This is a genomic window from Exiguobacterium sp. SH1S21 (genome assembly GCF_004337175.1).
Classification (GTDB): Bacteria; Bacillota; Bacilli; order Exiguobacteriales; family Exiguobacteriaceae; genus Exiguobacterium; species Exiguobacterium aurantiacum_A.
In genome coordinates, this window is sequence record NZ_SJUY01000001.1 from 626,113 (window position 1) to 680,610 (window position 54,498).

The window sequence follows — 54,498 nt, forward strand, 5'->3', positions numbered from 1 at the left end:
TAGAGTGAACACGATAAAAATTTCGGCCCACTTAATCCACGGGCGGTCTTGAGCATATAGAATGATAATCCCCTCCCAACGATTAGTCACAGCTTCATAACACGAATATCATGCTTACTTATTTGGCGCTCGTAGCAAATTCCCCTGCTAATTATCTTAATTCCCTTCCTGAAAATCCCATGTATCATAATAAGTGGGTTCATGATAATGGATAAACCCGTTCGCTTCCGCCAAGTCTCGACTAATAGCTTCTTCTTGGTCTGAAACGGTAAGTACTGCAATCCCATACTGTTCTTGAATCACATTCATACGGTCCAACATTTCCATCGACCAAGAGTCCGATGTGATCTCCGAATAATTGAACCCCTCCCACATGAACCCGTCTACGTATGGAGCGCTCGTTCGTTCAAGCGTTTCGATTCCCCAATTTTGTACAATCGGGACCCCAGGGTAAGTCTGCTTAATCGCTTTTAAAAATGCTTCTAACCCGTTCAATTGCTCAGTCAAGTCTTCGGGATAGTCGAGGTGTACATCGTCGATATCTCCAACCGTGTCTAAAAAGATACCGTCCAAGTGTTTATTGATGACTTGCTTTTGAATCTCGCGCATCAAAATCTTCCGAAAATGGTCCGAACTGATATCCGTCAAATAGGAATCCCATTTCGAAAAATAAATCCGCTCTCCGTCCCGGTAGAAAAAATCGTCTTGTTTCATTTGACCGATCAGTTCCCGATTCCACGTGTCCGCTTCCATCACGTTTATATAGCCGAGCACTTTCGTGCCGTTCGAACGAATCGCTTCAATCTGCTCGGGTGTATACCAAATCGGTTCGATGATCACGAGATCATACCGGGTCATATCCTCGATAATCGCCTCGGTCGGAATATTGTAAAAAATTTTGTACGAGCTGATTTTATCAAAATTAAATGGCGTCTTCGTGGTACATCCACCTAGCAGCAGAAGCAGCACTAAACTCGTCAACCTAAAGCGTCGCACACGGACACCTCCTTGTCGCAGAATACTTCATGGTGCAATTAGGTCCGTTTGACGTCAATTGTTCAGGGAAACAACATAGTATGACTTAGCAAAAAAGGAGAGATGAGGATGAATACGATTTTACTGACGGTTGCCCTCTTATTCGTCGGACTAAACGTATATACCTTCTTCCGCCGACAGACGTACCGGCAGACCGGATTTGACGGCCGATTATTTAGCCACCTTTTCATCAGCTTGTTAGGCGTGATGGTCGGGTTTGCCTTGGTTTATTACGCGTTGTCGTGGGACGGGGTCATTCTCGTCACGTCACTTGAGACGATGACCGCTGTCGAGCCATCATGGCAAAACCTACTCTATTTCAGCGGCGTCACGCTTCTATCAATCGGATTTGGTGACTTACTGCCGGTTGGGCCGGCCCGTCTGTTCGCCCTACTCGAAGCGGCAATCGGAATCTTGCTTCCGACCGCATTTTTCGTAAAATCGATGTACAAAAAAGAAGACTGACAAGCAGTCTTCTAGCGTCCAGTGATCAATAAGTACAAATTGAATGCGACGAGTCCAAGCGGAAATAAGGCCACGACAACGATTGGCCATTTCTTCGTCCGGATGCCGACAAATAAGAGTAAACTCCCCACTAGGAGCGCGATGAACGTCGTATACGGATTCAAGCGTCATTCCCCCTTATATAGAGGGGGTTTCCCGACTCGACTAAAAACTAATCGTTTGAAGTCCAAAGCGTCGAAAAAGCGTCACGAATCCGCTTGGCCTCGTCGTCCCGAAATGAGTTGCCACTTTTCTCCGAAACACGCCGACTGAAGACGCAGAACTGCTCGACCAACGTTTCAAACGCGGTTGCAATCGCCGCAGGATCCGCGACGGGATATGTCTGTAAGTATGCTTGCCAAGCTTGATTTGATAAGTGGTCCACCAAAGCGTCCCCAGCTTTCCCGACATTCGCGGAAAATCCGGTCCTATATCCGACATCCCACGCCATCATCTGTCGGAGCATGTCTCGCATGATCGTCACGTGATCGAGCGCATACAGCAGTTGATTGCGCCTTAGTCCTTTCACGACATACAATGACACCCACCAAAACTCGTTCCAACACGACGCATAGTCAAACGCGCTCGGGCGTTTGACTCGGTACGTCTCATCGCTCGGCACAGGCCTGCCTGCCGCGTCATCTTTATCGAGCATGACGAGACTGAGCGAATCTTCCGCAATCACTTCCCGCACGACGCGAACAGGACGAACGGTCAGATCAATCCGATGACCGGCTGCAAACTGGACGAGAAACGCAAACCGCTCGTATCTTGTTTGAGACGGTGACTCGTCCGGTGTCTGCATGATCAACATCTCGCCGAACCGATCGATCCAGGATCGATCCGTTATGAACGATGATACGTCCAGAACGAAAAACGTGACATCTACATCTTGAAACCGGTCTGGGGAGACGTGCGGATTGACGAGCGACCCGTTCAACACCATGATTCGGATGTCTTCCCGCTCCTCCGCCAAAGCGAGTAGCTGCTCGAGCACCTGGTTATTGTTCATTCGACGATCGCCCCGAGCGAACGGGCGACTTGGACCGCCTGCATGACGTCGAGTTTCGTCTTTTTGAGCGTAACGTCCGTGAAATCGACCCCGTCCATGTCAGCACCTATGAAGTCGGCAGCCGTACAGTCCGCATGCTGCAGGACGGCACGTGTCAACGCAGCGTTCGTCCAGCGCGACTCCTTCAAGTCCGCCCCGTACAAATCAGCCTCTACTAGACGAACATCCGACCAATCCATTTTTCGGAGCGGTGCGTGACGCAAATTGACGAACGACCAGTCGCCCCCACGAACGGTCACGCCCTCAAACGTACACGACTCGAACGAAGAACCTGTCATCTTGCATTGATCGAACTCACTTAAAAACAAATTCGCCCCATTGAATTGACAGTTTAAAAACGAACTGCCGACGTGGCGCGATGCGTTCCATTTCGAGTCGGTAAAGTCACAGTTGATGAAGCGGCACTGCTCGGTCTCGAACTCGGTCGCGTCGATGTACGTGAACCGACAGTTCTCGAACGTCGTATGTGAAAGTTGAAGGTCACGGAACGAGGACTCACGAAAATCTTGTCCCTCGTAAGACTCATTTAATTGAAACATTGTCTGCCTCCTTGGCGTATAATGAATTTAGTAAAAATTGGGAGTGTTGCATATGGATATCGTATTTCCGACCGAGCAAGGCACGTTCAACTACCGAGTCGCCGGCATTTGGGTGAAAGACAATCACTTGTTGGTCCACCGAAACATAAATGACGACTTTTGGGCGTTACCCGGCGGTCGCGTCGCTATCGGTGAACAAGCCGAACTCGCACTCGCGCGAGAACTGAAAGAAGAACTCGCAGCCAACGTGTCCGAGACGGTGTTCGCTTTCGTCTCCGAAAACTTTTTCACGTATCTCGAACGGACGGTCCATGAGATCGGCATGTATTTTTATGTAAAAGGTGACCTCCCGCTCCAGACCGGCGACTTCCACGGACCAGAGGGTGATCACCTCATCTATCGTTGGCAGCCGCTCGAGTCGCTCCGTGAACTGAGACTCTTTCCGGAGACGCTCTATGCGTTGCCGCAGTCGCTCCCACCACACTTTATCGACCGCTGAGCCTTATAAAATCGATTTCAACTCGTTCAAATCTTGAATCTCATACGTCGTCTCGACCGTTGCCGCAACCTCATCCGGGTTGTACCAGCACGTATCGAGACCGTACATACGTCCTCCGGCGATATCTGCCGTCAACGAGTCACCGACGATGAGTCCGCGCTCTGGTGACACGTTTGGGACACGGTCGAATACATAATCAAAGAACGGTTTCATCGGCTTTTGCGATCCCGTCGCGTCGGAGACGAACACGTCTTTGAAATACGGGAGCAACCCCGACGCCTCAAGCCGCTTGAACTGTGTCTCTGTCACACCGTTCGTGACGATATAGAGCGGATACTGTTCACTGAGCGTTTGCACGAGTTCGAGTGCCCCGTCGATGATGTGCACCCCGTCGTGCAAATGGTCCCGATAGCGCTGTTCGACTTCATGCGCATCGATCGTGATGCCGAGCGTGTCGAACAGTTGCGTGTGGCGGCCCATCAAGACGTCTTCCCGTCCGACCTCACCGCGTTCAAACGCGCGCCATAGCCCGTTGTTGATCGTCACGTATTGTTGTTTTAACGCATCGGTCATCCGGACGTTATGTGAGGCGAGCAATTGCTCCAAGGCGACGTGCTCGCTCCGTTTAAAGTCTAGCAACGTATCGTCGACATCAAATAAAATAGCTTCATACCGTTTCATAATTTGAATTACCCCTCTCTGCCTCTAATGTACAGGAACAGGCCGAGAAGTTCAAAACAAGGAGTGAGTCACATGGCTAAACGACCGATCACCAATCTCGAGTATTCAGATAAAGAACGTGAATCATTTTTCTACTTGACCGATGAAATGTTCGGCATCGATTTTCGCGGATGGTATTTGGACGGAGAATGGACCGACCGCTATCGCTGTTATTCGTTGACGTTCTATCGGAACATCATCTCGAACGTCAGCATGAGCCGGATGACCCTCGTGACGGACGGAACCGCTCGTGAGATGTATCAAATCGGGACGGTCATGACGGACGAGGACCGACAAGGACAAGGACTCGCCACCCGCGTCTTCAAGCACCTCTTCAAACAACATGACGCCGATGGATTGCCTTATATTTTAGCTTGTAACGAGGGCCTCGAAACGTTTTATGAGAAGCAAGGGTTCACTGTCCAACGCGAACCGGAGCTATTTGTCTCCGTGTCGGGCTCGGCGCCCCCGCTCGAACACGTCGACGTCGACGCCGAACGGTGGCGTCGGTTCAAACTGGAGTCGCTCCCGTACTCACCCCGGCTCTATACGACGGACGACATGCATATTTGGATGTTCAGTTTCTATCAAGGCCTGAACGAGGACGTCTATCGCTTCGACGACGTGCATGTCATCTATTTTATTGAGCGCACGCGTCTGCATTTGTTCGCGGTGCTGTCGCCTCGGCCTGTCGATATGCGTGACGTCGTGGCACGGCTCTCCTTTGATGGGATCGCGGAAATCGTCTTTGAATTCACACCTGACTTGGCCGATGTCGAACGACGTGCGTCACGTGCACGTGACGGACAATGGATGATCCGTATGAGTGACGGCCACCTTTTCCCGGAAGGCTGTCGCTTCCCGAGTTTATCGAAAGCATGAAATAACGCGCCTTGCAACAGAGTCTGATGGTGCGAGCGCACTCATAAGAGAAGAGGACCGTTCCGACAATAGTCAGAATGGTCCTCTTCTCTTATCCAAGGATATTTTTTTGGTTCTCAAACGCTGTTTTTAAACAATGAGCCGCCTCTTTCACCGCCCGTTTCGCCTCTGGGACGAACGCATAGTAGTTCGTGAAGCCGTGGATCAGTCCCCCGTAATTTTTATACGTCACCGGGACACCGAGGCTAATCAATTTGTTCGCATAAGCCCGACCGACGTCACGGAGCGGGTCATACTCGGCCGTCAGTAGTGTCGTCGCAGGCAGTTGTTCTAAGCGATCGGACAAAATTGGCGACGCATATGGATGTGTCAACTCATTTTCGTCATTAAAATATTGCTGCTGGAACCAACGGATCAACCCTTCGTCAAGCAAGTAGCCGGTAGCGTAATCAATCAAAGATAACGGCAAGTTCTCTTCGGTCCCGGTCACCGGGTAAAACAGGAGCTGATGAACGAGTGACGGCCCCCCGCGCTCATTCGTAATCAATGCGCTGACCGTGGCGAGCGTCCCGCCGGCACTATCGCCGCCGACCGCGAGTCGTGACGCATCTACGTTTAATTCCGAAGCGTGTTCCCCGATCCAAACGAGTGCATCGTAAGCGTCTTCGACTGGGGCTGGAAATTTATGTTCCGGCGCGAGGCGATACCCGACCGAGATGACGGTACAGTCCGCCTCGTTCGCGAGGGTGCGGCAAATCGCATCGTGTGTCTCGATGCTGCCGGTGACGTAACCGCCGCCGTGATAGTAGACAAGTGCCGGGGCGATCGTTGCTCCTGACCGATAAATCCGAATCGGGAGCGTACGCCCTGGGAGCGAGAGATCCAAGTCCTCGACTTCGTGAACGTGCTCTTTATGCTGGAACTTCGTCAGCACTGCATCTTCCTGTCGTCTTAACTCGAGTGGGTTCATTTGCTCATACGTGGGTGACATCTGATTTTTAAATTGATCCAAATAAAATTGAATCGTCGGATTGACTGGCAATGGGAACCCCTTCTTTCTCTATTGGCGTACAGTTTCCTATTCCCAGCCGAACCCGTCATTAAGCAGACTCGCACACTTTTCGAAATTTATAATGATAAAAGAATGCCAAGACGACACCGATGACGAACAAGACCGTCCAAGCGATGCCTAACAATCGAGCTACCATCTATGACAAACGTCTTAGACTTCCTCCTGTTGATTCTTTTTCCACCAGACGAACATAACGATTCCCATGCCGACGAACAGAATCATCATCGAGAAAATCAACTGTTGTTCAAGCGGCAGGCTCGTTTGCGCGAACACATATTGCGGCACAAACAGTAGAAGTGGAATAATCAGATTGATCCACGTCTTCGTCCACACCGACACGATGACGAGTGTGAGCACTGCCAACCCGAACAACACGAACTGCCCGACCGTCCCAAACGTGATCTTCGGTGTCTCAACGAGCAGGTCGAAAGTCATCAAGCCCAGGAATAGCGTCATCGGCAATGCACCGAGCGCGGCATACGTCAACCCAGTTTTCACCTTGCCGCGAGACGAACCGGTCGACATCTTACGGAACACTTGTGTCACGGCGAGTAAAAGTATGACGGCGACGAGTGGGAAGCCGATCAGTTGGACCGTCGAGAACGTCATCTCTCCTTGAATAAAGTTCCCGATGATGATGTAGGCGAATACGCTCGGAATGATCATGCCGACAACTTTCACTACCCCTTTCACGTCAAACGCCATCTCGCTCCCGAGTTGGCGCATATACGCCTCAGGGCTCTGTCCGACGACATCGGTCACGTCCTTACCTGCCCGCTCTGCTTCTTCCAAATGGTCTTTCAATTCTGCGGTCACGTCTTGCACTTCCCGTTCTGATTTCCCACTCGACATGAGATAGACCGCCAAATCATCTAAAAAATCACGACTCTTTTTCGAAAGTTCCACGTTCATTCCCCTCTCCTAGTACGCGGTCGACACCGCTCGAAACATCCGCCCAACGCTTCCGGAACGCCATTAGTTCCTGTTCCCCAGCTTCCGTCAATACGTAATACTTTCGTTTCGGACCTCCTGAAGGAAGAGGTTTTTGAACCGTCTCGACCCACCCCTCTTTCTTCATCCGTAACAGAACCGGATAGATACTGCCTTCGCTCACCATCGTGAATCCATATGCCTGCAACTTCTCCGACATTTCATACCCGTATGTCTCTCCTTTGCCAATGATGGCGAGGAGACACCCTTCGAGCAACCCTTTCAACATTTGACTCATCGCCATGGCGTGACCTCACTTTCTCCAAACTATCTTGTTATACATAATAGTAATGGAAGGTAATTTCAATTGCAACTAATTTGTAAAACAATATAGTTGCGCATCGAAAGGTTTAATTTTTTAAATCAGGTGAATACTTCTTAAGGTGAAGAAAAAATAAAGGAGTGTTGTTATGCATACCGATTTTACAAAGATGTACATTAATGGTCAGTGGGTAGACGGTTCAAGCGACAAGTCGATCGACAACGTCAACCCGTTCACGGACGAGAAGCTGTTCTCAATCCGGTCAGCAGACGAGTCCGATCTCGACAAGGCGTATCAGGTAGCTAAGGAAGCGCAAGGCGAATGGGCGGTCATGCTGCCGCAAGAGCGCCGCGCCCTCATCGAGCGATTCGCTGAACTGACGTTACACTATAAAGACGACATCATCGACTGGCTCGTGAAAGAGTCAGGGAGTACCCGCATCAAGGCAGAAGGCGAATTCGCTGCCTCGATGGCAATCATTAAAGAGGCGTCGACGTTCCCGTTCCGGATGGACGGGCTGATCAAACCATCGATCGTGCCGAACAAAGAGAACCGGGTCTACCGGAAGCCACTCGGCGTCATCGGCGTCATCAGCCCATGGAACTTCCCGTTCCATCTCGCGGTCCGCTCGATCGTCTCGGCGCTCGCGACCGGCAACACGGTCGTCGTCAAACCAGCGACGGCGACACCGGTCACTGGCGGGCTCCTGTTCGCTTCATTGTTTGAAGAAGCCGGGCTCCCGAAAGGCGTCTTGAATATCGTCGTCGGTCGCGGCTCTGAGATTGGCGATGCCATCGTCGAACACCCGATCCCAAAACTCATCTCGTTCACAGGATCGACCGAGGTCGGGAAAGGCATTGCCGAGAAGGCCGGGCGTCTGTTGAAGAAGACCGCGCTTGAACTTGGCGGCAACAACGTCTTCGTCGTCCTAGACGATGCTGATATCGACCGCGCCGTCGAGTCAGCCGTCTACAGCAAGTTCTTCCATCAAGGTCAGATCTGTATGTCGACGAACCGGATTCTCGTCGCCGAATCGATTCATGACACGTTCCTCGAACGGTTTAACGAATGCGTCCGCGGCCTTAAATTCGGAAATCCGAATGAAGCCGATACACAGGTCGGACCACTCATCGACCATGATCAAATCGATCGTATCCTCGACCAAATCGATCAGACGGTCGACGCCGGGGCGACGCTCCACGTCGGTGGCAAAGCGAACGGCAACGTTCTCGAGCCGACGGTCCTTAGCGGTGTCACGAACGACATGCCGCTCGCTAAAAATGAGATCTTCGGACCGGTCGCCGTCATCTTGTCATTCAAAGACGATGAAGAAGCGCTCCGTATCTCGAACGAACTCCCATATGGTCTTAGCGGAGCCGTCCACGGTTCGATTTACCGGGCGACCGAGTTTGCTCGCCGCGTCGAGACCGGGATGATCCACATCAACGACCAATCGGTGAACGACGAGCCGCACTTGCCGTTCGGCGGTGAGAAAGACTCAGGGCTCGGCCGCTTCAACGGCGAATGGGTGCTCGAGGAGTTCACGACGCTCCAATGGGTATCTGTCATGCATGAACGCCGTGAATACAAGCCGTTCTTCTCTTAACACAAAAACTGTTTCGGTCCACGGACCGAAACAGTTTTTTCATAGCTTCTTGACAAATTCTGACTTGAGCTTCATCGCGCCGAACCCATCGATTTTGCAATCGATATCGTGATCACCGTCGACGAGGCGGATACTTTTCACTTTCGTCCCTTGTTTGACGACGAGTGACGTACCTTTCACTTTCAAGTCTTTGATGACCGTGACCGTATCTCCATCTTGGAGCACGTTCCCGTTCGCGTCTTTAACCTCAGCGTCGGCCTCGGCCTCGGCCGCCTCGCTCGGTGACCACTCGTAAGCACATTCCGGGCAGACGAGCAAAGCGCCATCTTCATAGACATAGGCCGACTGACATTTTGGACAATTCGGTAGTTCTGTCATCTTGATTCCTCCATTCGATTCACTGTTGCCAGTATACCGTATTTCAGAAATCTCGATAACCAACATTTAGCCTTCTTTCGGTGTTTCGGGACCTGTCAAATCCAATTGATAAAACGACAGGTCGAGCCATTTTCCAAATTTGTAGCCGGCTCGTTTGATCGTCCCTGAATGAACGAAGCCCAATTTTTCATGCGCTTTGATACTCGCGATGTTGGCAGCATCGATTCCGCCGATCATCGTCTTATAGTCACGCGCTTCCGCGATGCGAATGATTTCACGAAGCAACTTGTTCCCGACACCTTTGCCGCGATAGCCCGGATGGACGTAGACAGAGTGTTCGATCGTGTAATGATAGGCCGGCCATGGACGGAACGGGCCAAACGTGGCGAAGCCCATGACGACGTCGCCGTCTTGCCAGACGATGACGGGGTGTCCGGACGCTTTTTTATCTTCATACCAGGCGACTCGATTTTGAAGCGTCACCGGTTCATAGTGATAGACGGCAGTACTGTTGACGATGGCGTCATTGTAAATATGTAAGACGGCTTGAAGGTCGTCACGACGGCAATTACGGATCATACATACACCACTTTCATGAGTTTTCTTCATTATACGTATCTCGCTCTCAAAACACACGTCGCGATGCATTTTCCACAAAAAAAGGTCAGCCGCGTCGACTGACCGTATTCCGCTCAAGCTGCTAAGCGGTCGCACATCGAAGCGCATTCGAAGCAAACGCGCGCACACTCTTGGCAGTGCTCGTGCTTATGTTTTTCGCACTCTTGGGCGCACGCCTTACACATGACCGCACAAGCCCGTGCGAGTTCGGGCACGAACGCCGAATCCCGTGTCATCGCCTCGGCGAGGAACGAGCACATAGCGGCACATTCGCGGTCGAGCCGGATGCAATCGACCATCATCTTCACATCGCGCTCTTCAAGACACGATTCAAGACAGTAGTTACACGTCTCTACACAGTCATGCAACGTTTCGAGTTCATTCGCATAAATTCGGTGAGCCATTCGGACGTCCTCCTTTTTTAGTGACACGACAACGATACGTTACTTTTGTTCCCTAATCGCCAAAAGAAAAACGACCTTCGACTAACGTCTCGGATCGTTGACAAACGTGCGGTATAAATAGGCGATGCCGTTCAACAGCCGCTCGGAATATCGTTTCGGCACGAAGCGGAGCCGATAGAGCCGATACATCCGTTTCAAGTCTTCCCATTGATGGTCGATATGCTGCCCTTGCCGGAATCGGGCCAAATCGATCAAATAGATGCGGCCTTGCGGACTGAGGATGATGTTGCGCAAATGTACGTCTGACGGGGTCAGTCCAAGCTGACGCGCTTTAATCAGCGCCTCGTCGACTTGCTCGATGTACGCCGCGTCAATCCAAATCCCTTCGGTCAAACACTCAAACAGCGTCTTACCTTCGATATAATCGATGACGATATAGTTCGGCCCGACTTCGTACAAATATGGGAACTGGGGCAGCCCTTCGAGCGTACGATAAATCACGGCTTCTTCCGCCGCGATTTGAGTATAGTCCGGGAAGAACACTTTGATGACGAGTCGCGTGTCTTTCACGCGAAATACGGCGGCGCTCCGTCCGATCCCATGCAGCTCGAGGTCTTGGTGATAAGCGGTGACACGCGTCTCGTGAACGTCTTGTTCGAACGACACGTCCGCATAAATTTCATAACGATTCATGAAGAACTCCTCTTTCCGTTTGTCTCTCGTCTATCATAACGGATTCCATCACGATTGACCCTGTTTCAGCATCCCTGCTCGCGCGCAGAAAGTGACGCTGTTGTCCAATACCCGTATAATGAAAGCGACAGACAATTAGGAGGAATCGATTATGCAACGAATCGCACTAACGGAAGACTTATCGTTCTCACGCATCATCCACGGAATGTGGCGTCTCGCCGAATGGGAGATGAGCCCACAGGAGCGTCTCACGTTCATCGAGCAATGTATCGAGCTCGGCATCACGACGTTCGATCACGCCGACATTTATGGCGGGTATACGTGTGAAGGATTATTCGGAGAGGCGTTGCGCCTCAAACCTTCGCTTCGTGACCAAATCGAAATCGTGACGAAGACGGGCATCAAGTTGACCGGCTCATTCAACCCCGGTCAAACGCTCAATCATTACGATACGACGAAAGCACATATAATCAGCCAAACCGAACGTTCTTTGAACGAGCTCGGGATTGACCAGATTGATACACTTTTGATCCATCGTCCCGATCCGCTCATGGATCCAGATGAAGTCGCCGAGGCGTTCATCACGTTGCAACAGAGCGGAAAAGTCCGGACGTTCGGCGTCTCGAACCACGTACCGTCGACACAGCAACTGCTGCAGTCACGGTTACCGTTCAAACTCGTGACGAACCAGCTCGAGCTCTCGCCGATGCAGTTGAAACATTTCGAAGATGGTTCTGTCGACCTATGTCACGAAAAGCGAATGCCGCTCATGGCCTGGAGCCCGCTCGCCGGAGGCCAGTTATTCTCTGCAGACGACTACGCGCCACTTCGTGAAAAGCTTGAAGAGATCCGCGTCCGTCATGACGCTAGCGGTATCGATTCAATCGTCTATGCTTGGTTGCTCAAACATCCGGTCAATATCATGCCGATCATCGGTTCTGGGAAAATTGAACGAGTCCGCACTGGCGTCGACGCACTTGAAATTGAGCTCAGCCGTGAAGAATGGTTCGAAATTTTGAAAGCTTCACGCGGTCGCGACGTCGACTAAAGGAATATAAAAACCAATAAATACCTATAAAACCCATACTCCATTTCAACGTTTTCCGTCCGTTTTTTAGCAATGACGCTATATCAAGGTTCATTCGTCAAAAATCGACAACATTTAAATCGAGAAATTCCATTTCTTATCCATAAGTGTAAACTGGACCCGCTCAGTTCAAGTCGAGCGGGTTTTTCGCTTTTTTATTAAAAAAACACATTAGTTTTCCTAAGACTAAAGTCACAAAAAATTGGTGCTAAAATGGTGAAAGTTATTCATCGAAGGAGTGCACCGCTGTGAAAAAGTACCTGCTTTTCTGTACGCTCGCCATTTTGTCAGTCCTATTTGGATGTGAGGAAGAACATGCTTTTCGTTTACATACAGCTCCAGAGTACTATCAAGGTCGCGCCACGCTTCCTTCTGGGCAACAGATTGAGATGACTGAGTCCGACCGGACGAACGTGCTCGATGCTTGTTATCCAGAAAATGCCATCACGACCGTTCCCACCGGCGACCGCCGTTTAGTCGGAACGGTCACGTTGACGCAGCCGTTGACGACGACAACGTCAACCGAAGCGTTTCCGACCGCTACATTCTTTGAAGTGGAGAATCAGTCTTATGTGCAATGTCAGGCAGGCACAATCACTTATATCAAACAAGTCGCATCCGTTCCGGACAGTCTCACGGCTTTTCAAGACTTGTCCGTCACTTATCCGTCCATCTCGAAACTGCGAAACGCTCAACCGCACGAACGACTTCAGTTTCTAAACGAGATGGACAAACCGGTCGGCAACGAACCATATCCGCTCCGGACTGCTCTCGAGCAAACGCTCGTCCACGTGACGATGCCGTTCAACGGTTCATATGAGTTCACGTTCGAGTCAACGGACACGGCCGAGACCCTCGTGGTCCCTATTGATTTATCTTCTAGACAGCCGTTTCTCTCGATCGGATTTGGTACCGAGTCGGCTGATGGCGAACAGCGCTACGGCATTTACACCTCGTCGAACCAAGAGGTCTATCGCGACGTAGTCCGACCGCCAGACGCGACGTTCGACCGTTTTCTAGGAGCCCGGCAAGCAAGTGCGCTCCCATCGACACTCGTAGCGAACAAACGCTATCCGTTGTTCAGCTTCTCGTTCACCCGCGATGGAAAAGCCCATAAACAAGTCGTGTCGATCACCTATAAAGAAGAAACCTTGTTGCGCGGGGATAGCCTGAAGAACAAAATGCGCCAACAATTCGACCACCGCCGGCACGTCGTCTTTCACGAGCTCGCCTTGATCGGTACGGAATCGAAAGACGAGCCGTTTTTAAGCCACGCGACAGCTGACGATACGCAATTCATCTTCAAAGCGATCGAGCGCGCGAAAGCCGTCTCGAAAGCCGGCACACCTGCCTCGACCCCTTATTTGACCGTCTTCGAAGGCATATGTGCGCAAACGTTCGACGTCAGCTATGAAGGAAATGACGTGTTTTTGACGAATACGAAGACTGGGTCTCATTTCCAGCTACTCCGCGACGATGCGGCCAAGTGGCAGGCTCAATTCATGGAGTAAAGGGGGCAAATGGCGTGCGAACCATCGGCATCACAACGTTGCTCATGGCGACAATCATCTTGACCGGTTGCACAGAACAAGAGTCCGCGCTCGACCTCAAAGTTCGCCCCATCCTATTCGACGGCTATCATTATGAACCGGACCAACAGTCGATGCAGCTCGACGAAACGGAACAGATTGCCGTGCATACGATTTGTGACGACACCGGTGCGATTTCCCTCCCGAACAGCACCTTCGTCTATGACGGGACGTATCGCAGTTTTTCACGCTTTTCGTCAGATGCGGCGTCTCTCTTGACGAGCATGACCGTGTTCCATGACGACGAGGCGACATACGCCTATTGCCAAACCGATGCCAGCCAATATATGAAACAAATCAATCCCGAGCGCTTCTCGATTGCCCGGCGTGAAACGGCTGCCGAGCCCATAAGACCTCGTTCACTGAGTAGATCCGATGAGGTGCATCAAGCGGTCAAAAGCAATCTTGAGGACGATCTCTTTTTCGAAGTGATGCCTTTCACCTCACCGTTTGTTACGCTGCACTCTCCTCTCTTCGCCTCACTCGCTCTAGAAGTGAAGACACAGGACTCGTCGACGACATCTTTTCACCCATTTGACCCGAACATGAAGACGATGACGCTGTCGCTTTATCTCGTCAAGATGGACGGGGTTGTCCAACCGCTCTTGATTCGATCTTCTGAAAACAACATGGCATACGGGTCGCTCGATTCTGTTCCAGATGGCGGCATCCCGACGCTTTCAACCGTCTATCCGTTGCCTGACGAACTCAAGTTCGGAGAAACATACCCTCTTTGGGAACTGTCTTATGATGTTGGCGGGGAAACGGTGAAACAAACAATCTCGCTCTCCTATGAACCGCCGGTGATGATGACACAGTCAGAAGTCGACGCAGCAACAACAGAAGAAGTCGAGGAAGCGACCATCGGTTATTTCCATAAGACGTCGCTCTCCGGTAAGACCGAACTTCATCATTTGGACGCCATCCAGACGACCACTGCCGACGGAGAAACGCTTAAACAGATGCTGCAGCGGGCCGAACGCGTCAACCGGAATGGTGAGGCGGCCGCATACCCGCTATTCACCTTGGCCGAAGGCGTTAAGTCCCAAACGTTCGACGTGACGCTCCATGAACGTTCCAAAAAGACGGACGTCTATGTCACGACCAAAGGTAACCACTACAAACTCAGTTCCGAGGACAGCGCCACCTGGCTGTCGCTCGCCCCTTATTGACAGACGGTCTCCTGGCCGTCTGTCTTTGCACGTTCAGAGAGCAAAATCACCCGTTTCTAGATCGACCATGTGCGACAATGGAGCCAAACGCTTTCGAAGGAGATGGTCTGATGACGAAACGATTTGACCGCGATGTCGCCGCACACTGGCAAGTCGCGTATAAACAGAACGGCTATCCGCACGTCCAACAAGGGTGGGTGTTACCCCCGGAACGAAAAGACGAGTTCGACCCGTTTATTTTAATGGCCGAGGATTGGTTCAAGCGTGGCACGTTCTCTGACCATCCGCACCGCGGGTTTCAGACGATCACGTACGTCATCGACGGTCGGCTCGAGCATATCGACAACCATGGCGGTCACTCAATTTTAGACGCCGGTGACGTTCAATATATGAACGCCGGTTGGGCAGCCCGGCATGCCGAGGAAGCCGTCGATGACGACTTGATCCATACGCTGCAACTATGGCTCAACTTGCCAAAATCGCTTAAATCGACGACAACTTCCTATCAGAACGTGTATGTCGAAGACGCTCCGATCGTACCGATCGACGGCGGGCAGGTGCGCGTCTACTCCGGCGACGTCGCCGGGGTAACGGGGCCAATGAACAGCCTCGTGCCGATCACGATGAGCGAAATCAGTTTGAAAGCCGGTGCCGTCTACGAGCACGTCTTGCCGACAAACCATAACGGATTCGTCTACGTGCTCGCCGGTTCAGTCGAGCTCGGCACGTTGGCGACCCCGCTCGAGAAAACGCACGTGGCGACGCTCACGTACGACGAAACAGCGGACAGCATGAGCGCACTCCGCGTCAAAGCGACGTCACGGGCCCGTCTGCTCGTCTACTCAGGACAGCCGATCCGTGAGGACTACATCGCCCATGGTCCGTTCGTCATGAATACCGAGGACGAGATTCGCCAAGCGTTCCGCGATTATCATGCCGGTAGTTTTGGACCCCCGGCACAATAACAAAAAGCCACGCGGCAGCGTGGCTTTACTTCGTTTTATCCGGCATGAGTACCGTCTGCTGGGTCGGAACCCGACCGATCGGTACGGTCCGTTCGACGAGGACGTATCGTTTCCCGTCCACCTCAAACTTCCGGTCTCCGAGATAATGGGCCGACTTGCCGTCCTCATAGAGTTTCGTCAAAATCGCCGGCACGTATTGATTCAAGTCCGTGTGATGATCATCAAGCGTCATGACGATATTGCCTTTGCTGTATCCCATCCACTGGTTCGACATGAAAAACATTAAAGAAATCACTCCGATGATCCCAATCACTAAAATAACTGTGTCCATCCAATCCCCCTCACCCTATAAATGCTTTATAACAATCTGACGCTTCGCTTGAAAGCCGACACGTTCGTAAAACGTGGCGGCCTCTTCGTTCACCGACCAATAATCCAGTTCAATCGATGAGAATTTATGATCAACGGCAAAGCGCTCCACATGCTCCATAATGAGACGGCCATAACCGTGTCTTTTCACGTCAGGGTTGATACTGATTTGATGAACGTAGAGCGTTCGCACTGCCTGACGAAATGCGTTGGCCTCGCTCACTCGCTCTTCAAAACAGACATAACCGATGATTTCATCGTCCACTTCGGCCGTAAAGAAATGATAAGTATCTTGCGCCATCATCTTCGAGAACGCTTCTTCGATCAACGCATGATCATACGCTGCAAAGAAAGTTGGTACTAGTTCGATATGATGTTCGTGAATCGGACGGTTCAACGTCGCGATCAACGTCGCATCATCGGTGGAGCGTAAGCGCATCATTAACCGCCCCCAGTGTGCGTGCCGTTTCGGTCTTCCGTGACCCCGTGTGGCTTTTCATCACCACGCAACACGTGGTTCGAACTGACCGTCGCTGTTCCGTTCAACCGGCGCTGAATCGGACGGGCGAGAAAATAGCCGCCGAACAACGAAGCCGGAAACACGAGAACGGCTGTACCTAAGACGAGATAAGTATAACGTTGAATCTCTTCCGTTGCCGGGACGAACTGATGGACCCCATAGCGCAAGCCAAAGAATAATCCGATGAATACGAGCGCGACAAACGCGTACTCGACACATTTCCCAAGAAATTGCTTCACTTTATCTCCCCCCTCAACTTGTTATCTATCGTTACGAGAAGAAGCGAGAAAAAGTTTCATTTCTGTTGCTGGGACAAATACCAAAGCGTCGCCACTCGCTCCGTTTCGGACACCCATTCTTGTTTTCCTTGGATGTAGCTTTCGATATCTTCCGGATGTTGGCTCGCGAGCTGTTGTTTGAGAGCGGCATATTCGGCACGTACGTCCGGAAACGCCATCAAGTAGTCCCGAAAGGCCAAATGCCGGACGACCCCTTCGTCCCCTTCCTCGAAGACGTGGACATGGACCGTCCGCACGTCCTCACCTTTGGCGAAAAAGCGCCGTCTCGGAATACCGTGCTCGCCGAAACTGCGATAACCGAGGGCCTCCATGTGGCCGATCAATCCATCGACGCGTTCGATTTGGCGAACGACCGGCATGATATCGATGATCGGTTTGGCGTCAAGACCCGGGACAGACGTGCTGCCGATATGATGAATCACAATCAGTTCACCGTCTAGCAATCGTTCGAGCCTGCTCGACTCGTCCTCAAACTTTTCCGTCCATGCTGTATCGTATTCCACAACCTCAACTTTTCTCATGTTGCTTCCTCCTTATTCCACGACAATTGACACTCATTGTCATCATACCCGTTTTCTCAAGTCTTTAGAAATCCGCTTTGCCGACAGAAAGGTTTGTCGCGTCGCAAAATGGGAAATGCTTATACTAATGAAATCAGAACTGGAGAGTGGACCGTATGTTGACACAAAAACAAATCGATACGTTCAAAGAACGTCTACTAAAAGAGAAAGCCAAAACCGAAGGGTATCTGGAAAATCGTGAAGAAGTTTACGACGAAGGAGAGTTGTCGCACTATGACAACCATCCCGCCGATTCGGGAGAAGAGCTGTTTTTACGCGAACGTGACCACGCACTCACTGAACTCGACGAAGAATTCTTAACGGACGTCGATAAGGCGCTTCTCGCCATCAAAAACGGGACGTACGGAAAATGTGAAGTGTGCGGGAAAGAAATTGAACTCGATCGGCTCGAGATCATCCCAGAAGCGACGCTTTGCATCGAACATGCACGTGAGCAGGAAGAACAAGAGCATCAAACAGACCTCGATCGTCCGGTCGAAGAAGATGTCCTCAATGCGTCTGAGACGGCTGCCCATAAACAGCTCGACGGAACAGATGACGCCGGGCAAAGCACTGACGCTTTCAGCCAAGTCGAAGACTTCGGAAGCTCGGATACAATCGCCGACACCAAAGGCAATCACGATCCAACCCGCGAATGAACGAGAGCCGCTGCAATGCGGCTTTTTTTGCGCAAAAAAACACGACGCTACGCCGCGTCGTGTCAATAAACCGCTTTGATTGGTGATGTGCCGCCGAGAACTTCCGCTACGTCCATCGGATTGACCGTATTGCCGGCCGAACTTGACGAGTAACCGTATTTTCCTTGATGCACCTCGAAATGTAAGTGAGGACCTGAAGAGTTGCCCGTGTTGCCGATTTGGCCGATGCCTTCACCTTGAAGCAACGCTTGGCCTTTCTTCACTTCGATTTTATGCATATGGGCGTAGACGGTCGTCCACTTCTGTCCGTTCAAGTCATGCTCGATGAAGACGTGCTTGCCGTAAGGGCCGCTCGTCTTGACGTCGATGACCTTGCCGTCAGCCGCTGCGTAGATCGGTGTCCCGACTTTGGCGGCGATATCGATCCCGTTGTGGAACGTATAGCCGAATTGTCCACTAGCGGGGCCGAACCCTTGTGACAGACGTCCCGTCGCCGGAATCATAAACTGATCTGGTGCAATTGCTGCTTTTTGCTTCTTCAAATCTGTTAATTGCGCAGCTTGTGCCTTCAACTGCTTATACGCTGCCGCATGTGAAGCCTTCGCCTGTTCCCGCTCGGCCTTCACTTCGGCCTGTTGATCACTCAATTCCTCTAACGCTCGAGCAGCTTCGGCTTCTCTCGCTTTTAAATCAGTCTCGGCTTTTTCGGATTCCGCCGCTTCCGCCTTCGCGCTAGGAAGGACAGACGACAGTACTTGTTTAAACAAAGACGTCTCTTCAGGGGTCGAAGCCGTTTCATACGCTTCGAGCTGAGTGCTTACTTGATCTAGTTTAGCTTGAAGCGCATCCGCCCGTTCATCGACCGCCTGCACGTGACGTTCCGCCTTTTCAACCGCTTGCTTTGATGCGTGAACATCACGCTCTATCTTCTGAAGAGACTTCGTCGTCTTGACGAGCTCTTGCGGGGTAAGTTGATCTGCTGAGGCCGACGCTGGGCCATTCAAAACGAGTACGCCGACACCGACAGATAGTAAAAGTTGTTTCCACATATATTGATAAAACCTCCAAATAGGATGATTCGCTAGCTATATAAAAAGCTACAAGTGCGAATATAGCATCCCTACCTGAAAAGTTCAATATATGAAGCATTTCATTTATATGTCTAACATTTCAAAACGGTGAGCAAGCACTCTCACAAACTTCACGAATAGTTCATCACCGTTTGTCTCGCTTCATCTTTAGGACGACGAAGACGATACCCACAGCAGTTATAAACGTCACCGCCGGCCCCCCGAACAGAAAGACACGGTCGATTGACGGAGACAAGTTCGTCGTCAATCCGAGAATCGTAAACAAGTTTCCGACGATGAGACCGACCATCAACATGGGAAGAAGACGTCTCATCAGACACCCGTCCCGCGCTTAACCATCTCAAACTGGGCGATGGCATCTTGTTTGAACCCGAGCGTTCGCGCCGCCTCGATCAATGCAGGACGATCCGACGTGAGCGTCAACTTGATCGGTCCATTCGCTGCGGCCGCCCGTAGGAGCCATTCCGCATCCTCATCCCGGCCGAAAACGTCGAGGAGGACGCCTGACCGGAACAAGAGCGCCCCTGTTTTGTCGCCTTCTGTGATCCGGACGAGCTCCGCTCGTTGCTGGGTCGTCCGGGCGTCCGTTTGCCAGATCGGTCGGTGTGATGCCGACGGGTAATAGCAATCGAACAGCGTCACAATCGGTTCGATCGCGCGTGTCGCTTCCGTTTCGGTCGGAACGGAGTCGAAATAAAAGATTTCGCGCACCGTCTCGTACCCGAGCCGCTCGTACAAAGCGAGTGCCGTGTCGTTGCCTTGGATGACTTCAAGTAGGCGTGTCCCCGTTGCCTGCTCGTCAAAACGGCGCATCAACTCGCGGGCAATCCCTATTTTCCGAAACGCAGGGGAGACGGCCAGACCACCGCAACGCGTGACCCAACCTGTCTCTGAATGGGCCACCCCACTCAAGACGACACCGACCGGACGTCCGTCCGCATACGCGACGATGGAGCGTGACGGTTGATTTTGATCCCGGACGAGGAAGGTCGATTCGAATCCTGCTGCATCCATGTCAAAGCGAATTATGTAATCAGAAAACCCGTCCATGAAAGCTTGATACATGTCGGATAGTGGTGCATTTTGTTGATACGAGATCTGTTGGTCCATAGTTGGTCCTTTCCCATTCATTTTTTGTATACTGAAAGTGCGATACTTCTAATGAGGGAGGAATAACGATGTCATCCGTCACACTCGAACCGCTTCAAGACAAACACTGGCCCGTCCTCGAGACGTTCACGCTGCCGCTCGATCAAGAGAAATATACGACGTTGCCAAAAGATATCGACTCGATAATCCCGGACGGTGTGCACCCCGTCGTCATTGTGAACGACATACCCGTCGGCTTCTTTTTGTTGCACGACACCGAGCGCGTCCAATCGTACACGGACAATCCGAACGCCTTGCTCTTATCGATTTTTTCCATCAATCATCCGGCGCAAAACAACGGGTACGCCAAGTCGGCGCTTCAGCAACTACCGGAGTACGTCCGTCATCATTTTTCTGGCAAACAACGAGTCGTCTTGTCCGTAAATTTGAAGAATGAAGCGGCATTCTCGCTCTATAAAACTGTTGGGTTTAAGGATACGGGCCGTCGTATGTCCGGTCCCGTCGGCGAGCAACGAATCATGTCACTGACGGTTTGAGTTCATCGGGCAGCATCGCATAGATGGCCGTGTCGGTCAGGCGGTTGCCATCAGCGGACAAGTCGTCGTTCCGCAGTATGCCTTCAAGTTGAAACCCTAGACGTTCTGGTATCATCCGGCTGCCCCGGTTCGTCGACTCACAACGGATCTCGATCCGTTTGAATCCGAAATGTGTAAACCCGAACCGCGTGACCGCCTCGACCGCTTCGCCCATGTATCCGTGTCCGGTATGCATCGAATGCAGCCAGTACCCGATTTCTGCCTTCGGGACGTCCCAGTCGATGCCTTGCAGACTGACCGTGCCAACGAACGTTCCCGTGTCTCGTAAAAAGATGAGATAGCGAAAACTCTCCCCTGTTACATAGAGTTCGTGGGCACGTCGTAAATTGATCTCGGTCTCTTCTAACGTTGGGACCGTCTGCGCAAACGGTAGCCACTGCCGGAACTCCTCATGCGAATCGCGAATCGCCGCGTTCACGACACGCTCGTCACCGCTCATGCGTGGTGCTCGTAATTGTAAGCGCGCCGTCTCGATTTCGAGCGGCGTTTCTGTATGTACAACTTCCATCTCGTCTATTCCCCCTTTTCACTTGCGAAAACACCAAACGAGCAGCCCACCTAAACTGAGTACGAGCAAGACGTTCAACAGTTGCCAGATGATATCAATCATCATGGCCTTCTGCTTTCTCCCAGAATGTCCGAACCCCTTCAACAACTTGGTTCCAGTATGTGTCTGGATGTGGAACGAGCGTCTCTTTCGTCACGCGCAACGTCTTTCCGGTTACGACCGAAGTTGCCTCAATCTGTTCGCGCGAACCGTCGAGCAAGGCGACGAACGCCTCGAAGTCAACTTTGCCGACGTCTGCTACTTCGTCAACGTCTAACGCGAACGCCTCCCCAGCGTACGGATAGACATATGTATGGGCGAACTCCCGGTCTAGAAACGCTCCCGTCTCAATCACGTCCTCAAAGACGCCGAGCGGGTGGAGTTGCTCAAGTGACAGTTCAATCCCGAGCTCTTCTTGTATCTCACGGACCCCGTCGCGAACGGTTTCTCCGGCAGTCAGATGCCCTGCTGCCGTGATGTCGAACAGTCCTGGAAAATCTTGTTTCGTCTCGCTGCGGAGCTGTAAGTAAAGATGCGTCGGGTCAATCATCCAGCAGTGGAACGTCTCATGCCAATCGCCGTCACGATGGACGTCGGACCGGGGCTTCAACCCGATTCTTTTACGTGTCCGGTCGACCACAGTAATAAATTCGCTCATATCGTCACTCCATTCTCTAAAAAGGTGATCGTCCCGGCGGTCGCATCGAGCTCGACGTCGATGCCGATCGGGAAGACGTGTGACGGAAACGTATGCCCGATATCGACATTCGTCAAAATCGGGAAGTCGACGTCACCGAGCACTTCAAGCAAGAGCGCTTCGAACGAAAACGGTGCCCCTAGCGTATCAAAATGCTCATGTTTTCCGATGATCAGGCCGTTGATTTGATCAAAGACACCGGCCAGCTTGAGCATACTGAGTGACCGTTCCTCGTCCGCCATCGTCTTGAACGAATCTTCGAGAAACAAAATGGCGCCCTCCATGTCCGGGAAGAACTCTGACTTCAAAAAGCCCGACATCGTGTTCAAATTACCACCTACCAATTTACCCTGTGCCCAGCCATCTCGTAGCGACAACCATCCGTCATTCGGACGAAGCATCTTTGGCCGATCTTGCGTCATCCAGTCAAGCATCTCTTCAGTCCACTCCCGTGGCACGTCGAGTGAATAAGGTGCCTCGCGCTCTAGACAGAGCACGTTTCGGACGTAGCGCTCCCCATCCGCTAACATCGTCTCATACTCTCCAAACGACGGAACAATCGCCGGGCCGTAAAACGTCGTCACGCCCGTCTTCACGTAGCAGGCGAGCAAGAGCGCCGTGACGTCGCTATAACCCATAACAATTTTCGGATGTCGACGCAGCGCTTCGTAATCAAGATACGGCAGAAGCGAGTTCGAGTTCGTTCCCCCAATCGTGCTGATGATCGCTTTGACGTCAGGATCACGCAACAAGTCATTGAATTCCGTGGCTCGGTCCTTGATTGAAGCAGACCGATAGCCTTCTGTACGATATGTGCAGCTGCCTTCACGAACGGTAAAGCCCATTCGTCTCAGTTGAGCAATCCCCCGCTCGTAACGCTCGGGAAAGCGGTTCGGTGCTGGAAACGACGGCGTGATAATCCCAATCGTATCGCCCGACCGTAACGCGGTCGGTTTAATCAGTGTCGACACATGTATCCCTCCATTTTGTTCCATACGTTTACTGTACGAGTTTCGAAGGGGCAACGACAACCTAAACTAAAACAGATCAGGGTCTTCCGACAATGTCCGGACTTTACTGACTTTTCTGTGACGACCAGTCCAGCCAAGTGTTGTGAAGAAAAAACCGCCCCCGACCATACAGAACAGCGCGACCAATCCTGCCACGATGCCATCAAATCCGTAGCGCTCGCCGCTCGCGACGAGCAGTAGCGGCGAAAAGAGGAAGGAAAACACTAGCATGATCAGCCCACCCCACACTCTCCGTCTGGGAAACCCAATCGTCCACCACCCGAAAGCAATCAATCCTAAAATGATTAACCCAACCATCCCGAATAGAACCATCGTCAGCGCCTCCACTCCGCAAATTGTTTTACTATATTCCGCATCTGTCATTCAAATCCCTGTAAAAATCAGCCTATATAAATTCCTGATTCCGGGTAAATAACTAATGGAAACCATCGCACCGGGGTACCGCAGAGGAGGATCACCATGAGAGCTAGACTCATCTTTGCCTTCGCGTTCATCGGTCTTTTTTTGTTAGCAGTCTATTGGGTGAGCACGTGGAACGATCACACGCTCGACGGACGCATCGAACGGATTGAAATCCCTCAACTGATGATTGGTCCAGCCGAGACGGATATGGATGAAATCAAGTTGCATACGATTCTAGTTAATGATCAGACGGAAGTGACGGGTCTTGCTAGCGACGTGCAAGAGCTTCGCGCCGGTCAACATGTGACCATCGAGCTTGACCCAGATGCGACGCTCAACATCGCGCTATCGATTCATGTAACGTCCGATTAAACGAAGAATCGTCTTTTTTCAAGAAAACGGGCTTAATTTTTATAGAACAGTGGAATATGACAACAGGTAGCTGAAAGGAGATAAATACATGATTTCAAATACATTGTTGTCGGGTAAAGTCGCGTTTGTCACAGGAGCGGCGTCAGGAATCGGACGCGCCGCTGTCATCCGGTTCGTCCAAGCGGGGGCAAAAGTCGCCATCGTCGACTTGAACCAAGAGGACTCCGAGAAGCTCGCGAGCTTGATCGGCGAGGACCGCGCCATCGGAATTAGTGCTGACGTCTCCAACGAAGACGAGATGAAACGGGCTTATGAACAGACAGTCGAACGGTTCGGACATGTCGATATCGTGTTTGCGAACGCGGGACGGAACGGGACGATCACACCGATCGAGCACTTGTCGCTCGAAGATTGGAACGGGGTCGTCGAGACGAACTTGACGGGCACGTTCTTGACCGTGAAACATGCGATCCCTTACTTGAAGGAGAAAGGCGGCAGCATCATCATCACGTCGTCGATCAACGGGAACCGTTTCTTTAAAAACTTTGGCTTCAGCGGCTATGCGACGACGAAAGCCGGCCAGACCGGTTTTGCGAAAATGGCCGCGGCCGAGCTCGCCCAGTTCGGTATTCGGGTCAACACGATTTGTCCGGGTGCAATCGATACGAACATCGATGATTCGACGAACCGGGACGACGCGTTACTTGAAGAAATCGTCATCCCGATCGAATATCCAGAAGGCAACCAACCGCTCGCCGGAAAATCAGGTACGGCGAAGCAAGTGGCCGACGTCGTCTTGTTCTTTGCGAGCAATATGTCGAGCCACGTCACCGGATCAGAAGTTTACGTCGACGGTGCCGAATCACTACTCTAACGACAACAGGTCGCCCCGCGGGGCGACCTGTTTATTTGAGGATCGGACTTTTCATGACTGCTTTTTGATAAAACGGTGTAAAACCGAGGCGCTCCATGTTGCGTCCCGAGGCGGTATCGACTTTCGTCGTCACCGTCACGTACTCGCAACCCATCGCTTTTGCCGCGGCGACTCGCTCTAAAATGAGTTGGGTCTGATAACCTTTTCCCCGATAATCGGGAATCGTGCTCGTCAAAAACAGTTCCCCCATCCCATCCTGAACGGCGAGAATACCGCCGGCGACCGCTGTCTCGTCTTCACGGACGAGAAACGCCTGGTTTTCCGGTAACGCATAAAACCCTTTCGCCGTATCAATCGTCTCTTGCAGGACGGTCCCCGTCTCGGCGAATCCTGTCGCAATCGCCCGAGCCCATTCGTTCACGTTATCAGCATGCACACGTTCGACACGTGTCGCTTCACTCTCTGGCAACTCAAACGTGTTCACATCGAGCAACCAGACGTCGAGAAAGTGATCGAGCGTATAGTTTCGTTCCTGCAGCAGGCGAATGAGCGACATGTCCGCGAGTGGACACACCTCAATATGTAGGCGGGACACGTTCTTACCACGGACCCACTTCTCCATTTGGTGCAGATCGTAAAAGCTCGTCGGACGGTTCAAGCCGAACCCGACCGCAAAACTCGTATTCCCCATCCGGAACACATGACCTTTATTTTCAACGATTAACTCCGAGCCTTCATAGGGAGGGGTCTGTTTTCGATGCCTGATGTAGGCAGACGTCCCTTCCGCTTTGATGCGTTCGATGCGCCTGGCTAGTTCTAAGCGTTTCATCTCGTTCCCTCCCTCTAATCTTCCCTGAGTTTACCACACTTCAATTACGAACATGTTGTGATTCCGTTACAAGGCAACGCTTTAAAGGCGGACTTCATCAATCACGAACGAGGATGACCCTTCGATTTCTTCGATAAAATGCGAGCCGAACAACATCGCTGGTGTGAAGCTTCCAGGAATGACCCGGCTTGAACCGACGAGACGTTTCACGACCTCGAGCGCGCCATAGACGGTGAAGGCGTACGTGCTCGCCGTCTGAATGCGAACGATATATTTGTGTCCGTCTGCATTCGTTGCTTCGCCCCAAACATACGTCGACGACCCGTCCCGCTCCGCCTCATCCGGTCCGCTAATATGTTCATCGACATAGCGTAAGAGACGTCCTTGGACAGCGTCACTACCAAGAATCGGACTAAAGAACGACATGAGACGAGACGCATATCCGGCCACTGGGGGAACTGGGATCCATGTCGTGATGTTTGGGATTCCCGTCGTATAATACGCGGTCGAGACGTCACCCCACGGAATCGCGAGCGCTGTTTTCTTGCCGCGCCCAAAGTCGATTTGTCGACGCTTGGCCCCAAGCGGGAACGGCGACAGTTTTCCGTCTTTCCGCTCGGCACTGCTCGAGCCGAGCCCACGGATTGCTGTTTTCATCGTTCCGCGCGAAATACCGGCAGCGGCCGAGAAGCCGAGGGCGAGCTTCGTCGCGTCCGGCATGAGTTCCTTCAACTTGCGGGCCACACAGTCGGTCGGGATGACGTCAAAGCCGACACCCGAGCACAGCAACACGCCTGCTTCTTGCGCGAGTTTGGCCCGTTTCTTCGAATGAATGTATTCGAATACTTCAATTTCCCCGGTAATATCGAGGTAATGAGTCTGTGAAGCAAGGCACGCCTCGACCATCGGCTGACTCGTATCGGCGAACGGTCCAGCACAGTGCAAGACGAGGTCGATGTCAGCGAGTTCCTGCTTCGCTTTGTCGAGCGACAGACTAAAGACACGCGTCTCGCATCCGAGCTCATCGCCAAGACGCTCGATCGCGTCCGCGCGCCGCCCTGCGAGCACCGGCGTCATCCCTTCTTTTACTGCTTGCCGGGCAATCAGTTCACCCGTATAGCCGTTCGCGCCATAGATCATCCATTTCATCGTTGTTTCCTCCTTCAGGCTATATGTATGCTTCTTTTGTTCCCTTCTTTTACTGACGATACACGATGCAATATCGAATGAACAGTAACACAAAAAAACTGATCGTCCCTAAAAGGACAACCAGTTGCTTGATTAGTTGTTCGTTGCTTCCGCTGCTTTCGTACGGACCGTCTGCATCGCTTCTGTCCACGGGACGAGCTGGTCGAGCATATCATTCACCGATTGGACTTGTACGTCTTTCGGTGCGAAGTGCGTGCCGTTCTCGAAATCTGTGAAGAGCGAGAGCGCTGGGTGGACCCGGACGTGGGCGATCAAGAGTTCGCTCAAGACACCGCGCACATGCTCAGTTGCCCGAGCACCGCCGACTGAACCGTATGAGACGATCCCTGCCGCCTTGTTATGCCATTCGTTGCGTAAGTAGTCGAGGGCGTTTTTGAGCGCGCCTGTCATCGAGTGGTTGTACTCTTGTACGATGAAGACGAAACCGTCCATCTCTGCAATCTTCTCCGACCATGCCGCGGCACCTGTCGCGTCGCCGTCTGCCTCGCCGAGAAGCGGTAAGCTGTAGTCCGCGATATCGATGATTTCATAGTTGGCGTCACCGCGCTTGTCGGCAAGTTTTTTTACCCATTCTCCGACTTGCGGGCTAACGCGTCCTTCACGAGTCGATCCGAGTACGATTCCAATTTTCAACATAGTAGTTCCTCCTTGTGAGTTGGTTGGTTCTTCTTGTTTACCGAACAAACGATTGAAAAAACTCATGATGGCATACCCTCATATTCTTTCTCGAACGTTTTGGTACTTCTGACCGTATCAATCGGCCGGACCATCGCTTCGATCTGCTCACGCTTCGACTCTAAGAACGGTGGGAGCGACAATTTCTCACCTACCGTCTCATATGGTTCGTCACCCATAAATCCTGGTCCGTCGGTCGCCCATTCGAACAAGATTTGCGGTGCGACGCGTGCATACGACGATTCAAAGAAGAAACGATCAACGTAACCTGACGTCGGTAACCCGAACTGTTGAAGCCGTGCTGTCCATTCGTCGAGGACGCTACGGTCATCGACGCGGAACGCGACGTGATGCACCGTTCCAAACCCTTGCCGTGCCTGCTGAGACGTCTCGTCATGGATGACGACGACTTGCGCTCCGTTTCCACCCTCACCTCCTTCAAAGAGATGATTGTCACCTTCTTGCCCGATTTCTTCGAACAACATGACTTCCTCCATCACTTGCTTGAAGTACGTGAAGTCAGAAATACGGATAAAGATTGGCCCAAGTCCAGTAATGGCATACTCGAGTGGAATCGGACCGTTTGGCCACGGCTCACCAGAAGCGACACCTTGATTGAACTCGTCCGAGATGAGCTGATACGCTTGGTCGTCGAAGTCAACGAACGACAGCGTCTTCTTGCCGAACTGCTCGGTGATGCCTTCATGTTTTACCTTTAACCGATCAAAACGGCGGACCCAGTAGTCGAGTGCCTGATCCGTCGGGACACGGAACGACGTCTTTGAAATCTCATTCGTCCCGTGCACGCCTTTTGGGATGCCTGGGAAGTCGAAAAACGTCATGTCCGTCCCGGCGCTACCTTTATCGTCCGCAAAGAACAAGTGATACGTCTGAATGTCGTCTTGGTTGACCGTCTTCTTGACGAGACGCATCCCTAAGACGTTCGTAAAGAAGTCATAGTTCTTTTCGGCGCTGCTCGTGATCGCCGTCACGTGGTGAATCCCTTTTACATGGTTCATCTAAATCGCTCCTTCAAAATCTTGATTTCGAGATAATTAGTTAAAAAATTTTGACGCCTCGGCACGTTTGCCGACCGTCTTCAATTGTGTGATTGTGTCATCTAAATCGAGTCCGTCGAACAACTCGTTCATCCGTTTCGTGTGTATCGGAAAAATTTGATCCATCAAGTCGGTTCCCGCTTCAGTTAATGCGGCATATGTCACACGGCGGTCGCTCGGACAAGCTTTCCGGACCAAATAGCCTTTTGCCTCGAGTCGGTCGACGATATACGTCATGCTGCCGCTTGAGAGCAAGACTTTTTTGCCGATGATTTGAATCGGTTGGTCACCTTTATGATAGAGCAGTTCGAGTACCGAGAATTCGGTCGCGTTCAGTCCATATGCGGCGACTTCGTGTTTGACCATGTCCTGGATCGATTGTGAAGCTCGAAATAAGACGGTGATTGCTTTTAAGGCGTCTGATTGTTTCATCTGTTCCCCTCCTTTGTTGAGAGAAAACAATACTTTAAATTTAATTATCTTTAATTCGAGATAAATATAACACGGTAATTTGGATCGGTCAATCAATTTGATTCAATAAAAAGACAAGGCCGCTTCCACAGGCCTTGTCTTCCGGATCAATCGTACGTCTCGTCGAGATTGCGCGCATAGAACGCGATGGCGCGACGATAACGCTGAATGCTGTCATCCGGCTGCGGACTCACGAGCAGCTCGAGCAACGCACCGGTCGCTTCCTGATGCTGTCCGAGGTTGTAACGCGTCATCGCTTGGAACACTTTCAAGGCAGCGATGTCAGGGAACTGTTCGATCGCCTTAGCAAATAGTTGTTCGGCATCCTCGTAACGACCGAGCGCACGGTACGTGCTGCCGAGCCCGATATACGTCTCACTGAGCTCGTGACCGCTCAGACCGAGTCGGATGGCCCGCTCATAGTGCGGGACGGCTTGACGCTCTTCGCCGAGCGAGTCATAACACCAGGCACATTGCGCGTGGAGTCGTGGATTCTTCTCATCTTGACGCAACAGCATGAGCAACAGCTGCTTCGCCCGCTCGAGCTCTCCGTTCTCGCGCAGGCGGATCGCCTCGTCGAGTCCGACCTCTTCAGGCTGTTTGACGTGAAGGTCGCTCAAATCATCTAGCCACGCTTGCAGTTTCTCATAATATTTCCCGACATGGACGCCGTCGACGAGCGCGTGGTGCGCTTGAACCGAGAGCGGCATCATCATCCGGTCGCCAACCTTCGTGAATTTGCCCCAGGCGATCCGCGGAACGCTATCGTGCTGTTGGTCATTCGTCGGGTGACTGATGCTCGTGAACGTGAGCCAAGGCACGCTCGTAATATAGAGCAGGCTGTCCGGCTCGTCATCTCCGACGACGACTTCTCGTTTCGCCCCGCTCATCCGCACGGCCACTTCCTCCATGAAGTCGGGAAACGCGTCTTTATACGTCGCCGTACAGAAATTGAAGACGTCATCATCCATCATGACGGTGAACGATGGATGGACGACATCATGCTCGACGACCACGTCACCGCGCATCCGGTACCTAAGTTCCGGGATGGCGTTCGCCGTCTTCACCACGCCGTATAAGAACAGCTTGAAAAATGACTGTCCGCGCGTCTTCGCGAACGTATGTAGCTTCGTCACGTCGACGTTCGCCGTCACGTTGAAATGCGGGGCGTCAAACGCCTTGAAAAACTCATAATGCTTTTTACGCGACCACTTCTCGAGATCAATTTGTTTCATCTATCTTCCCCCCTGTTCTTTCACTGTACCAAAAGCAGTACGGGAAGACTCAAAGCTTTTGCTTCAACTGCTCGTAATGCTCGTTCGCTAAATCAAAATAGACGAAGTCGCGGCGTTCGATCCGATCGAGCGTCGCCTTGAAATCACGCCAGCCACGGTCGACCATCTCCGGCGTGAGCTCACCTGACTTGGCTGCCGCTTCGAACTCATCCTCGTCTTTACGGACGACGTCACCGTTCGGGAAGATGAGAATGTCGAGCAGGAGGTCATCCATGTACGGAATCCCATCCTCATACCCAATCCCTTCAACGATATCGATGTACCATTGGACGATGTTGCCCCGGTCGTCGAACATGACAGTCACCCCGAACGGTTCATGTTCTGAGAAGTACTGGAGCCACGCATAACCTGCGTCGGCGACGATGAACTCCTCTCCTTGATGCATCTTATATTGCGGGGCTCGGACGGCGTCAATTTGGAAGAGGGCGACGGTGCCCGAGAAGCGATCGTCCTGCACCTCCATTTGTGCGTATCGATTTTTTAATATTCGTTCCCAATCACGACGATTGGCAAATTTTCGTTTTGGCATCTCTCTCTCTCCTTTAGACCGGTTTCCTAAATGTGTTCGCCAAAAGTCGACATTTCCCTGTTCAATCGTACAAATTGTGTTGATTGAACCAGACGAGGTAGCGATTCCATTTGCCCTAGATGAGAAAGTATCCAGGTTCTCATCCTATTTCATACATGCTACGCTAATGTAAAATAGGGAAATAATGTAACTTACTAGGGGGTTGTTTTATGAAACGATTAGGACTACTTGGCTTAAGCGCGTTCTTGCTGACAGGTTGTACCGATCAAGCCGAGCAACCAATCGTCTCTCCTGATATGAACGAACAAGATGAAGAAGCGACGATCGAATGGACACGAGAAGATTTCAAAGACGTCTTTGACCAACACGAGACTGCCCAAGACTTGTTAGCAGCGCTCGAAACCCAAGGGCTAACACCGTTCCGTGAGACGTTCGAACGCGTCGTCATCGCCGGGGACGAGATCCATCATACGTACGCCGATATTTATCCGTTCAAGCTCGACGACGGCACGTACGCGACCGTCTATGAGAATGAAGACGGTGAAATCGCCAACGGTCCCGAGTCGGTCGCACCGCTCTTTTGGCAAGAAGAGTCGTTCACGCAATTCGTTGAGGAGATTGAGAAGCGCAAATACGGGACGAGTGCCCCCCCGACCGACGTCACATTGACGCAAGACGAGTTTCAATCGATTTACGACCGCCATGCCTACACGTCAGCGCTCATCGTCGAGCTCGACGAATGGGGAGTTCAAGTCGCACGCGACCCAATCGAGAACGTCATCATTGCCGGGAACGGCGTCAAGGAAGTGACGGCCGACTTGATCGTCTTTGAGATCGAAAACGGCTACGCCATCGTCTACGACCAAGACGGTGAGATTTTGAAAGCACCGGAGTCAATCGCCCAGCTGTTTTGGAACGAGACGGATTATGAAAACCTGCTCGAGAAGAATGAGTGATCACGTACCGCGACGTTTCAAGTCCCGATACTCGAGGAACAAGTTGAGCCATTGGACCGGTTTATCGGCTGACTCGGACGGATCATACCGATAGTTGGTCACATATACATGCCACGACAGCGCCCGATATACGCAACCGAGCTCTTCAGCGATCAACAAATGGCGCCATAGCAAGTCCCGCGGCGCCACACTTTCCCACTCAGCCAAGTAGACGGTACGCATCTTCTGAATCTGTTCATACCATGCGACTTCATCGTCTTCCGGCAACAAGTCGTAGAGCGCGTTCCAAAACACACGGACGCTGAAGAACGGATGGGTGACGGTCGCATCGCCCCAATCGAGAATACATAAGTCATCCGTCTGTTTGCGCCAAAAGATGTTGCCGCCATGTAAGTCGCCGTGCTCGAGACTCATCGGCACCCCAGTCGCGAGCTCGTCGCACATGGTGAGGAGTTCGTCTTGGAGCGCCAGCACCGCCTCTGCCTTATCTCGATCTAACCCCGTACATAACTCGGGTAAATACGTCCGTATCTCTTCTTTTAGACGAGCCGGACGCCGGTCCGGGATACCGTAGGCCAAAAGCGTATCCGTGTAATTCGCTTCTTTTCTCTGTAGTTTCGCATATTGACGCACAGCCGCTTTGTACCGACTGTGCTTGGGGTATTCACGAAGTGCATACCCGCCGATGTCTCGCATAAGTAGCCAGTTGCGTGTCGCGGCAATGGCGATGACCTCCGGGACGAGTCCCGGATGCCGTTCGGCTAGATGCATCGACAGTTCAGCCTCGCCACCACTGATTGCTGTCACCGCCTTGGCGTAGTAACGGTCTGCCCCGTACTCTCCATACATCAAGTATGTCAAATCGGTATCTTTCACAACCCGCCACGTCACGCCTGGCACGTGACCATCGAGCCAGTGCTCGAACTGTTCACGGTAAGACTCGTCACGCCATGGGATGGCATCCCTCACTGACCTCACTTCCTTTCACCACACTTCGTTTAGGAGGAAATAATATGGACGTTGTCTATTATTCATACCCGGTCGATGCGCTACTCTATATGTATTTAGGTGCGACGGCTGTCTTCAGCTTCATAATTGGTCTAGTCGTTCGCCGTGTGTCGAGACGTCCAGATATCAGCTTTTGGACGACGATCGTGCTCAGCTTTGTCGGACTATGTCTTTCACTCGGCTGGTTCCGTAACGCCTCGGTCACCGTATTTATGGGTACACTCCCGTGGGTCATCAATCTCATGTTTTCCCTGTTTTTATACGCCCTGTATAGCGGTATCATTTATTTCATCTTCCGACCGCGAAAAATTGAGGCAACAAAATAACGTTATGCTATACTCAAACCAATAAACGACCACTAGGGGAGCCTTCGGGCTGAGACGGCAACTGCCGGACCCTTCGAACCTGATCTGGCTCATACCAGCGTAGGGAAGTGGCTTGGATACGTCTGTCTGTCCACGCCACTTTTCCACTTGGAGAAGTGGCGTTTTCATTTTGAAAGGAGACACTTCATGCGTATTCAACAACTCACTTGGATGGCGATGCTCATCGCCATCGCCATCATCGGCTCCTTATTCATCTCCATCCCGACCGGTGTCGCCCGGGCCTATCCGGTGCAACATATGGTGAACGTCATCGCCGCCGTCACCGTCGGTCCGATTGGTGCCGTCCTCGTCGCGTTCGTGACCGGACTCGTCCGTGTCATGACCGGGACCGGGTCGTTGCTCGCCTTCCCAGGTGGTATGATCGGCGCCTTGCTTGCTGGACTATTTTACGTGCGGACGAACCGGGTCGCTTTCGCTGCGCTCGGTGAAGTCATCGGGACGGGCGTCATTGCCTCGCTCATCGCCGTCCCGTACGCGAAAATCTTAATGGGTTCTGAGTTTGGGGCGCTGTTCTTCTTCCCGGTCTTCCTCGCCTCGAGCGTGACTGGAGCCATCCTCGGCTGGATCGTCTTGGCTCGGGTCAAACAATTGCGTCCGCTTACGATAAAGCGATAATTGAACAACAACCACCAAAACAGGGACGGCCGACTTAGGAAGGCTGTCCCTGCTTCACGTGATACACCCAAATCTCTTCCCCGTTCGCTTCATCAATCAAGCCACTGTCCTCGAATCCGCCCTTCGCATAAAACCGTTTCGCCGGTTCATTCGTCGGATGGAGGCTGAGGATGAGGTCATCGACATCAAATCGCTCTTGCATCCACTCAATCGCAAGTTGCAAAAATGTTGACCCGATGCCTTTCCCTTGCTCATCCATATCAATCATAAAGCGGTCGAGCCAGACGTAACGCTCCACCTTGTTCTCGGCCCCGACCATCATGAAGCCGACCGGTTGATTGTCTCGACAGAGCGCGTAGCACGTCCACGCGTACTTGACGTCGACGTCCATCTCGCGGAGCGATTCCGCGTTCGTTTCGATAAAGCGGGCCTGACCAGGTGCGACGGTCAAGGCGACGACCGCATCCAAGTTCGTCTCATCAATCGGTTGAATCGTCAACGCATCGGTAGCCATCGTTGTACCTCCTCCATGTCCTGCCCGCGTTTCGGCAAGATGTAGGCGCTGACCGACGAGTTATACAAATACACATAATCGGCTTCCTCGACGACTTCCTTGATGCCGCTCCATGAGACTTTCGTCTCCCCGAACGCATTTTTGTCACGAAGACCGTCTTCATCCAGATCCATCGTATGCGGGCCGATCATGCCTTCATTGCTTCGTTCTTGAATCATCCGCTTCGTCTGTTTTCGGATATGCCGTTCAAAATACTTCGGATAATACAGAAACCAGATGAGGCTGATGACGCCATACACCCCAAACAGCCACCAGCTCGTATCTTGAAACAATGTCGCGAACGTCAAAGCGCCACCACCTAAAATGATGACGGGCCCGATGATGCGCTGCAGGAATAGCATCCTCTTCCCTATCTTTGAACGTCTAATATGACTCAAGTTGAAGTGAATGTAGTCTTCTTCCGTCAATTCGTATTGGATTTCCATATGTATCCCTCCTCGGTGTCGTATACGTCTTCGTTCAAGAAAAGTTCCGCTTCAGGCTCCTATTCGCTAAAATGAAAGCAAAGGAGTGACACGATGAAACAAATCCACCATCTCTGTATCCAAACGCCCGACTATGCGGCGTCAAAGCAATTTTATGAAACGCTCGGTTTTGAGCTCGTCCAAGAGTCACCCAACTTCCATACCCGGGCGTTCAACAGTTGGCTCAAGCTCGGCGACTTCTATATCGAACTCCAGACGGCGAAGACCGACGAGACGTTATCGCCGTATTCGAAACATGCGGCCGGACCCGTTCACTTCGCCTTGTACGTCGATGACCTTGAAGCGGAAGTCCGTCGGCTCGAGGCGCTCGGTGTCACGTTCTTGCCGAAACATGGCGGCAACATCTACTTCGTCGTCGATGGACATTTGAGCAAACTAAAAGCCCCGGAAGACACGATCATCGAGCTTCGGGACACATTTTTGATCAAGTGAGGCGCTCGCCTCGCTTTTTTTCGTCCGTATCGCACACCCCCATGTTTCCCGCCACCTACGAACAGGTACATGAAAAAGAATACGACGTGTACGTACCGTTTGGAGGCTATTTATGAAATATCTTGATTATTGGAGTTATCTGTCACTATCACTTGCCAAACTATTTTTATTCAGCGTCTTGACCGCGAGCGCGTTCAACGTTCATTTTTTACTCGTCAATATCGGGATGATTCTCATGATGACGAGCTGGGCTCTACTCGTGAAGACGAAAACACGGCGCTGGATTTTATTCGCCTCGCTGTTTCTACACAGCACACTCCTCATCTCCGACGTCTGGTATTACCGCTATTTCGGCAATCTGTTGTCGGTCGCGCTTTTGTCAGACGTTGGTCAGATGGGCGACGTCGGCGGCGGCTTCCTGACGTTGATTCAACCGACCGACTTTCTATTGTTCGCGGACCTGGTGCTTTATACCGCTGTCCTCGTCTATATGAGAAAAAGACCTGCGCAAGTCACAGGAAAAAACCGCCGGATCGCCGCTGCCGGTTTTGTCATCGGCTTGGCCGCCTTCGTCGTTCCATTAACCGTCAGTCAGCCGAATGATGACGAGCAAGCACCGATTTCGAACATGCGTGAATATTACGAGTACGGCTTTTGGGGGTATCACGGCCTCGACTTATTCCGTGGCATCGGCGACCAACTCGGCTTCGGAGACGGCTTAACCGCACAAGAAGAGACGCGGCTCGGTACCTCGACTCCAACCGACGTCGAGACAACGGCTGATACGAACGTCATCATGCTGCAGCTCGAGTCGTTCCAGACGTCGGTGATCGGACAGACGATCAACGGACAGGAACTGACACCGAACTTGAACGCGCTTCGTGACGAGATGTTGTACTTCCCGAACTTCTATCATCAGACGCACGAAGGCCGGACGTCGGACGCAGAATTCACGGTCAACACCTCGCTCTATCCCGTCAAATCCGGTTCAGTGTACACCCAGTACGGTGACCATACGTTTGACGCCTTACCTGAACGTTTGCGCCAAGCCGGCTATGATACGGCCGCGATGCATGCGTTCGATAAAACGTTTTGGAACCGCGACAACGTCTACGACAATATCGGCTTCAATCATTTTTTCAGCAAAGACGATTACCCCGCTCAGGACGTGATCGGCATGGCACTTAACGACAAAGACTTCTTGACCACTTCCGTCGAAGCGATGGACACGTTAGCAGAACCGTTTTATGCGTTCATGGTCGCTTTGACGAGCCATACGCCGTACGACATTCCGGAAGAAGAGAAGCGTTTGGACTTGACCGGATATGACGATCCGCTGCTTCAAAACTATTACCATACCATCCATTACGTCGACGCGGCCGTCGGATTGATGGTCGATCAATTGAAGGCGAACGGGACGTGGAATAATTCGTTAGTCGTCTTTTATGGCGATCATGACAGCGGGCTGACCTCAGCAGGTGACGAGATGGCCGAGCAAGCGAACGCCGATTCGGCCGTCGAACTGTTTCAGCTCGACCGTTCTGTTCCGCTCTACATCAAGCCAGCCAACTTGAACGAAGGTCGAACGATCGAAGCGAGCGGCGGTCAAGCGGACATCGCCCCGACCATCCTAGAGTTGCTCGGGATGGAGCCCGCCTACATGCTCGGTAGCACATTGCTCGACGACGAACCGAACTTGACCGTGTTCCGTAACGGGTCGTTCCGGTACGACACGCTCTACTATGTTCCCAACTTGACCGAACCCATCGGAAACGGGACGTGTTACGCGGTCGAGACAGGAGACGAGCTACCGCTCAGTCAATGTGAGCCTTTCATCGACGAAGCGGCCGAACAGCTGCGTCTGTCCGATACGATCATCGAGAAAGACGCACTCTCTAAAAAGATACGCGAATAAAACCATGCCGCCCCGATTCGTTAAGGGCGGCATGATTCATTTCAATATACTTTTCGCAACTCGGTCAGATCGATCTTCTTCATCGGCAAGAACGCTGCCGTTACCCGCGCCAACTGTTCCGGCGTGCCGGTCGTCAGCATCTCTTCCATCTCCCACGGCACGATTTGCCAGGAGACGCCGTAGCGGTCCTGTAGCCAACCGCATTGTTCGGCTTCAGGTACGGACGATAGTTCATCCCAATACGCATCGATTTGGTCTTGTGTCTCACAAAACGCGATCAGCGACTGCATCTCGTTGAAAGCGAACTGGTGATGCTCGGCACTGTCCATGACGACGAACTCACGTCCAGATAAGACGAAACGGGCGTAGTTCAACTTCCCTTCTAATTCTGGGCCATCGTCTTTATCGTAACGGATCAGCTGATCGTCGAGGACGTAAGAGTCCGGAAATACCGTGACCCAATCGTCCATCGCCGCCTCGGCCCGACCGAACGCCTCCCCGACGAATAACAGACACGGGGTCACCGTCTGGATGTCCATGCCACCGTTGTGCATGATTTGCCAAGAGACGCCGTGCTTGTCTTTCAACCAACCGTAACGTTCACTAAAGTCGTACGTGTCGAGCGGCGTGAGCACGTCAGCACCGTCCGATAACTTGTCCCACAGCGTATCGACTTCTTCTGACGTCGGGAGCGAGACCATATAGGAGAAGGACGGATTCCGCTCCTTCAAGTTACCGGCACCGAGCAGTTGAAAGAACTGACCAAAGAGTGAGACCGTGACGACCGTCGTCTCACCAGGCGGAGTGTCGATAAGTTTCGTCGTATAGTCGACGAATGAATCCGGAAATATCGAGGCGTACCAATCGGCAATCGCTTCGACGTCTTGCTCGAACCAAATACACGGAATAATCGGTTGCGTGATCATCGGACTGTCTCCTTTCAGACCTCTTGCAAACGGTACACGTCACGGACAGCGAGTAACGTCTCGGCAGCTTGCCGATACGCTTGGTAGTGGGCTGAGTTGATATGATGGTCGAGCGCCGTCTCGTCCCGATACTTTTCATAGAACACGAACGTACCCGGCGCATCGATTGACTCGTGTAACACGTAGGTGATGCACCCTTCTTCCTGCCGCGACGGCGGGATGACCTGATCGAGTGCTTGACGCAACTCACTCTCTTTGCCCGGGTGAGCCTTTAAAATAGCTGTGATCGTAATTTCCATTGATCGTTCCTCCTCATTTTAGGACTGACGCAAAACTTTTCCCGTTTTAGAAGAGATGTATACGCAAATGGACACGCCTATTTTCAAGGCGTGTCCATCATTTAGACGAGTTCGTTCGCAATCTCGTTCAATTCTGCAATTTGATCCTTTAACGAAGCCAACGCCTGTTGCTGCGACGTCGTCAACACATGCACGTCTTGACCGTTCTCTTCGAGAGCTGTCATCAGTGCTGACATTTGGCCCGTCACTTGATGGACTTTGTTCAGTTCTGATGCGACGACTTGGAGCTGGGTCGATGTCTCATCCACCGTGCTCGCTACCGTCCCTGTCGTTTGAATCATGGAGAGAATCGACGTCCCGCTCTTACGGACTTGTTCTTCCTGCGTCGACAAACGTTCTGTACTGCCATCGATTGCCCGTTCCGTCACTTGTACCTCTTGCATGACGAGTTGGATAATATCATTGATTTGAGATGAGGCTTGGGCGGTTTGAGCCGACAAATTTCGAATCTCGGACGCAACGACGGCAAACCCTTTCCCGTGCTCACCCGCTCGCGCCGCTTCAATTGAAGCATTGAGCGACAGGAGGTTCGTCTGAGATGAAATCTGCTGAATCGTCCCCGTGATGGTCCGTACTTCTTGGAAGCGCTCCGCCAACCCTTTAAACGCATGATTGACTTCACCGATACTTAAGTTCAGTTCAGCGAGCGACCGTTCTGTCGAGTCCATGTTTTCATGCGAGACGTGAGCGTCCTGCAAGACGCCACTTACTTGAGACGTTGTCTCCTGGAGCTGCTGCTGCATTCGTTCAAACGCCTGTACAGTTGAATGGATTTGTGAAGCGACAGTTTGAATAAGACCTGCCTGTTCAGATGTCCGTTTCGTCATCGAACCGATTTGTTCCGTCACCTGTTCTGAAGCATTTGTGACTGACTCGACTGAATCATTCATCGTGAAGACAGCTCCGTGAAGCGTAGTCGCACTCGCTGTCGTTTTCGCCATTGTCAGCTCGATTTCCCCTGCATGTTGTTCTGCTTTCTCTTGCTGCGCGAATGTCTCATGCAACAACTTTGCGCCAAAGAATGACACAAAGTACGCGCCAGACAAAGCCATTGTGAGCACCGTGAACCAAATGACGAGGTCGAGCGGCGTTGCAAATGAAAAGCGCCCGGTTAACACAGCTACGACCGAGACGATCAGCGCGAGCATGCTACTGTACAGTACAAGATGCCGATTCAAGTAGATCAACGTCAATACGATGTAAAGAAAGACGACATTTTGAATCGCCGCACCTGGTAGCGTCAAAATAATCGCTGAAGCCGAAATGTACATCAATGTGACGAGCCCATACTTCAACCAAGCATGCTCTACATAGAAGCGATGGCCGAGCCATGATCCAATCTGAATGACACTCCCCACCACAATAAAACTGACTGCGTCTTGTCCGGCGAGCTCCCCGATCCAGTACAAAACACCCATAATCGGATAAGAGAGGAAAAATAAAACGATCAACATACGAGATACTAACAACGAACTTATTTTTTCAAAATGATTCACCATGATTGTTGCCTTCTTTCAGTAGAATAGAGATCTACACTATACTTCGGTGCATTTTTTCCAATATGAAGTTTGTTTTTCGCTATTTTTATTACATTGACTAAACAAATAAAAACTGTCCCTCAAATTGTCATTTGTACTTAACAATTGAGGGACAGTTTAATTGAATGACGTCTTGTTCAGTCATTTATTCTTTCGTTTGAACGGCCACCAGACACCATCTCCGAACGATACGGTGATCGCCGGGATGAGAAGTGGCAGCACGATCAACCCGTACAACAACAGACCGGTGATGACGATTGTCGCGATCTGGACGAGGCTGAGTACACCAGACGGAATCATCGCCCCGAACGTCCCGGCGAGGATGACGGCCGCCGTCATGATGACCGTACCCATCTTCGTCATGGCGTGGACGAGGGCGTCACGCACCGTCATCCCGTTAATCGATTCTTCACGGAACCGATCGAGTAGGAAGATCGAGTAGTCGATGCCGAGCGCGATCAACATGACGAACCCGAAGAACGGTACGGCCCAGCTGATGCCGTCATAACCGAGCCCTTCAACGAAGATGAGCTCCGTTATCGCCGCTGACGTGTAGTACGTGAGCAACAGTGACCCGATCATATAGAGTGGCATGATCATCGAACGGAATAGTACCGTCAAAACGACGAACAGCGTCACGAGCATGATGGCGACGGTCCGATTGAAGTCGTTTGTCGATGTCTCGTTTAAATCGCTGTTAATGCTTGAAATCCCGGCGTAACCGATGGTCGCGTTATCAAATGGGGTGTCCGTGACGACACGTTCCATCGTCTGTTTCAACGTTTCGACCGTATCGATTGCTTCCGGCGAGTACGGGTCCATATCAAGGATGACCTCGAGTTGTGTCGCCGTCCCCTCGTCGAACACGTAACGTTCGACGGCCGGGGCAAACTCGTCTGACGTGAGCGTTCCTTCCGGTAAATAGACGCCCGTATCACGCAGGCTGTCCGCTTCACTGAGTGCCGAGAGGAACGCCACCGCGTCGCCAAGACCGGTTTCGATTTGCGCGAGCCCTGCGTTCGCTTCACCGACACCAGTCGCGAGTTGGCCGAGTCCCGATCCGAGCTCACCGACTTGCGCACCTTGCGCCGTCAACACAGACGCTGCTTCATTGATACCCGCCTCGATCTGACTGAGACCACCAGACACTTGTTGCAGTTGCGCCACAGTCGCTGGAATGTTTTGCGTCGCCGCGAGGCCTTGTCCAATCAAACCGAGCTGGGCGTTCAGTTGGCCGAGTCCCGTCGCCGCTTCCGCGAGCGGTGCTCCGGCGTTCGTCGTGCCAGCAGGCAGTTGACCGACGACCGCTTGAAGGCCAGCTTCAACTTGAGCGAGTCCGTCTTGCACATCACCAAGACCGGTCTCCGCCTCGGCAAGCCCTGAACTCACTTGTTCGAGTTGCGTATCGACATAAAAATCATCGATGACGTCACCGGTCGGACGTGTGATTGAACGGACACCGCTCACACCATCGACTTTTTCTAATTCGCTCGCGAACTTCTCGATATACGGAATATCTGACTCGGTCAGTTCCGACTCTTGCTTCAAGATAATTTGAACCGGGAGCGATTCACCTTGTCCGAACCCTTCCGAGATCAAATTGAGACCGCGCACCGAGTCATAATCGTCACCGATCTCATCGACCGTATTGAATGAGCGGGCGTCATCATACGTGAACAACACCGGCACGGTGATCAGTGCGACGACAAGGATCGAGACGAACGGACGATTGACCGAGATGCGGCTGAATCCAGCCCACAGCTTGCTGTCGTGATGCTCGCCTGCTTTTTTCGACGGCCAGAACAAGCGATTCTTGAGCGTCGCCATAAAGAACGGCACAACCGTGAACAAGATGAGCAACAAGACGGCAATCCCGACCGCGACCGCGACGGCCGACTTGAAGATCGGGAAATCGGCAAATCCGATCGCGGCGAAGCCGACGAATACGGCGAGACCACTAATGAGTACCGTCCGTCCAGCCGTCTTATACGTGTTAACGATGGCGTCCTCGATCGCGTGCCCGGCACTGAGTTCTTCTTTATACCGGCTAAGAAGCAGGATGCAGTAGTCGGTCCCAATCCCGAACAAAATCGCCACGAGGAAAATTTGTGTGTAGTTCGAGACCGGGAAACCGAACCAGTCGACGAAGAACGCGACGAACGATTGGCTGAGGAGATAGGTGAACCCGACCGCGATCAACGGAATGAACGGGGTCACGATTGAACGGAACACGAGCAAGAGCAGTCCGAAGATCAACACGACCGTGATGATTTCGGTCTTCTTCAACCCTTCCTGCGCACTCAAGTTCACATCGTTGTTGATGATTTCTTCACCTGTGATGTAGACGGTCTCGTCTGTCGGGAGGATGTTCTCCCGGACATCGTCCGCGAAAGCGTTGATGTCCTCCATCGATCCTTCGACCGTGATCGGGACGAGGACGATGCGGTCATCTTCCGAGACGAGTTGCGCTTCCGTCTCGGCGTTCTCGAACGGGTCGAGCACGTCTTTGACGACCGTATCATTTTGTTCCAGCTCGTCGATTACCCGGGCAATATCTGCCCGTTCAGCGTCTCCGAGCGCTTCAAATTCATAGACGAGTGAAATCGTCTTATCGCTCTTGCCCGCAGCGTTCAAGATGTCTTGCGCGCGTTGCGAGTCCATGTCTTCAGACAGTTGGAAACTTCCCGCCTGTTCTGCCTGCTCGGTCAAGTTTGGTGCCGCGACGAACAAGGCGGCCGTCAATACGATGAGGCCGATCAAGATGCCCCAGCGCCATTGAATAATTTTGTGCACGTGTTATTCCTCCCCAATTCGAAGCAGTTGTTTGATTTTCCGGAACGTCCGGACGAACTGTTCGATCTCTGCCTCATCTATCTTCCCGTCGAGTAGTGACTCGACATAATGGTAGACGGCCGTATCTGCCTGTTCGACGACGTGTTGTCCCGCCGCTGTCAGTTCGATCAACCGTTCGCGTTGGTCTTGCCCGCGCCGACTGACGACGAGCTGTTTCTCAACGAGTTTTTTTAAACGGTTTGAAACGGCGCTTTTATGCACACCTTGTTTCATCGCCAACTGACCCGCTTGAATCGGGCCGAACTGTTCGAGCAGTTTTAATAGTTGGAGCTGTTCACGCGAATACTCCCGCCAGACGTCGCCTTCCATCGCCTCAATGACATGTTCCGCTCCTTGGAACATGACTTCTTCAAATAGTTGGACGGCCTCCCGCATCAATTCTTTCATTTTGGTTTACCCCCTAAACTAGTTAAAGATAGTTTATGCCCTAAACTAGACGAGGTCAAATAAAAAGACCGATGAAGTAGGCGCTTCATCTGTCCATTTCGTAAACGTATGTGTAAAAAGATAAGAATCGTCCTTCCCATTCCATCTGATGTATTTCATCTTCACGAGAAAAGCCAGAACGCATCAAGACGTGTTGGGACGCCTTATTATCTGTCATCGTCTTGGCAGTCAATCGTGTGAATCGAGGAAGGTTAAGCGTAAGTAATTGCTGAAGGGCTGCGGTGGCATATCCACGACCTACATAGTCTCCACCAATTCGATAGCCGATTTCCCCGGTCTCGAAATTGACATGATGGACGTTGAGACGCCCCACGATGGACTCACCATGCCAAATCAAATAATAATATCCATCCCCGTTCACTTGTTCGGCCAACAAATGTTCCAACTTCTGACGAAATGCTTCAGGTTCATAGTACGTGTCTCCACGGCTTGGAACGTAACGCTCGAAATAGGGACGATTCTCACATTCAAACGTGTACAGTGCGGTTTCGTCCTGTATGCGCAACGGTTTCAGACTCACCCGATTCACGTAATCAACGCCTCCTTTCTCAAAATCGTATCGTCGTGATCAAAAAAACCTTCCGCAGAAGGTTTAGGACCGCATCGCTGCCGCAACGCGGAGACCCGAGACGTACGCACTTTCAAACCGGGTCCGCCCTGAAGCATCGTCCGGCTCGAGAAAGACGTCGCCCGCCAAGTAAATCGGTGCGTCGTTCAATTTATAGTACGGCTCGTGCCAAACGTCTGTCGCCTGGGCGTAGCGCCACCGCTTCAACTGTCTCGACTGAATCGGTGCGTCTCCGGTCACAGTTGTTAGCAACCGCTCGATTTCTAGAAGCGTGTCTTCAGCAGGACGCTCATACCAAGCTTCACTCCACGCCTCATCCATGTAGACGCTGACGAGTTCTGACGTCGAGATGCCTTTTTGACGGTTATTGATGATTTTCAACAGACCAGGTGCCAAGTCCGTATCGATAATCCCGTCCGCACCGATTTGGGTGTCGCCCGCGAACTCGAACAACCCGACGAACGTCGGGGCGTAAGTCAGCTCACGCAACGACTCAGCCACCTGACTCGATAAGTCAGCGAGCAGCTCGAACGTCTGTGGGAGCGGTGACGTGATGAGGAGAAGGTCATAGTGGCGCGTCGCCAAGTCTGTCGTGACGACGACCGTCCCACTCTCCATACTGACCGCCTCGACCCGTTCGTTCAATTGGACGGTCAAGCCGTCGGCCAACTGTTTGGCGAGCGCGTTCATGCCGTCACGGGCGACGTAACGCGGATGCGGGTCGGCGTACCAGACGCGGACCCAGTCCCGCTCGACCCAATCGGCGACCGCCTGTTTGAGTGCTTCCCCGCGCACGGTGAAATAGACGGCCCCGTGATCGGCTTTCCCGTCCCCGATCCGTCGGGTCGCCAAGCGTCCACCGACGCTCCGGCTCTTCTCAATCAGTTCAACCGTATGTCCGTGCCGGACGAGTTCACGTGCTGCAACAATTCCGCTCAGTCCGGCCCCGATGATTCCGATGTTCATATGCATTCCCCCTCTTTCAGGAAGATTGTACCATGACGGTGAGAGTGCCATCCGGTCTCGATGCGTTTCACGCCGATCGGTTCCACTGTTCGTCATACTCTCGTTTCGTTTCTTCGTAGAAGACAGCAAAGCGACGATCGATGAAAGGATAAAGCCATGGCATCCCGAGCGTCAAAATCCAATACAGCGGATTAAAGACTTCGACGACTATGAGCGCAATCCATCCAATCGTAGTTACAATAAAAAATGGCAAAATTAAATATAATGCTTCTTTCTTATGACCGTTCATCATATCCCGGGATTTTGTGATGGCTTCATTCGCCGACAACTCGGGATCGTCTTGTAAAAGGAAATACGTAAACGCGTAAGAAAAATACTTCACGATTCCAGGAATAATGAACAACAACAACCATCCAAGTTGATAGATCCCCAATAATACGGTGACTAGAACGTGACGTAAATAATTCTCTCGGAACGGATCGATTAAACGAGCCCACACAATTTGTTGTCCGCGGATCACGTCTAAGACAATCCATTTGTATCCAATCGAAAGCGGAGCCGTCAAGGCGATGAGCAATAGCGGGAGGAACGACAACCAGGAAAACTGTATGTACGGGTCCGTCCATAATTGCATCTCCATGAATGCGGCAATCAAAAATGAACCCATCATCAACGAAAGCATTTTGCCACGCGTTGCTTCGGTCGCGCGACGTTTTAACTCTTGCATCATGCTAAATCCTCATTTCCTTCAATTAAAGTTTATGTTTGTGTTTCTTTGAATCAACTGGTTATATTATACAGCAAGGTATCCTCTTTTGTATTTTTCCTCACAAAAAGCCAGGATTTAAAAATCCTGGCTTCACTGTTTATTCTACCGTTACTGACTTCGCCAAGTTACGTGGCTTGTCGACATCACAGTCACGCGCGAGTGCAGCGTAATATGAGATGAGTTGAAGCGGGAGTACTGTTACGAGTGGTGTGAGCAACGGCTCGACACGTGGCAAGACGAATGAATCACTCTCGTGTTCCATGCCTTCCATCGAGATCGTGCAGGCAACTGCGCCACGAGCGACAACTTCCTTGATGTTTCCACGGATGTTGAGGTGCGTGTTCGGTTGCGAGACGAGCGTGATGACCGGTGTGCCGTCTTCGATCAACGCGATCGGTCCGTGCTTGAGCTCACCGCCTGGATAGCCTTCCGCTTGGATATACGAGATCTCTTTCAGCTTGAGCGCGCCTTCAAGACCAACGTATGAGTCCATCCCACGACCGAGGAAGAACGCGTTACGTGATTCTTTCAAGAACTTGTCAGCAAGCTGTTCGAAAATCTCTTTTTGAGCCATGACCGAATCCATGATCGTCGCGATGCGAGCGAGTTCCGTCATGAGGTCGAACGGAAGCTTCTTCCCGTTCGCACGAGCGATGTCGTAAGCGAGGATCGCGAGCACGGCGATTTGCGCCGTGTACGCTTTCGTCGACGCTACCGCGATCTCAGGGCCAGCATGGAGGAGCATCGTCTCATTCGCTTCACGCGACAGCGTTGAACCGGCAACGTTCGTGAGTGTGAGCGCCTTGTAGCCGCGCTTCTTCACTTCGACGAGGACGGCACGGCTGTCGGCCGTCTCACCTGATTGTGAGATGAAGAGGAACAATGGTTTCTCCGTGAGGAGCGGCATGTTGTAACCGAATTCTGAAGCGACGTGCACTTCAGTCGGCACACCAGCGACGCGCTCGATCAATTGCTTGCCGACGAGACCAGCGTGGTAACTCGTGCCACAAGCGACGATGTAGATGCGGTCCGCTTCCGAGACGAGCGAACGGACGCCTTCTGTGAGCTCGATGTCGCCATTGTCGTTCTGGTAGTGTTGGATAATGTTGCGGATGACGGCCGGTTGCTCGTCCATCTCCTTCAACATGTAGTGCGCGTACGTGCCCTTCTCGATGTCTGACGCATCGATCTCGGCCGTGTACGGGGCGCGCTCGAGGATTTCACCGTCGAGCGTCTTGATCGTCGCCGACTCACGCGTCAAGATGACGATCTCGCCGTCGTGGAGCTCGAGGTACTGATCCGTCACTTGGAGCATCGCCATCGCGTCCGACGCGACGACGTTGAACGTGCCATCACCAAGTCCGACGAGGAGCGGCGACTTGTTCTTCCCGATATAGAGGCGTTCGCGGTCCTCTGAGTCGATCATCGCGATCGCGTACGAGCCGTGGAGCTCTGAGAGCGTCTTACGGAACGCCGCTTCAACGTCGCCGAGTTCGACGAAGTTCTTTTCCATCAACTGGACGATGACTTCCGTGTCCGTCTCTGAGAGGAACGGTGCGTCGAGCGTCGCCTTGATCTGCTCGTCGTTCTCGATGACGCCGTTGTGGACGAGCGTGAAGCGGCCTGTCGTGCTTTGGTGCGGGTGGGCGTTCGGTACGCTCGGTACCCCGTGTGTCGCCCAACGTGTGTGGCCGATTCCAATCAATCCGTCTACTTCTGCTGGGACGACTTCGCGTAGCGCAGCGATGCGACCGACTTCTTTATGAACGTTGACGTTATCGTGCATCAACGCAAGACCTGCCGAGTCATAACCGCGGTACTCGAGTTTCTCTAAACCTTTGAGAAGGATTTCCTTCGCTCCGGTATTCCCAATCATTCCTACAATTCCACACATACAAAAATCTCCTCTATATTCGATTTCTCGAAAAAGGAAACGGGCTTTTTCAAAGAGCTGTCAATGCGCTCCCCTTTGGCCGTCCGGTCACCCGGACGTTTTGAGGGATTGCTTTTAGTCGTGACAGGCGACTAGGAGGCATCCGCCGAAATCTCGATAACCTCCAACCTCGTCAACTCATAAAGAGTTCTGGCGCTTTCTCGTACTTTGTGCCCCTCCGTTTCTAAGGTCACGCTCTTAATAGTACAAATCACACCCCCATCCGTCAAGAAAATCAGATGATTTCACAGTGACAAAACGGAAACAAAAAGGGAACCCAAAATTGGATTCCCTTGTGTTATTCCCTGTTTCGACAAAATTATCCTTCGACACCGTAATCTTCACGGACGACTTGAGCGATTTGTTCGACGTAACGGTCGCAGTCTTCCTTCGTCGGCGCTTCAGCCATCACTCGAACGAGTGGCTCTGTACCTGATGCACGGACGAGGATGCGCCCGTTTCCATTCATTTCAGCTTCCGCTTCTTGAATCGTTGTGAGCACGCGTTCCCCTGTCATCGCATCCTGTTTATTCGTGACGCGAATGTTGACGAGCGTTTGCGGATAGACCGGCATTTCAGCTGCTAGTTCAGACAGCTTGCGTCCTGTCGTCTTCACGATTTGTGCGAGTTGGACACCTGAGAGCATCCCGTCGCCCGTCGTCGAGTAATCGAGGAAGATGAGATGACCCGACTGTTCGCCACCGAGCGTGTAGTTATGCTTCTTCATCTCTTCGACGACGTAACGGTCACCGACAGCTGTTTGAAGAGCCGTCATACCTGCGTCTTCGACTGCTTTGTGGAAGCCAAGGTTACTCATGACTGTCGCGACAATCGTATTGTCTTTCAAACGACCTTTTTCGCTCAAGTATTTTCCGCAAATGTACATGATTTTATCACCGTCGACGATGTCGCCGTTTTCATCGATCGCAATCAGGCGGTCTCCGTCTCCGTCAAACGCAAGGCCCATGTCCGCTCCCTTTTCGCGAACGAATTGTGCCAAGTGTTCCGGATGTGTCGAGCCGACACCTTCGTTAATGTTCAACCCGTTCGGCGAGTTCCCGATTGTCGAGACGTTCGCTTCAAGGTCAGCGAACAAGCGAGCCGCAAGGCCGCTCGTCGCGCCGTGGGCACAGTCGAGGGCGATATGGAGACCATCGAGGTCCTCATCAACCGTCTGTTTCAAGAGTTGAAGGTACTTTTGTGCCCCTTCATAGTAGTCCGAGACGAATCCGAGATCTTTCCCTGTCGGACGCGGGAGTGTATCTTCCGCCGCGTCGAGAATCGTTTCGATTTCTGCTTCGGTCGCATCATCGAGCTTGAAACCGTCGCTACCGAAGAATTTGATGCCGTTGTCGGCAACCGGGTTATGTGAAGCTGAGATCATGACACCTGCTGTCGCGTCAAGCGACTTCGTCAAGTAAGCCACACCTGGTGTCGAGATGACACCGAGACGCATCACTTCCGCTCCGATTGACAAAAGACCTGCGATCAGTGCGCCTTCGAGCATATGACCTGAAATGCGTGTGTCACGCCCGATCAATACTTTCGGCTGTTCACCGGCTGGCAAGTGCTTCGATAACACGTAACCACCAATGCGTCCTAAACGATAAGCTAGTTCTGCTGTCAATTCTGAGTTCGCGACACCGCGGACCCCATCTGTTCCAAAATATTTACCCATATATTCGTTTCCTCACTTTTGTATGATTGAACGTCTCATTGAAGCGAAGACGTTTCGGTTTGGTCTTCGACGCTCGTTAACTCGACGTCGATTGTTTTCGGCGAGACGACCGTCGCGCCTTTCGGTACTTCATAGTCTACATCGACCCCATGCAAACCACTCGGCAGACCGGTCAAATCTAGTGTCACACTGATGCTGTTCGACGTCACGCTCTCAAGGAGTGATCGTTTACCTGACAATGTGACGCTGACGACTTCCGGTGCTTGAAGCGTATAGTTCGTCCGATCATAGCCTCTGACCGTGACAGGCACGGTTAAACGAACGCGTTCCGTCAATTCTCCGGTATCATCTCGCGTCTGATCATCCGCTCGGACGAGTAGCTGGACTTCAACTTGCTCGGTAGCGAGCGATGATGCGCCATCCGGTAGGACAAGCTTCGCTGTCACCTTCCCCGTCTGATCGACGCCATCAAGGTCAATCGGCTCGGTCTCAACACGGTCTAGTGCATCGAGCACTTCGCGCGGTGCGAAAACACGGACTTCTGTTTCCTCTAACAACGTGTCAACGAGCCTGAAGTTATCGGCAACTTCGCCGGTCGTGACAGCTTCAATCGGGAACACGGCACTTTGTTCATAGACAGGAACCGTGACGTTGATGATGTTCGGTTCGACCGTCACGTTAAGCGGGTTTCCGTTCGCGTCTAAAATCGTCGGCGGCACCTCACGCGTGAACGTCTGGGTTTGATTCGCCACATCGACGTTCAAGGTGATTTCTTTTACGTTTTGAATCCGGCTTTCGCCACCAGAAACTTTTACAGTCGCCGGCTCGATTTCCGCTTCTCCGACCACATACCCTTCCGGCAACTGGTCTTTATTTAACAAGTTGACCGAAACGGGCACTTCAACTGTCTGTTTGCGATCGATGTAAATCTCAACAGTGTCCCGCTCAAGCTTTACGTTGACGTCACCTCCGAAACCTCGTGCTTCCACCGGGACACGATGGAACCCAGTACCGAGGTTCGTTAAATCGACGAACACTTGATAATCTTTCACCAATTTTGTCATCGTCAAACTACTCGATGGACCTTGCAGCTCAACGTTCATCTCTTCCGGAACGTTGTACGCGACGTATTGTACTTCATCGAAGAATACTTCGACAGGAACGTCAAGCGACATCGAGCTTTGCCCGACAATCGGCAATGCATTTGTTGAATTGGTCGACGAGCTCGTCTCGGCGACCATAAAATAAAGAAGGATGGCTAAAGCAAGTGCGATGATGCGGAGAAACCATTTATGTTGTAACCACTGATCAATCACTTACTTGTCCCCCCCTTTTTTATTAAAGAACGAGAGTGTCGTCTCTTTTTCTTCAATAACAAGTTCTTGGATCAACTTGTTGCGAAGTGCCTCCTCGTCTAGCTCGCGGTATAAACGTCCAGCAATTGCTAAAGATACCGCACCCGTCTCTTCTGAAACGGTGAGCGTCACGCTATCGGTCACTTCACTGACCCCGATTGCGGCCCGGTGTCTCGTCCCGAGCGCCTTATCGATGTGCGGGCTTTCCGAGAGCGGTAAATAACAAGCCGCCGCTGCAATTTTCCCGTCTTGGATAATCATCGCCCCATCGTGAAGCGGTGTATTCGGAATAAATAAATTGATGATCAGTTGTGACGTGATGTGCGAGTCCATCCGGATACCGGTTTCAACGTATTCGTTCAACCCGGTATCTCGTTCAATCGCGATCAATGCCCCAATTCGACGTTTCGACATGTACTGTGCCGAACTGACAATCGCTTCGATCATTTGTCGTTGCTTGTCCTCATCGCTTGTGCTCGTACGACCGAACAAATTGCTCGTTCGCCCTAAGTGCTCGAGCCCGCGTCGAAGTTCTGGTTGGAAGATGATGATGATCCCAAGCAAACCATACGTGATCACTTGGTTCAGCAAGAACTGTAACGTCTTCAAACCAAAGAATCCGCTGAGGAACCAGCTGACGAGGATGATTGAAATTCCTTTTATCAGTTGGACCGCTTTTGTCCCACGGACGATCATCATCAATTTATAGATGACGTACGTGACGACGACAATATCTAAAACGTCATTCAAATAATCGTACCAATGTACGTTCTCTGAAAGACTGAAAAATGATAAGATTGAAACCTTTTCAAGTAGCGGCAAATGCTCCCCTCCTCAACTACCTAGCCAATTCGTGCAAGTTTTATTATATCATATTTCCCAAACGACGCATCGTTAGATGACAAAACGAAACCAGATTGAAACGAATGAAAAAAGACGCCCTGAGGCGCCTCTCTTAAAGTATTTGCTTGATAGAGTACCAAACCCACTCAAAAATCCGGTCGATTTGTTCGAGCTCTCCGGTCACTTCACCTGCACTGGCCAAATAGGCTCGGCCGTGCACGGCTGTCGCATTGCCTTTGACGGTACCTTCGATCCGCAGGTCCCCGCCTTGGACCGTAATGTCACGCTCGACGATGACGTCTTGCGGTACGACGACCTCGTTCGCTGTGACAACGATTCCAGGTACTTTCGTGTACGTCATGGTTTCGGTAGACCCGTTCCATAAACCGAGTGTCGCGCTCGACATTAAACTAAAGAATAGTAAGGCCGCGACGAGTCCCGGATGCTGTCGGAACCAAGTCATCTGTTTCGAATGCGGTTTTCTCCGTGGCCGTGGACGGTCTTCAAGACGCACGACCGGTGTCGCCGGCGGAGACGTTTTCGCTTCAGGAATGGCCGCCATCACGCGCGCCGTAAAATCGTCTGATAGCTTAGGACGTGGAAGTGCTTTAAGTTCGGCATCTATTCGTTCGTACTGAAGGTACGCCTCGTATAAGGCTTCATCCTCTAGTAATTGACGTAATTCGTCAGATTCTTCGGGCAGGATGCCATCTTCCAAGTATTGTTGCAGTTTCTCTTCAGGAGTCAATTGAACCCCTCCCTGTTTTGAAAGATTGTTTTTAACATTTCTCTTCCCCGGAAGATCCTTGTTTTAACCGTTGCGACCGGCATATCGATCATGACGCTAATTTCTTTGAGCGATAAATCATCCACGTACTTGAGCAGTAACGGGATACGATATTTGTCCGGCAGTTGCTGGATTGCCTCATGCATTTCGCCTCGAATCTCGCGGTGAACGACTTGGGCGTCGGGTTGGGGGGCATCATCGGCCAAATGGTCTTGATAGGTGAGACCATCCGTGCCAGCGATTTCGGCATCCATCGAGTACTCCGGCTTTCGCTTTCGGAGACGGTCGATGGCGACGTTCGTGGCGATTCGATACAACCATGTCTTGAACTTATACTGCGGATCATACGTATCAATCCGGGTATATGCACGAATGAACGTCTCTTGGGCAGCATCCTCGGCTTCGCCACGATCGTATAAAATCTTAAAGGCGACGGCAAAGACACCATCCTTGTACAGTTCTACCAGCTCAGCAAACGAATCGTGATTCCCCGACCTTAATTCGTCTACTAAACGGGTGGTCAGCCGTTCCATCAATCCACTTCCCCTCTCCGCAACCTATGCGGTCAATACAATATACGTTCAGTTGTCTGATCAGGTTTCACATCACACAAAAAAAGTTTCCAAACCCATTGTAGCAAACGGATTTGGAAACTGTAAGGCGATTAGACTATTTTGCTTTCCAGTAACAGGTTTTCTTTGGATTTCAAAATCGTTTCGCATAAACTGAAGGCGAGTTGAGCGGTTGTATCCTCTTGGTCAAGTGCAGGGTTCAATTCGACGAGCTCGATCGCAATCAACTCGTCGGCTTTCATCGCTTCCGCCAAAATTGCTTTCCCTTCTTCAGCCGTCAAACCGCCGTCGACCGGGGTCCCTGTTCCGGGGACGAGTTGAGCGTCCAAACTGTCCATATCAAAGCTTAGATAGAAGCGATCGACACGGTCACGTAAATACTCGATTGTTTCAGCCATGATTGTCTCAACGCCACGTGTCCGAACTTCTTCGACTGTTACGACCTTGATTCCGTGCTGCTTAATCGCTCGCATCTCTCCCTCATCAATATCACGTAAAGCGATGTACACTAGATGTTCTGGCGCAAGCTTTGGTTCACGCCCACCGACTTCCGTCAATCGGATGTCACCTAGACCCATCGCAGCGGCAAGCGGCATCCCGTGAATATTGCCTGACGGTGATGTTTCCCCTGTATTCAAATCAGCATGGGCATCGACCCAAATCACTCCGTACGGTCCGGTTTTGGCGAGTCCAGCGAGTGTCCCGATTGCCATGCTGTGATCGCCCCCAACGATCAACGGGAATCGATTTGCTTCAATATCGGCAGCAACGACGTCTGCCAGCTCATTGATCGTATACAAGACGCCGTCTACGCGCTTTAAATGTTCTTCATTCACTTGAATTTCTGACTCTGGTAAGACGCGAATCGTTTGTTGTAGCGTCCCTGTTGGCAGTAACGCTTCGATTCCGAGTGTTCGCAATTTAGTTGGACCTTGATCGACTCCGTGTTTCCCCTGTCCGTAACGGAGTGGTACTTCAATATATGACCATTGCATAGCCATTCCCCCTTGAGCAATTGATACCTACATTGTAAACGCTACCAAATGTGTGGTTCAACTTAACACGCCGGTGAATAAACATGCAAAAAGGCAGCCTGAATGGTGGCAGGCTGCCTTTCTCTGTACTCTTAAGTGAATGGTTTCATGGATTTAGGCAAAAAAAAACTTAAGTCGTAAGTAACTTAAGAAAAAAACAAGTGGTGGAGCCTAGCGGGATCGAACCGCTGACCTCCTGCGTGCAAGGCAGGCGCTCTC

General features: G+C 51.8%; 66 protein-coding genes, 1 tRNA gene and 1 riboswitch (2 of these 68 cut by a window edge). Of the genes, 17 read left to right on the plus strand and 50 right to left on the minus strand.

Annotated elements, in window-relative coordinates:
* Positions 1-90 carry the 5' portion of a GAF domain-containing protein gene (locus EVJ24_RS03065; RefSeq protein WP_131439479.1) on the minus strand. It extends 1,158 nt beyond the left edge of the window, so only the first 90 of its 1,248 coding nucleotides appear in the window; its start codon is at positions 88-90; the stop codon falls past the left edge of the window.
* A 66-nt stretch (positions 91-156) separates the two neighbouring features.
* Positions 157-996, minus strand: a complete 840-nt coding sequence (locus EVJ24_RS03070; RefSeq protein ID WP_236637534.1) for a putative glycoside hydrolase — start codon at positions 994-996, stop codon at positions 157-159.
* 108 nt (positions 997-1,104) lie between these two features.
* Between EVJ24_RS03070 and EVJ24_RS03075 the strand changes: the two genes are divergently transcribed.
* Positions 1,105-1,500: an ion channel gene (locus EVJ24_RS03075; RefSeq protein ID WP_131439481.1), complete on the plus strand. Its 396-nt coding sequence runs from the start codon at positions 1,105-1,107 to the stop codon at positions 1,498-1,500.
* Between the two features lie 11 nt (positions 1,501-1,511).
* On the opposite strand, the gene EVJ24_RS15425 is transcribed toward EVJ24_RS03075, so the two are convergent.
* Genes EVJ24_RS15425 through EVJ24_RS03085 form a run of 3 tightly spaced genes read right to left on the minus strand, consistent with a single transcriptional unit; the run spans position 1,512 to position 3,150 of the window.
* Positions 1,512-1,664 carry a hypothetical protein gene (locus tag EVJ24_RS15425; RefSeq protein WP_021065921.1) on the minus strand — a complete coding sequence of 51 codons (153 nt, stop codon included), beginning with the start codon at positions 1,662-1,664 and terminating at the stop codon, positions 1,512-1,514.
* A gap of 47 nt (positions 1,665-1,711) precedes the next feature.
* Positions 1,712-2,551 (minus strand): aminoglycoside 6-adenylyltransferase, encoded by an 840-nt coding sequence (locus EVJ24_RS03080; RefSeq protein ID WP_131439483.1) that lies wholly within the window; start codon positions 2,549-2,551, stop codon positions 1,712-1,714.
* On the minus strand, positions 2,548-3,150 hold the full coding sequence (locus EVJ24_RS03085) for a pentapeptide repeat-containing protein (RefSeq protein WP_131439485.1): 603 nt from the start codon (positions 3,148-3,150) through the stop codon (positions 2,548-2,550). The genes EVJ24_RS03080 and EVJ24_RS03085 overlap by 4 nt, the downstream gene beginning before the upstream one ends.
* A gap of 52 nt (positions 3,151-3,202) precedes the next feature.
* Between EVJ24_RS03085 and EVJ24_RS03090 the strand changes: the two genes are divergently transcribed.
* On the plus strand, positions 3,203-3,649 hold the full coding sequence (locus EVJ24_RS03090; protein WP_131439487.1) for an NUDIX hydrolase: 447 nt from the start codon (positions 3,203-3,205) through the stop codon (positions 3,647-3,649).
* A 3-nt stretch (positions 3,650-3,652) separates the two neighbouring features.
* Here EVJ24_RS03090 and EVJ24_RS03095 read toward each other — a convergent pair whose 3' ends face one another.
* Entirely contained in the window at positions 3,653-4,330 is a 678-nt protein-coding gene (locus EVJ24_RS03095) for a YjjG family noncanonical pyrimidine nucleotidase (protein ID WP_131439489.1), read from the minus strand.
* Positions 4,331-4,402: 72 nt separating this feature from the next.
* On the opposite strand from EVJ24_RS03095, the gene EVJ24_RS03100 reads away from it, so the two are divergent.
* Complete coding sequence (locus EVJ24_RS03100; RefSeq protein WP_161568727.1) at positions 4,403-5,251, plus strand: GNAT family N-acetyltransferase; 849 nt, start codon at positions 4,403-4,405, stop codon at positions 5,249-5,251.
* Positions 5,252-5,342: 91 nt separating this feature from the next.
* On the opposite strand, the gene EVJ24_RS03105 is transcribed toward EVJ24_RS03100, so the two are convergent.
* From EVJ24_RS03105 to EVJ24_RS03115, 3 genes are all read right to left on the minus strand, one after another.
* A complete protein-coding gene (locus EVJ24_RS03105) occupies positions 5,343-6,293 on the minus strand; it encodes an alpha/beta hydrolase (protein ID WP_131439493.1) in 951 nt (316 codons plus the stop codon).
* A gap of 180 nt (positions 6,294-6,473) precedes the next feature.
* Positions 6,474-7,235 carry an HAAS domain-containing protein gene (locus tag EVJ24_RS03110; protein ID WP_131439495.1) on the minus strand — a complete coding sequence of 254 codons (762 nt, stop codon included), beginning with the start codon at positions 7,233-7,235 and terminating at the stop codon, positions 6,474-6,476.
* Positions 7,204-7,557 carry a PadR family transcriptional regulator gene (locus EVJ24_RS03115; RefSeq protein ID WP_131439496.1) on the minus strand — a complete coding sequence of 118 codons (354 nt, stop codon included), beginning with the start codon at positions 7,555-7,557 and terminating at the stop codon, positions 7,204-7,206. Before EVJ24_RS03115 ends, EVJ24_RS03110 begins: the two co-directional genes overlap by 32 nt.
* 166 nt (positions 7,558-7,723) lie before the next feature.
* Between EVJ24_RS03115 and EVJ24_RS03120 the strand changes: the two genes are divergently transcribed.
* The gene (locus EVJ24_RS03120; protein ID WP_131439498.1) at positions 7,724-9,181 is read left to right on the plus strand and encodes an aldehyde dehydrogenase family protein; all 1,458 of its coding nucleotides are present in this window, start codon (positions 7,724-7,726) and stop codon (positions 9,179-9,181) included.
* A gap of 39 nt (positions 9,182-9,220) precedes the next feature.
* Here the strand turns inward: EVJ24_RS03120 and EVJ24_RS03125 are convergent, their stop codons facing one another.
* The 4 genes from EVJ24_RS03125 to EVJ24_RS03140 form a co-directional block, all read right to left on the minus strand.
* Positions 9,221-9,559, minus strand: a complete 339-nt coding sequence (locus EVJ24_RS03125) for a zinc ribbon domain-containing protein YjdM (RefSeq protein ID WP_131439500.1) — start codon at positions 9,557-9,559, stop codon at positions 9,221-9,223.
* A 66-nt stretch (positions 9,560-9,625) separates the two neighbouring features.
* Positions 9,626-10,138 carry a GNAT family N-acetyltransferase gene (locus EVJ24_RS03130; RefSeq protein WP_071398541.1) on the minus strand — a complete coding sequence of 171 codons (513 nt, stop codon included), beginning with the start codon at positions 10,136-10,138 and terminating at the stop codon, positions 9,626-9,628.
* A 113-nt stretch (positions 10,139-10,251) separates the two neighbouring features.
* Positions 10,252-10,581 (minus strand): four-helix bundle copper-binding protein, encoded by a 330-nt coding sequence (locus EVJ24_RS03135; RefSeq protein ID WP_070329275.1) that lies wholly within the window; start codon positions 10,579-10,581, stop codon positions 10,252-10,254.
* Positions 10,582-10,662: 81 nt separating this feature from the next.
* Positions 10,663-11,274: a protein kinase family protein gene (locus EVJ24_RS03140; protein ID WP_131439502.1), complete on the minus strand. Its 612-nt coding sequence runs from the start codon at positions 11,272-11,274 to the stop codon at positions 10,663-10,665.
* A gap of 151 nt (positions 11,275-11,425) precedes the next feature.
* Between EVJ24_RS03140 and EVJ24_RS03145 the strand changes: the two genes are divergently transcribed.
* The 4 genes from EVJ24_RS03145 to EVJ24_RS03160 all read left to right on the plus strand — a co-directional run bounded on the left by EVJ24_RS03145 (position 11,426) and on the right by EVJ24_RS03160 (position 16,087).
* Positions 11,426-12,322 carry an aldo/keto reductase gene (locus tag EVJ24_RS03145; RefSeq protein ID WP_131439504.1) on the plus strand — a complete coding sequence of 299 codons (897 nt, stop codon included), beginning with the start codon at positions 11,426-11,428 and terminating at the stop codon, positions 12,320-12,322.
* A 287-nt stretch (positions 12,323-12,609) separates the two neighbouring features.
* Positions 12,610-13,872, plus strand: coding sequence for a hypothetical protein (locus tag EVJ24_RS03150; protein WP_236637535.1), 1,263 nt, complete (start codon positions 12,610-12,612; stop codon positions 13,870-13,872).
* 14 nt (positions 13,873-13,886) lie between these two features.
* A complete protein-coding gene (locus EVJ24_RS03155) occupies positions 13,887-15,122 on the plus strand; it encodes a hypothetical protein (protein WP_131439506.1) in 1,236 nt (411 codons plus the stop codon).
* Positions 15,123-15,232: 110 nt separating this feature from the next.
* Complete coding sequence (locus tag EVJ24_RS03160) at positions 15,233-16,087, plus strand: pirin family protein (protein WP_131439508.1); 855 nt, start codon at positions 15,233-15,235, stop codon at positions 16,085-16,087.
* 25 nt (positions 16,088-16,112) lie between these two features.
* Here the strand turns inward: EVJ24_RS03160 and EVJ24_RS03165 are convergent, their stop codons facing one another.
* The 4 genes from EVJ24_RS03165 to EVJ24_RS03180 are packed head-to-tail and all read right to left on the minus strand — an operon-like array spanning position 16,113 to position 17,796.
* Positions 16,113-16,418, minus strand: coding sequence for a hypothetical protein (locus EVJ24_RS03165; protein ID WP_131439510.1), 306 nt, complete (start codon positions 16,416-16,418; stop codon positions 16,113-16,115).
* A gap of 15 nt (positions 16,419-16,433) precedes the next feature.
* On the minus strand, positions 16,434-16,895 hold the full coding sequence (locus tag EVJ24_RS03170; RefSeq protein ID WP_161568728.1) for a GNAT family N-acetyltransferase: 462 nt from the start codon (positions 16,893-16,895) through the stop codon (positions 16,434-16,436).
* Between the two features lie 2 nt (positions 16,896-16,897).
* Complete coding sequence (locus tag EVJ24_RS03175; protein WP_131439514.1) at positions 16,898-17,215, minus strand: hypothetical protein; 318 nt, start codon at positions 17,213-17,215, stop codon at positions 16,898-16,900.
* Between the two features lie 56 nt (positions 17,216-17,271).
* On the minus strand, positions 17,272-17,796 hold the full coding sequence (locus EVJ24_RS03180) for a GrpB family protein (RefSeq protein WP_071398548.1): 525 nt from the start codon (positions 17,794-17,796) through the stop codon (positions 17,272-17,274).
* A 155-nt stretch (positions 17,797-17,951) separates the two neighbouring features.
* Between EVJ24_RS03180 and EVJ24_RS03185 the strand changes: the two genes are divergently transcribed.
* Positions 17,952-18,494 carry a TraR/DksA C4-type zinc finger protein gene (locus EVJ24_RS03185; protein WP_070329283.1) on the plus strand — a complete coding sequence of 181 codons (543 nt, stop codon included), beginning with the start codon at positions 17,952-17,954 and terminating at the stop codon, positions 18,492-18,494.
* A gap of 62 nt (positions 18,495-18,556) precedes the next feature.
* On the opposite strand, the gene EVJ24_RS03190 is transcribed toward EVJ24_RS03185, so the two are convergent.
* The 3 genes from EVJ24_RS03190 to EVJ24_RS03200 form a co-directional block, all read right to left on the minus strand.
* Positions 18,557-19,543 (minus strand): M23 family metallopeptidase, encoded by a 987-nt coding sequence (locus EVJ24_RS03190; protein ID WP_131439516.1) that lies wholly within the window; start codon positions 19,541-19,543, stop codon positions 18,557-18,559.
* A gap of 166 nt (positions 19,544-19,709) precedes the next feature.
* Positions 19,710-19,898 carry a hypothetical protein gene (locus tag EVJ24_RS03195; RefSeq protein WP_131439518.1) on the minus strand — a complete coding sequence of 63 codons (189 nt, stop codon included), beginning with the start codon at positions 19,896-19,898 and terminating at the stop codon, positions 19,710-19,712.
* A complete protein-coding gene (locus EVJ24_RS03200) occupies positions 19,898-20,695 on the minus strand; it encodes a GNAT family N-acetyltransferase (protein ID WP_131439520.1) in 798 nt (265 codons plus the stop codon). The genes EVJ24_RS03195 and EVJ24_RS03200 overlap by 1 nt, the downstream gene beginning before the upstream one ends.
* A gap of 68 nt (positions 20,696-20,763) precedes the next feature.
* Between EVJ24_RS03200 and EVJ24_RS03205 the strand changes: the two genes are divergently transcribed.
* Positions 20,764-21,231 carry a GNAT family N-acetyltransferase gene (locus EVJ24_RS03205; RefSeq protein ID WP_131439522.1) on the plus strand — a complete coding sequence of 156 codons (468 nt, stop codon included), beginning with the start codon at positions 20,764-20,766 and terminating at the stop codon, positions 21,229-21,231.
* On the opposite strand, the gene EVJ24_RS03210 is transcribed toward EVJ24_RS03205, so the two are convergent.
* The 4 genes from EVJ24_RS03210 to EVJ24_RS03225 form a co-directional block, all read right to left on the minus strand.
* Positions 21,212-21,799, minus strand: a complete 588-nt coding sequence (locus EVJ24_RS03210; protein ID WP_131439524.1) for a GNAT family N-acetyltransferase — start codon at positions 21,797-21,799, stop codon at positions 21,212-21,214. The genes EVJ24_RS03205 and EVJ24_RS03210 overlap by 20 nt on opposite strands.
* Before the next feature lie 94 nt (positions 21,800-21,893).
* Positions 21,894-22,496: an NUDIX hydrolase gene (locus tag EVJ24_RS03215; RefSeq protein ID WP_131439526.1), complete on the minus strand. Its 603-nt coding sequence runs from the start codon at positions 22,494-22,496 to the stop codon at positions 21,894-21,896.
* Positions 22,493-23,506: a S66 family peptidase gene (locus EVJ24_RS03220; RefSeq protein ID WP_236637536.1), complete on the minus strand. Its 1,014-nt coding sequence runs from the start codon at positions 23,504-23,506 to the stop codon at positions 22,493-22,495. The genes EVJ24_RS03215 and EVJ24_RS03220 overlap by 4 nt, the downstream gene beginning before the upstream one ends.
* Positions 23,507-23,572: 66 nt before the next feature.
* The gene (locus EVJ24_RS03225) at positions 23,573-23,863 is read right to left on the minus strand and encodes a hypothetical protein (protein WP_131439528.1); all 291 of its coding nucleotides are present in this window, start codon (positions 23,861-23,863) and stop codon (positions 23,573-23,575) included.
* Between the two features lie 162 nt (positions 23,864-24,025).
* Between EVJ24_RS03225 and EVJ24_RS03230 the strand changes: the two genes are divergently transcribed.
* Complete coding sequence (locus tag EVJ24_RS03230; protein WP_070329290.1) at positions 24,026-24,340, plus strand: hypothetical protein; 315 nt, start codon at positions 24,026-24,028, stop codon at positions 24,338-24,340.
* 88 nt (positions 24,341-24,428) lie between these two features.
* The gene (locus EVJ24_RS03235; RefSeq protein ID WP_131439530.1) at positions 24,429-25,214 is read left to right on the plus strand and encodes an SDR family oxidoreductase; all 786 of its coding nucleotides are present in this window, start codon (positions 24,429-24,431) and stop codon (positions 25,212-25,214) included.
* 31 nt (positions 25,215-25,245) lie between these two features.
* Here EVJ24_RS03235 and EVJ24_RS03240 read toward each other — a convergent pair whose 3' ends face one another.
* The 7 genes from EVJ24_RS03240 to EVJ24_RS03270 form a co-directional block, all read right to left on the minus strand.
* A complete protein-coding gene (locus tag EVJ24_RS03240) occupies positions 25,246-26,043 on the minus strand; it encodes a GNAT family N-acetyltransferase (protein WP_131439532.1) in 798 nt (265 codons plus the stop codon).
* 81 nt (positions 26,044-26,124) lie between these two features.
* The gene (locus tag EVJ24_RS03245) at positions 26,125-27,192 is read right to left on the minus strand and encodes a saccharopine dehydrogenase family protein (RefSeq protein WP_131439534.1); all 1,068 of its coding nucleotides are present in this window, start codon (positions 27,190-27,192) and stop codon (positions 26,125-26,127) included.
* A gap of 132 nt (positions 27,193-27,324) precedes the next feature.
* On the minus strand, positions 27,325-27,954 hold the full coding sequence (locus tag EVJ24_RS03250; RefSeq protein ID WP_131439536.1) for an NADPH-dependent FMN reductase: 630 nt from the start codon (positions 27,952-27,954) through the stop codon (positions 27,325-27,327).
* A complete protein-coding gene (locus EVJ24_RS03255; RefSeq protein ID WP_070329295.1) occupies positions 27,951-28,946 on the minus strand; it encodes a ring-cleaving dioxygenase in 996 nt (331 codons plus the stop codon). The genes EVJ24_RS03250 and EVJ24_RS03255 overlap by 4 nt, the downstream gene beginning before the upstream one ends.
* Positions 28,947-28,982: 36 nt before the next feature.
* Positions 28,983-29,417, minus strand: coding sequence for a MarR family winged helix-turn-helix transcriptional regulator (locus tag EVJ24_RS03260; protein ID WP_131439538.1), 435 nt, complete (start codon positions 29,415-29,417; stop codon positions 28,983-28,985).
* Between the two features lie 146 nt (positions 29,418-29,563).
* Entirely contained in the window at positions 29,564-30,691 is a 1,128-nt protein-coding gene (locus EVJ24_RS03265) for a tetratricopeptide repeat protein (protein WP_131439540.1), read from the minus strand.
* Positions 30,692-30,740: 49 nt separating this feature from the next.
* The gene (locus tag EVJ24_RS03270) at positions 30,741-31,280 is read right to left on the minus strand and encodes a DUF402 domain-containing protein (RefSeq protein WP_071398564.1); all 540 of its coding nucleotides are present in this window, start codon (positions 31,278-31,280) and stop codon (positions 30,741-30,743) included.
* Positions 31,281-31,489: 209 nt separating this feature from the next.
* Here EVJ24_RS03270 and EVJ24_RS03275 point away from each other — a divergent pair, with 209 nt between their 5' ends.
* Positions 31,490-32,236: a hypothetical protein gene (locus tag EVJ24_RS03275; RefSeq protein WP_131439542.1), complete on the plus strand. Its 747-nt coding sequence runs from the start codon at positions 31,490-31,492 to the stop codon at positions 32,234-32,236.
* Here the strand turns inward: EVJ24_RS03275 and EVJ24_RS03280 are convergent, their stop codons facing one another.
* Positions 32,237-33,205 carry an aminoglycoside phosphotransferase family protein gene (locus tag EVJ24_RS03280; RefSeq protein WP_131439544.1) on the minus strand — a complete coding sequence of 323 codons (969 nt, stop codon included), beginning with the start codon at positions 33,203-33,205 and terminating at the stop codon, positions 32,237-32,239.
* Positions 33,206-33,249: 44 nt separating this feature from the next.
* Between EVJ24_RS03280 and EVJ24_RS03285 the strand changes: the two genes are divergently transcribed.
* On the plus strand, positions 33,250-33,570 hold the full coding sequence (locus tag EVJ24_RS03285; protein ID WP_131439546.1) for a hypothetical protein: 321 nt from the start codon (positions 33,250-33,252) through the stop codon (positions 33,568-33,570).
* A gap of 24 nt (positions 33,571-33,594) precedes the next feature.
* Positions 33,595-33,693: riboswitch (TPP riboswitch) on the plus strand.
* A gap of 63 nt (positions 33,694-33,756) precedes the next feature.
* On the plus strand, positions 33,757-34,245 hold the full coding sequence (gene thiW, locus EVJ24_RS03290) for an energy coupling factor transporter S component ThiW (RefSeq protein WP_131439548.1): 489 nt from the start codon (positions 33,757-33,759) through the stop codon (positions 34,243-34,245).
* 34 nt (positions 34,246-34,279) lie between these two features.
* Here the strand turns inward: thiW and EVJ24_RS03295 are convergent, their stop codons facing one another.
* Together EVJ24_RS03295 and EVJ24_RS03300 are read right to left on the minus strand one after the other, a co-directional pair.
* Positions 34,280-34,759, minus strand: coding sequence for a GNAT family N-acetyltransferase (locus EVJ24_RS03295; protein ID WP_131439550.1), 480 nt, complete (start codon positions 34,757-34,759; stop codon positions 34,280-34,282).
* Positions 34,741-35,244, minus strand: a complete 504-nt coding sequence (locus EVJ24_RS03300; protein ID WP_131439552.1) for a YcxB family protein — start codon at positions 35,242-35,244, stop codon at positions 34,741-34,743. The genes EVJ24_RS03295 and EVJ24_RS03300 overlap by 19 nt, the downstream gene beginning before the upstream one ends.
* A 93-nt stretch (positions 35,245-35,337) precedes the next feature.
* Between EVJ24_RS03300 and EVJ24_RS03305 the strand changes: the two genes are divergently transcribed.
* A complete protein-coding gene (locus EVJ24_RS03305) occupies positions 35,338-35,736 on the plus strand; it encodes a VOC family protein (RefSeq protein ID WP_131439554.1) in 399 nt (132 codons plus the stop codon).
* Positions 35,737-35,848: 112 nt separating this feature from the next.
* Complete coding sequence (locus EVJ24_RS03310) at positions 35,849-37,651, plus strand: LTA synthase family protein (RefSeq protein WP_131439556.1); 1,803 nt, start codon at positions 35,849-35,851, stop codon at positions 37,649-37,651.
* Between the two features lie 41 nt (positions 37,652-37,692).
* On the opposite strand, the gene EVJ24_RS03315 is transcribed toward EVJ24_RS03310, so the two are convergent.
* The 16 genes from EVJ24_RS03315 to EVJ24_RS03390 all read right to left on the minus strand — a co-directional run.
* Positions 37,693-38,577, minus strand: a complete 885-nt coding sequence (locus EVJ24_RS03315) for a VOC family protein (protein ID WP_131439558.1) — start codon at positions 38,575-38,577, stop codon at positions 37,693-37,695.
* 14 nt (positions 38,578-38,591) lie between these two features.
* Entirely contained in the window at positions 38,592-38,876 is a 285-nt protein-coding gene (locus EVJ24_RS03320; protein WP_071398573.1) for a putative quinol monooxygenase, read from the minus strand.
* 101 nt (positions 38,877-38,977) lie between these two features.
* Positions 38,978-40,405 carry a methyl-accepting chemotaxis protein gene (locus EVJ24_RS03325; RefSeq protein ID WP_161568729.1) on the minus strand — a complete coding sequence of 476 codons (1,428 nt, stop codon included), beginning with the start codon at positions 40,403-40,405 and terminating at the stop codon, positions 38,978-38,980.
* 210 nt (positions 40,406-40,615) lie between these two features.
* Positions 40,616-43,267, minus strand: a complete 2,652-nt coding sequence (locus EVJ24_RS03330; protein ID WP_131439562.1) for an MMPL family transporter — start codon at positions 43,265-43,267, stop codon at positions 40,616-40,618.
* 3 nt (positions 43,268-43,270) lie between these two features.
* Positions 43,271-43,714: a MarR family winged helix-turn-helix transcriptional regulator gene (locus EVJ24_RS03335; RefSeq protein ID WP_131439564.1), complete on the minus strand. Its 444-nt coding sequence runs from the start codon at positions 43,712-43,714 to the stop codon at positions 43,271-43,273.
* An 85-nt stretch (positions 43,715-43,799) separates the two neighbouring features.
* Positions 43,800-44,303: a GNAT family N-acetyltransferase gene (locus tag EVJ24_RS03340; protein WP_131439566.1), complete on the minus strand. Its 504-nt coding sequence runs from the start codon at positions 44,301-44,303 to the stop codon at positions 43,800-43,802.
* Between the two features lie 63 nt (positions 44,304-44,366).
* The gene (locus EVJ24_RS03345; RefSeq protein WP_236637537.1) at positions 44,367-45,308 is read right to left on the minus strand and encodes an NAD(P)/FAD-dependent oxidoreductase; all 942 of its coding nucleotides are present in this window, start codon (positions 45,306-45,308) and stop codon (positions 44,367-44,369) included.
* Between the two features lie 67 nt (positions 45,309-45,375).
* The gene (locus EVJ24_RS03350; protein WP_071398578.1) at positions 45,376-46,038 is read right to left on the minus strand and encodes a DUF975 family protein; all 663 of its coding nucleotides are present in this window, start codon (positions 46,036-46,038) and stop codon (positions 45,376-45,378) included.
* 136 nt (positions 46,039-46,174) lie between these two features.
* Positions 46,175-47,971, minus strand: coding sequence for a glutamine--fructose-6-phosphate transaminase (isomerizing) (glmS, locus tag EVJ24_RS03355; protein WP_071398579.1), 1,797 nt, complete (start codon positions 47,969-47,971; stop codon positions 46,175-46,177).
* Between the two features lie 358 nt (positions 47,972-48,329).
* A complete protein-coding gene (glmM, locus tag EVJ24_RS03360) occupies positions 48,330-49,688 on the minus strand; it encodes a phosphoglucosamine mutase (RefSeq protein ID WP_071398580.1) in 1,359 nt (452 codons plus the stop codon).
* Between the two features lie 35 nt (positions 49,689-49,723).
* Entirely contained in the window at positions 49,724-51,004 is a 1,281-nt protein-coding gene (locus tag EVJ24_RS03365) for a CdaR family protein (RefSeq protein WP_131439570.1), read from the minus strand.
* Entirely contained in the window at positions 51,005-51,865 is an 861-nt protein-coding gene (cdaA, locus tag EVJ24_RS03370; protein WP_016508862.1) for a diadenylate cyclase CdaA, read from the minus strand.
* 133 nt (positions 51,866-51,998) lie between these two features.
* On the minus strand, positions 51,999-52,634 hold the full coding sequence (locus EVJ24_RS03375; RefSeq protein ID WP_131439572.1) for a polymer-forming cytoskeletal protein: 636 nt from the start codon (positions 52,632-52,634) through the stop codon (positions 51,999-52,001).
* Positions 52,631-53,206 (minus strand): RNA polymerase sigma factor SigW, encoded by a 576-nt coding sequence (gene sigW / locus EVJ24_RS03380; RefSeq protein ID WP_070329318.1) that lies wholly within the window; start codon positions 53,204-53,206, stop codon positions 52,631-52,633. The genes EVJ24_RS03375 and sigW overlap by 4 nt, the downstream gene beginning before the upstream one ends.
* Before the next feature lie 131 nt (positions 53,207-53,337).
* Positions 53,338-54,240 carry an arginase gene (gene rocF / locus EVJ24_RS03385; protein ID WP_131439574.1) on the minus strand — a complete coding sequence of 301 codons (903 nt, stop codon included), beginning with the start codon at positions 54,238-54,240 and terminating at the stop codon, positions 53,338-53,340.
* 201 nt (positions 54,241-54,441) lie between these two features.
* Positions 54,442-54,498, minus strand: a tRNA-Ala gene (locus EVJ24_RS03390) (it continues 19 nt past the right edge of the window).

Bases quoted from the DNA above. Each gene is read 5' to 3' on its own strand.
- EVJ24_RS03075 (WP_131439481.1), top strand. From the start codon at position 1,105: ATGAATACGATTTTACTGACGGTTGCCCTCTTATTCGTCGGACTAAAC.
- EVJ24_RS03080 (WP_131439483.1), bottom strand. From the start codon at position 2,551: ATGAACAATAACCAGGTGCTCGAGCAGCTACTCGCTTTGGCGGAGGAG.
- EVJ24_RS03085 (WP_131439485.1), bottom strand. From the start codon at position 3,150: ATGTTTCAATTAAATGAGTCTTACGAGGGACAAGATTTTCGTGAGTCC.
- EVJ24_RS03090 (WP_131439487.1), top strand. From the start codon at position 3,203: ATGGATATCGTATTTCCGACCGAGCAAGGCACGTTCAACTACCGAGTC.
- EVJ24_RS03095 (WP_131439489.1), bottom strand. From the start codon at position 4,330: ATGAAACGGTATGAAGCTATTTTATTTGATGTCGACGATACGTTGCTA.
- EVJ24_RS03100 (WP_161568727.1), top strand. From the start codon at position 4,403: ATGGCTAAACGACCGATCACCAATCTCGAGTATTCAGATAAAGAACGT.
- EVJ24_RS03110 (WP_131439495.1), bottom strand. From the start codon at position 7,235: ATGAACGTGGAACTTTCGAAAAAGAGTCGTGATTTTTTAGATGATTTG.
- EVJ24_RS03115 (WP_131439496.1), bottom strand. From the start codon at position 7,557: ATGGCGATGAGTCAAATGTTGAAAGGGTTGCTCGAAGGGTGTCTCCTC.
- EVJ24_RS03120 (WP_131439498.1), top strand. From the start codon at position 7,724: ATGCATACCGATTTTACAAAGATGTACATTAATGGTCAGTGGGTAGAC.
- EVJ24_RS03125 (WP_131439500.1), bottom strand. From the start codon at position 9,559: ATGACAGAACTACCGAATTGTCCAAAATGTCAGTCGGCCTATGTCTAT.
- EVJ24_RS03130 (WP_071398541.1), bottom strand. From the start codon at position 10,138: ATGATCCGTAATTGCCGTCGTGACGACCTTCAAGCCGTCTTACATATT.
- EVJ24_RS03135 (WP_070329275.1), bottom strand. From the start codon at position 10,581: ATGGCTCACCGAATTTATGCGAATGAACTCGAAACGTTGCATGACTGT.
- EVJ24_RS03140 (WP_131439502.1), bottom strand. From the start codon at position 11,274: ATGAATCGTTATGAAATTTATGCGGACGTGTCGTTCGAACAAGACGTT.
- EVJ24_RS03145 (WP_131439504.1), top strand. From the start codon at position 11,426: ATGCAACGAATCGCACTAACGGAAGACTTATCGTTCTCACGCATCATC.
- EVJ24_RS03160 (WP_131439508.1), top strand. From the start codon at position 15,233: ATGACGAAACGATTTGACCGCGATGTCGCCGCACACTGGCAAGTCGCG.
- EVJ24_RS03165 (WP_131439510.1), bottom strand. From the start codon at position 16,418: ATGGACACAGTTATTTTAGTGATTGGGATCATCGGAGTGATTTCTTTA.
- EVJ24_RS03170 (WP_161568728.1), bottom strand. From the start codon at position 16,895: ATGCGCTTACGCTCCACCGATGATGCGACGTTGATCGCGACGTTGAAC.
- EVJ24_RS03180 (WP_071398548.1), bottom strand. From the start codon at position 17,796: ATGAGAAAAGTTGAGGTTGTGGAATACGATACAGCATGGACGGAAAAG.
- EVJ24_RS03185 (WP_070329283.1), top strand. From the start codon at position 17,952: ATGTTGACACAAAAACAAATCGATACGTTCAAAGAACGTCTACTAAAA.
- EVJ24_RS03190 (WP_131439516.1), bottom strand. From the start codon at position 19,543: ATGTGGAAACAACTTTTACTATCTGTCGGTGTCGGCGTACTCGTTTTG.
- EVJ24_RS03195 (WP_131439518.1), bottom strand. From the start codon at position 19,898: ATGAGACGTCTTCTTCCCATGTTGATGGTCGGTCTCATCGTCGGAAAC.
- EVJ24_RS03200 (WP_131439520.1), bottom strand. From the start codon at position 20,695: ATGGACCAACAGATCTCGTATCAACAAAATGCACCACTATCCGACATG.
- EVJ24_RS03205 (WP_131439522.1), top strand. From the start codon at position 20,764: ATGTCATCCGTCACACTCGAACCGCTTCAAGACAAACACTGGCCCGTC.
- EVJ24_RS03210 (WP_131439524.1), bottom strand. From the start codon at position 21,799: ATGGAAGTTGTACATACAGAAACGCCGCTCGAAATCGAGACGGCGCGC.
- EVJ24_RS03215 (WP_131439526.1), bottom strand. From the start codon at position 22,496: ATGAGCGAATTTATTACTGTGGTCGACCGGACACGTAAAAGAATCGGG.
- EVJ24_RS03225 (WP_131439528.1), bottom strand. From the start codon at position 23,863: ATGGTTGGGTTAATCATTTTAGGATTGATTGCTTTCGGGTGGTGGACG.
- EVJ24_RS03230 (WP_070329290.1), top strand. From the start codon at position 24,026: ATGAGAGCTAGACTCATCTTTGCCTTCGCGTTCATCGGTCTTTTTTTG.
- EVJ24_RS03235 (WP_131439530.1), top strand. From the start codon at position 24,429: ATGATTTCAAATACATTGTTGTCGGGTAAAGTCGCGTTTGTCACAGGA.
- EVJ24_RS03240 (WP_131439532.1), bottom strand. From the start codon at position 26,043: ATGAAACGCTTAGAACTAGCCAGGCGCATCGAACGCATCAAAGCGGAA.
- EVJ24_RS03245 (WP_131439534.1), bottom strand. From the start codon at position 27,192: ATGAAATGGATGATCTATGGCGCGAACGGCTATACGGGTGAACTGATT.
- EVJ24_RS03250 (WP_131439536.1), bottom strand. From the start codon at position 27,954: ATGAGTTTTTTCAATCGTTTGTTCGGTAAACAAGAAGAACCAACCAAC.
- EVJ24_RS03255 (WP_070329295.1), bottom strand. From the start codon at position 28,946: ATGAACCATGTAAAAGGGATTCACCACGTGACGGCGATCACGAGCAGC.
- EVJ24_RS03260 (WP_131439538.1), bottom strand. From the start codon at position 29,417: ATGAAACAATCAGACGCCTTAAAAGCAATCACCGTCTTATTTCGAGCT.
- EVJ24_RS03265 (WP_131439540.1), bottom strand. From the start codon at position 30,691: ATGAAACAAATTGATCTCGAGAAGTGGTCGCGTAAAAAGCATTATGAG.
- EVJ24_RS03270 (WP_071398564.1), bottom strand. From the start codon at position 31,280: ATGCCAAAACGAAAATTTGCCAATCGTCGTGATTGGGAACGAATATTA.
- EVJ24_RS03275 (WP_131439542.1), top strand. From the start codon at position 31,490: ATGAAACGATTAGGACTACTTGGCTTAAGCGCGTTCTTGCTGACAGGT.
- EVJ24_RS03285 (WP_131439546.1), top strand. From the start codon at position 33,250: ATGGACGTTGTCTATTATTCATACCCGGTCGATGCGCTACTCTATATG.
- thiW (WP_131439548.1), top strand. From the start codon at position 33,757: ATGCGTATTCAACAACTCACTTGGATGGCGATGCTCATCGCCATCGCC.
- EVJ24_RS03295 (WP_131439550.1), bottom strand. From the start codon at position 34,759: ATGGCTACCGATGCGTTGACGATTCAACCGATTGATGAGACGAACTTG.
- EVJ24_RS03300 (WP_131439552.1), bottom strand. From the start codon at position 35,244: ATGGAAATCCAATACGAATTGACGGAAGAAGACTACATTCACTTCAAC.
- EVJ24_RS03305 (WP_131439554.1), top strand. From the start codon at position 35,338: ATGAAACAAATCCACCATCTCTGTATCCAAACGCCCGACTATGCGGCG.
- EVJ24_RS03310 (WP_131439556.1), top strand. From the start codon at position 35,849: ATGAAATATCTTGATTATTGGAGTTATCTGTCACTATCACTTGCCAAA.
- EVJ24_RS03315 (WP_131439558.1), bottom strand. From the start codon at position 38,577: ATGATCACGCAACCGATTATTCCGTGTATTTGGTTCGAGCAAGACGTC.
- EVJ24_RS03320 (WP_071398573.1), bottom strand. From the start codon at position 38,876: ATGGAAATTACGATCACAGCTATTTTAAAGGCTCACCCGGGCAAAGAG.
- EVJ24_RS03335 (WP_131439564.1), bottom strand. From the start codon at position 43,714: ATGAAAGAATTGATGCGGGAGGCCGTCCAACTATTTGAAGAAGTCATG.
- EVJ24_RS03345 (WP_236637537.1), bottom strand. From the start codon at position 45,308: ATGAACATCGGAATCATCGGGGCCGGACTGAGCGGAATTGTTGCAGCA.
- EVJ24_RS03350 (WP_071398578.1), bottom strand. From the start codon at position 46,038: ATGATGCAAGAGTTAAAACGTCGCGCGACCGAAGCAACGCGTGGCAAA.
- glmS (WP_071398579.1), bottom strand. From the start codon at position 47,971: ATGTGTGGAATTGTAGGAATGATTGGGAATACCGGAGCGAAGGAAATC.
- glmM (WP_071398580.1), bottom strand. From the start codon at position 49,688: ATGGGTAAATATTTTGGAACAGATGGGGTCCGCGGTGTCGCGAACTCA.
- sigW (WP_070329318.1), bottom strand. From the start codon at position 53,206: ATGGAACGGCTGACCACCCGTTTAGTAGACGAATTAAGGTCGGGGAAT.
- rocF (WP_131439574.1), bottom strand. From the start codon at position 54,240: ATGCAATGGTCATATATTGAAGTACCACTCCGTTACGGACAGGGGAAA.